Origin of the sequence: Paenibacillus sacheonensis (assembly GCF_009909195.1) — a bacterium.
In the GTDB taxonomy this organism is placed as follows: Bacteria; Bacillota; Bacilli; order Paenibacillales; family Paenibacillaceae; genus Paenibacillus_Z; species Paenibacillus_Z sacheonensis.
This window is the reverse complement of record NZ_JAAAMU010000001.1, coordinates 115,344-173,014: the sequence shown is the minus strand read 5'-3', so window position 1 is coordinate 173,014 and position 57,671 is coordinate 115,344. Positions and strand designations below refer to the sequence as shown.

Genomic DNA, 57,671 nt, shown 5'->3' with positions numbered 1-57,671 from the left:
GATTACAAAATCAGACAATCCCGCCTTTTGGCTCGATCGGCACCCGAACTGTGAACGAAGTTTGAACGCCGGGCTCGCTCTCGGCTTCGATGCTGCCGCCGTGCATATCGACGATTTCCTTCGCGATCGACAAGCCGAGCCCGTTGCCTTTGACCGCATAATCCCGCGCGCTGTCCGCTTTGTAGAACGGCGTGAAAATATGCTGCAGCTCGTCCTTGCCGATGCCCTGGCCGCGATCGCGCACCTCCGCAACGGCGAACTCCCCATGGCGCCGAAGCTTGATGGCGAGCGTCCCGCCGCGGTCGGAGAACTTGATGCTGTTGCTGATCAAATTATGCCACACCTGCTCGAGACTATCCGCGTCCCCGTAAACCGTCACGCCATCCAAATCCAGCTCCGGCTCGATGCCCTTGGCGCTCCACTGCGGCTCGCAGGCAATGACGCTCCGGCGGATCTGCTCGTCCAGCCGGAAGCGGCCGGGATGATGCAGCTCGCGGTCCTGCTGCAGCACCGATAACCTGAGAAGATTCGCGCTCAGACGGGAGAGACGCTGGCTCTCTTCTTCAATGATGTTCAAGTAATGCCTGCGGCCCTCTTCCGTCATCGTCTTCGTGCGCAGCGCCTTGGAGAATCCCGTAATCGACGTCAGGGGCGACTGAATCTCGTGCGCGACGTTGTTCACGAAGTCGGTCCGCAGCTTGTCGAGCTGCCGCAGCGAGCCGGACATCTCGTTGAAGCTTTCCGTCAGGACGCCGATTTCGTCCTTCCGTTTGGATTGCAGCATGATGCCGAAGTCCCCTTTGGCCATCCGCCTGGTCGCGTCCGTCAGCCGCTGCACGGGCTTGACGATATCCCTGGCTGCCAGCAGAATCAGCAGGCTTCCCGCGAGCAGCACGCTGCCGAGCACGGTCAAGGTGAATTTGCGGAACGTCTCCGTCAGTCTGGCGATTTCGGGCGTGATGAACAGCGCATGCGGCCGTTTGTCCAGTTGAAACGGCATGCCGATGAGAAAAGAGGCCGTATTGTGATGCTTGCGAATATAAGTGACGCTGCCCCGATAGATGCCCCCGTGAATGACGAGGTCCAGCTGCTCGGCCGTAATAGGTGTCTGCTCGCCGCTGCCCGCGTCGCCGTATGCAACCGCCCGGCCGTTCTCGTCCATGATCTTGACCCGAAGGCCCGGCAGGTCGACGGCATTGCGCATTACCGTCGCCAAGCTTTCACTCGGAGCCTCTCCCAACTCCCCGATGATTTTCTTGCCGTACGCGATGATCTGCCCTTCAGCCAGCGACTTGACGTTATTGCTGTACATATGAATCGCCAGCACGAACGCCGCGGCCAGGCTGATGATGACGGCCACGATGAAGATGAGGACCGTCCGAACGTACAGCGACCTAATCATGGTAAACCTCCAGCCGGTAGCCCAGGCCGCGGAGGGTAACGATTTTGAACTTTCCTTCATAAGCCGCGAAGCGCTCACGTAATCTTTTGATATGTACGTCGACCGTCCGGTCGTCGCCCTCGTATTCGAACCCCCAGATCTGCTCGATCAGCGTCGCCCGCGTGAACAGCTGTCCGGGATGGCTCGCCAGCTTGTACATGAGCTCGAATTCCTTGAGCGGAATGGTGACCGCCTCTTCGGTTTCCTTGTAGATCACCTGATAACCGAGCCGGTCGAGCACGACGCCGCCGACCGTGATCATGTGCGAGGCCGTGATCCGGTAACGTTTCAACAGCGCCTTGACCCGCACGACCAGCTCCATTGGATCGAACGGCTTCGTCATGTAATCGTCCGTTCCGAGCTGAAACCCTTTGATTTTCTCCTCGGACTCGCCCTTGGCCGTAATCATCAGAATCGGCATGTCGCCGGATGCCCGAATTCTCCTGCACAGCTCCCAGCCGTCCATCCGCGGCATCATGATGTCCATGATGACCATGTCGAAACCGCTGGCCTGCATATACTGCCATGCCGCTTCGCCGTTCGCGAACTCGACGATATCGAACCCTTCGTCGCGCAGATAGAGCTGCACGAGCTCGCGGATATGCGCATCGTCATCCACCACTGCTATTTTTGCCATTCCTGTAACCGCCTCGCGTTCATGTATGACTTTGGTCCTTGCAACCTCCCGGGCATTATCTTATTATTACAGAGTTGCGTGCAGGGATGCTAGTCTTAGAGACTCGCGCGCCGAAAGGGAGAGGTCGCTTTGAAACGTTTTTATCCATTGCTTGGCATGCTTATCTTCCCGGTCATGGGCTGGCTTTACGCATGGACCAATAATCCGGATCTTCATCCTAATCAGTCCGTATACAGCTTGATGACGGACATGGATCGGGCGATTCCGCTGATCAAGGTTTTCGTGCTGCCCTATTCCATTTGGATTTTTTATATTTACGCCTGCCTGATTTATTTCTTCCTGAAAGATCCCGCCGTATACCGCAGGGCGCTTATTACGTACGTGACGTGCGCGCTCGTCTGCTACGGCATCTATCTCGTGTTCCAAACGACGGTCCCGCGTCCGGACTTGAACGGCAGCGATCCGATTACGCATCTCCTGCAATTCATCTATCACCGCGACGAGCCGTTCAATTGCTTCCCGAGCATTCACTGCTTCTCGAGTTATATGGTCATGAAAGCACTGTATACGAGCAAGTTCCGCAATCGCCGGAACCAAACGCTGATCTACGGCATGTCCATGCTTATTATCGTCTCGACGTTCTTTATTAAACAGCATACGCTGCTCGACGCCGCCTGCGGCATTCTGCTTGCGGATATCGTCTACCGCGCGCTGCTTCGCACGGAACAAGCGGTTCGTCTGCGCAAGCCGAAGCAGATGGTTCGGCAGGCGGATATGTAATCGACAGGACGCAAAGAGGGAGAGTCAGCCGTCATTCGACGGCGGCTCTCCCTCTTTGTTGCGTATAATGGCGTAATGGCTTTATTAGACGTACGTATGAGGACTCTGCAATGGATCGCTAGCTGGCAGGCTAAATCCCCGGCATGACGTTGCCTCCGCAAACCGGAATGTACGCGCCCGTTATGAATCCCGCCAAGTCCGACGCCAGGAAGGCGACGGCGTTGGCGATATCCTGATCCGTTCCGCGATGTTTCAGCGGCACGCGGCTGTCGTACTCCTCGCTTCGCTCGGTGCCGTTCGCCCGGTCGCGCTCGGAGATGGTCCAGCCCGGCGCGACTTGGTTCACCGTGATCTGACTCGCGCCGACTTCCTTCGCCAGAATACGGTATACGCCGTCCATGCCCCGTTTGCCCGCGACATATGCGGATTGATTCTCGAAGTTCTGCATGGCGCATTCCGTATTGATGCCGATCATTCGTCCCGCGCCGCGCTCGATCATCGCGGGCACGAACGCTTTGGCCAGATGAACGCTCTGCAGCACGCAGGATTCGAACTGGCTGCGGTAATCTTCCTCGGATTGTTCCAGCACGGACGTCCATTGATACTGGATGACGGCATTGGCGACCACGATGTGGACATGGCCAAGCTCGGCCGTCACTTTGTCGCGCATCGCCATGATGTCATCCAGCTTCGTTATGTCGGCTTGGACGACGATGGCCCGCCTGCCGGTAGATTTGATTTCTTCGGCCAGCTCGAGCGCCTTCGCTGCATTGGAGTTATAATGCACCGCGATATCGGCGCCGCATGCCGCCAGCGTACGCGCCATGACGCGTCCCAATTCGCCCGTCGCTCCCGTGACGAGCGCCGTTCTGCCCTTCAAATCGATTCCGACCATGCTTATGATTCCTCCCCTTCTTCGTCCGGCAGCGTTGCCGCCGCGGCGTCGATCAGACTGTCGAACAAGTCGTCGTCGGATTCGATGGCGGCTTCGACCTCGTTGATTTGCTCTTCCGAGCCCGGTTCCTTGGCGAAGAGGAGACTGTAATCCCATGTCGTCCCGCGCAGGCTGTTCAGCTGAAGCGAGATTTCGTACGGGTGCTTGTGCCCCTCTGCCTCGAATTGCACCGAACCCCGGTAACCGTTTTCTTGATCATGCGTCATCTGCGCATGAAGAATCGTAATCTTCATCGTTGCACCCTCCACTTGAACATGCTTGTTCGTATAAGGGCAATTATACCATACAAACCGGCTCGGCCAAGCATGCCTCAACGAGGCAGCTGCTGCGGCATGATGAAGTCCGTCATCACGCCCTGCACGCCGTCGCGGCGCAGCTCTTCGATTCGGCCGATGTCATTGATCGTGTTGACGTACGTATAAACGCCTTCGCGCTTCAAGGCTTGGACGAATTCGGGCGAGTAGCGGTTCTCGTCCATCACGACGATCCGGATGCCCATCGCGGCGACGTCCCGAACGATCTGCTCGTCCGTGTCCTTGTTCATGTACAACGTGTACATATATTGCTTGAACGGATAAACGCCGTTAACGGCCTCGTAATTATTCGCTTGGTAGAGCTGCGGAATCAGGCGCCCCAGAAGGGACGGGTCAACCGACTTCGTCTCGGCCACGATTCGTTTGAAGATCGCTGCCGCTTTCGCGCCGTCATCTTCCTTCGTATCCGTAACCAGCAGCATATCCGGGTGGGCTGCCATGAATACCAGCAGTTCTTTGAACGTGACGGGCGAGTAATGTCCCTGTATCGGCAGCGCCTCGAATTTCTCGAGCGTCAACGGCTCGTTGTCCGCCTGTACCGCCTGGCCGAGTACGGGATAGGTTCCCGCCTCCCAATCATGGCGAAGCACGAGATGGCCGTCCGAGGTGACGCTCAGATCCGTCTCGAATACGCGATGGCCGCATCCATAGGCTTGCTCCAGCGCTTCGCGGCTGTTCGTTCCCGGGAATCCGCCGATTCCGCCCAGCGCATGGGAGATGAGCGGCGCTTGCTTGACCCAATCGTAGGGTGCGAGCGATTCAAGGTGCTGCGAGATCGGAGCCGCATTCGCGTTCGCGCCGCAGTCCGGCGGCAGCGACTCGGATTGGATAGGCGACAAGAGTACGGGCATGGAGAAGAAAATAAAGAGCGAAATCAGCAGCTGCGGAAGTTTGGATGGGGTGAATGCGGGAACCATGGGCTCGCCCTCCTCGTTATCGATCTGTACTAACCTCTTGGACCGTTCGGGCGCGTTCAGAAACAGTAGAAAGCTGGCAGTGCGCGGCGATGAGGCGATAAGGAGAGTGTGAGGACGAGAGGAATGAGGGGAAAAGGGCAAGAACGAAGGGCGAGAATAAAGGGCGAGAATGAAAGGGTGAAAAATGAAAAGGTGAAAAAGAAAGAGTGAGAAATGAAAGGGCAAAGAACCTACAACCCCACGAGACGCGTGGAACTGAAGGTTCTTCGCCGTGCTTATGCATTCGACATTCGACATTGAATGTTCATGGAATCATCAGGTATATCTCGAGCGGCTTAAGGAGCAGTCCTCATTCACGCTGTCTACCAGTGCGAGTTGTAGACGGGCGCGCTGTTCGGATTGTTGTTGCCGTACGAGAGATTGCCGAGCGTCAGGACATCTTCGTCGTAATAGGCTTCATAGGCGAGCAAGGAGCCCAGGCTGTTGAAGAAGGTCCACATTTTCTCGATATAGAACGGGTTGTCGTTGCCGAAGTTCGGCGCCGCGCCGTGATAGAGTCCCCACTCGGGCACGCTGAACTTCTTGCCGTGGGCGACCGCGAAGTCGATCCAGTGCTGCAGTCCGTACGCGCCGCCCATATGGCTGTTGGTCCAGGTCGAGTCGCTGAAGACCGGCGGCCAGTGGTCGTAGCTGTCCACGCCGATGATATCGACGACGTCGTCGCCCGGATAGACGAGCGCCGGATCGGCGTTGCCGGCGGCTTTCAGTCCGTCGCCGCGCGTGACGTTCCAGTCGATCTTCACGTTCGGCGCGCTTGCCTTGATGGTCGTCGCCACTTGCCGGAAGCACGCCTTCCAATCCGTCATGTTGGCGTTCGTGACGGAATGCGCGAACCAGTCTCCGTTGAATTCCCAGCCGAGCCGGACGATCGCGCTGCCTTGGCCATGGCTGACGAGGTTCTGCGCGAACGTCGTCCAGCGGCTGTTGTAGCTGCCGGCCGCGCAGGCGGAGAACGTCGCCCCGATGTTCTCAGGGAACATCGGGACGGCGTAGGTCGGCGTCCACGGCGCGCCCTGCCAGCCGTTGAAGAACTCGCCGGTGACCGTCATGAGGTCCCAAGAGGAACGGTACGGGAAGTTGGTCGTGACATCCGCCAAACGCCCGCGCCACGTCTCGAAGTTTTGGATCGCCGTCCAGTTCGCCTGATCGTTGGTCGTCCGGTAGACGCCGGATTTCCAAGGCAGGCCGCTGCGGTTGCCGGTGCTCGCATTGGTCGTCACGCCGAGCGAATTGCTGGCGGCGGACAAATTGCCGGCCGCGTCCTTCGCTTTGACCGTGAACGTATAGGCCGTGCTTGCCGTCAAGCCGGTGACCGTCGCGCTCGTGGCGCCCGTCGTCGTTCCGGCGAGCGTCGTGCCGCCCCGGTAAATGTTGTAGCCCGTCACGCCGACGTTATCCGTCGAAGCCGACCAGGTCAGGTTGACGGTAGTGTCCGTCTTCGACGGGGAAGCCAGGCTGCCCGGCGCCGACGGCGCCTGCGTATCCGGCGTTCCGCTGCCCGCGCTGTAAATCGCCACGCCGGTCATTTGCGGATCGCCCTTGGTGGAGCGCAGGATATCGATGTTGAGCACGCCGTCGCTGACCGTTACGTTGTACGGGCCGTACTTGGCCCAGCTCCCGAGCGCCAGGTCGCCGATGCCCGTCGCCACGGTCGCGCCCTCCAGCTTCACGTCCTCGTTGCGGAAGTTGCTCTGGTAATTCTCGATCGTCCACAAATAGACTTGGTAGCTGCCGTTCGCGAGCGTCTGGTTCAGGCTGAAGCCTTGACCGTTCGCCGGCGCCGAGCGGTACAGGGCGGATTGCAGCATGGACAGCGTATTGGCATCCGGCGTCGGATTCAAGGAGAAAGAGTACGTCCCGCTCCAGGTCGCGGCGTTCGCGACGGACAGCCCGCTGCTCAGCGCGGATGCATACGAGATCCAGCCGTTGCCCTCGATCGTCGTCGCGGCGCCGTTCAGATTGATGCCTTTGACGAACGCCGGCCCTCCGCTGCCGGAAGAGCCGGTCACGGAGACATTATCCATCGTCGTCGTGTTCAGCGTCGTATTGTTCTGCGCGGTAACGACGAGTCCGATATAGACGCTCGAATTCATGCTCACCGTCACGGTTCCGACCTGCGTCCAGGACGTGCCGTTGCTGGAAATCGAGCTCGTGAACACGCTGCCCGCGCGCTGCAGCTTCACCCAATACGGAGCTGCGACGCCCGTCTGCGTCACCGTCGCCGTGCTGCCCGAAGCGGCGCTGCGGCTGACGAGCTGCGCCCCCGAGGCCGACGCGTATTCCATGACGGTCGAGACATGCTTGGAGCCGGTCGTCAGCGATTCCCGGATCATGACCCCGCCCTTGGCCCAAGCGCTTGTGTTGGAGATGGATGCCACTCGTGCCACGATCGTGCCGTCGCCGCTCAGCGGCTGATAAACGTAGCGGAATTGGTCCGCGGTTCCTGAAATATCCGTGCCGGAAGCCTGGACCGTATACGTGCCTGAAGCATAGTTGGCCGAGCCGGCCACGCCGACCGAGCCGATGTCCTGCGTCAGCCACGGGCTGGGAACGGCTGCCGAAGCCTGCTGCGAGAACGTGAAAAGTCCTGTCAACAGCACGGCCGCCAACATAGCGAGCATGCTCCTGCCGATCCCCTTCCGATGGCCGCGCATCCTCTTCCCCTTCCCCTTACCCTTGCCCGTGCGCGCGTCACGGTTGCCGATTTCACCGGCCAAGCTTGCCTTTCCGTCGTTAAATTGAATCATGAACCTCAGACACCTCCGATAATGGATTTGCTTGCTGGCGCTGCATCATTGCCCGATTTATGGGCCGGGTGAGCTTCCCCTCTCATGCCTCCTTTCCTGATCGCGGTTTATTTATGGACAACAAGCAGCCGGAAGGGAACATGGCGTGCACCTGCCGGCTGTCTGCTATTCCTATGGACCTCGTTTCAAGCTGAAACTAGAGACGAAACGCGTTGTATAAGAACACGGCTGCCTCCGCACGCGTTGCTTCGGCGAGCGGATTCAGCTTGCCGTCAGCGCCCTGAATCAGGCCGGCATCCAGCAGCGCCGACACGCCGCCCGCCGCATACCCCGACACGTCCGCCCGATCCGCGAAACGGTCGAGCGGGTTCGTGCCGCCGGACGCGTTCAGCTTGCCGAGCTTCGTCAATGCGCGCGCGGTGAGCGTCATCATCTCCTGCCGCGTGATCGACGCCTGCGGATGGAACGAATTCCCTCCGCTGCCGATCGCGATGCCGAGCGCCTTGGCGGCGCCGACGGCTTCGTAATAGTAGCTGCCCGGCTTCACGTCGGCGAAATTGCCGTCGCCGGCCGCATTCGCGTTCGAAGCCGCGGCCTCGGACAGTCCGAGCGTCCGCGCAAGCAGGAGCACGTAATCCGCGCGCGTAATATTCGCCGACGGCGCGAACGCGGCAGCGGATACGCCTTCGATGGCGCCCTTGGACGCCAGCGTCTCGATCGCGTCCTTCGCCCAGCCGTAACGGCCCAGGTCGCCGAAATGCTTCTCGACGTATACGACCGCGTACGTGCTGAAATGCGTCGTTTGGAACCCGACGGTTCCCGATACGGCATCGTAAGCCGCATGGACGACCGGCTCCGGCCGTCCGTCGGCGCCGATGTGCCATACCGTGATATGGCCGCTGTTCGCCGCCTCGTCCGCCGCCGGCTTATAGGGAACGGCCACCGTTACCGGCGCCGCGGGATTGCTCCATGGCAGTTCCTTGCCGTTAGCCCGCAGGCTGACGTCGATGACCGGCCGATCGCCGATCGAGGCTTTCAACTCGTCGCCGAGCTTGCTCGTTTCCGCTTGAGCGATGACGATTGCCACGGTTGCCGCGCCGTGAAGGTCGATGCCGCGCAGCATCGTGGCTGGAATCGTAATCGTGCCCGCGCCCGTTTCGACGATGATCATGCGATTCCGTTCCGCTGCCGAGAGCACGTCTGCCGGCAGATTCACGACATAGCCGGTCGCTCCTTCGATCTTCGGTACTTGAATCCTGACTTTATCGGCCGACGATGGCAGCTGCGCGAATGCCGATGCAGGTACGTCCGCCGTCGCTTCGCCAGAAGCCGGGTTCAGTACGGGTGCCGTCGGCTTGATGATTCCGCTGCCGATGTCAGTGCCGCTGCCGGTTCCGGTGCCGCTGCCGTTGTTGTTGCCGTTATTGCCGCCGGTGCCGTTGCCTCCCTCTTCCGCTTGCGCGGCAAACGACAGCTTGCCCCACGGATTGCGGTTCTTCGAGTCGGAGTCGTTGCCGTTCCACGCATACTGCGAGTAGCGGGTTCCGCCGGCGCCGGAAAGATCGAAGCCCATGTCGTAGCGCATCGGCGTGCCGATGGCGAGGCTGCCGTCCGTGCCGAACGCATCCGCGGGCAAACCGATGGCGGAAAGCGGGATTGCCGCTTCCAGTATCCAGCCCTTGCCGTCCGGCGCCAATTCCGCCTTCACGTTGACGGGCGTTTGGTCGGCGAAGCTTGGGCCGTTGACCCAATAAGCGGCTGCCGACACGCTGCTGTCGGCGTTCTTGTTGACGCCCAGAAGCAGCTGCGAGTCGGTGCCCAGCATGCTGCCGGGAGTGGCATCGACGTCCTGCGGACCGAAGTAGAGCTCGACGCCGTCGCCGTTCCACATATCCGCGCCGTTGCCGGATACGCCGCCATTCGCGATCCTGTCGTTCCCGGACGTTACGCGGGCTTGATAGTAGAAATTCTCGTCGTCCCAGGCTATCGACATCTTAGCCGAGACGTTCGGGTCGGGAATCGCCGGTCCCGAGACTTGATCGATCGCCGTCAGTGCCGCCGTCGCCGAGAAATCGCTCCAGTCCGCGAAATCGCCGATGACGGGCGCTGCGTCGGTTTGCGGCGCTGCCAGCGCTTTATGGGTGTCGCGGTCGGTCGCGGCGCTTCTGTTGGGCGCCGCATAAGGCTCGATGCTTCCCGAGAGCAGGTCGTACACGTTGTAATGGGTCTGCTTCGCATACTCGTCGAACGCGACGACCGGCCTGTTGGTCACGTCGACGAATCCGTACGCGCCGGACTCGCCGTTATTCGGTCCGTTGAAGTAACGTCCCGTCGGTGCCTGGTCCAGCCAAGTGAACCAGTCGCTGCCCACCACGACGCCCGTAGCGATGGCATTCTCCAAATAGTCGCTGTACATCTGCCCCTGCGCCGTCGGGCTGGACACGGGCTGACTGCCGTTCGGCAGTACGCTGGTGTCGGAATAATGCCACTCGGAGAGGATGATCGGCGTATTGCCCGACCACGCGTAGATCTGCTTCAGCCAGTTCGTGTCGAGCGAGTTCGTGTAGTAGTTGTACGTGATGGCGTCCACGTTGCCAGCGGTCGCTTCCGCCAGATCCTGGGCAAGCGCGGCGTTCCGCAGGGAGCCGGCAAACCACCGGTCGCCAAGCTGCATATGCTGCGGGTCATGGCTCTTGCCGGTCTCGTAGATGGTGTGGTATTCGGTTTCGAGATAGTGCTTGGTAAAGTTGTTGATATCGGTCGAAGCGGCCGTCGTGTTCAGCTTCAGGGTTCCGCTCTTGAGATCGTCGAAGCTCGCGAAGTTCGTCCCCCACGCCGCATTGAACGCGTCGATGTCGCCGTCGTACTGGCCGCTCATCCAGGCAGCCAGCTCGTTGCGGGTGCCGCTGCCGACGGCGGAAGAACCGAGTAACGTGCCGTTGAACGAATCGTAAGGAAGCTCGTTCTCGAACATGTAACCGATCAGCATCGGATCGTCCGCATGGCCGGATACGGCCGCGCCGTAAGCGGCGTCCAAGCGGGACTGCCAATCCGGGCTGAACACGTCGAACAGCCGGGAGCTGCCGATGTGCGGGGTTTGCCCCATGACGCCGTCCAACACCTCGAAATACGGCGTCGTCGTGCTCGCTTCGCCGGACCACATGCCCAGGGAGTTGAAGCCGAGCTGCTTCTCGTTATGGATTTGATCCTCGCGCCAGGCGTCGACGTCGAAGGGCTCGCCCGTTTGCTGCTCGATGTTGTACACGTAAGGCGAAAACGTATTCTCGCCCCGCCATGCTTTGCTGTCCGGATCGTAGGCCGGAAGCTGGTCGTACTCCGACTTGATGCCCGTGAGGTCGGCGTAAGTCTCGTTGGGGTCGGTCACGGTCGCGCCCAGCTGGAAGTACAGGTTGCCCAGCGGGTCGACCATCACTGCCTCGGGGGTGCCGTCATTATCGACATCCGCGTGGTCGGTGTAGAAGAAACCGGTCGCTTCGAAGTCGAATGTCTCTTTGCTGCCGGTCAGACCGCCGTAGGTGTCCCGGTTCGTCGGCGGCGTGAGCGAGCCGAAGTACGCCTCGTTCTGCGCCGGTACCGCCGCAAGCTCGTCATCGCTGGTAACCTTGGCATGCGGATGGCTATCGTTCGGCGTATACGGGGACGCGATGATTTGTCCGTATTTGTCCACGATCGCGCTGGCGTTCGGGTCGACGCCGCTGGCCTGGATGCGCGGAACGACGGTGAAGAGCGTGCCGTCCGTCGCGGTGTACCATTTTTCGCCGCCCTTGCCGAGCGCGGGCTCGCCCGCCACCTGCTCGAAGTCCTCCTGGAACTGCACCTTCGGGGCGTTGGCGTCGGTGATGTCGGTGATGACGACATTATCCGCGTACATCTCGCGACTGGAGGCCGTGTTCACCACGAGCGTATAATCGTTCTGATCGTCGTCCGGGACGACGAAGGTAACCGAGTCGTCCTTCCAGGTGTCGCTCGCGGCCACCGACAGCTGCGACAGCGTCGCCCACGACTTGTTCTCGACGTTGAAGTCGGCCGAGCTGTAGCCGATTCCCTCGAGGCTGAGCGTGTAGGTGTGACCGGCAGCCAGCGCGCCCAGGCTCGCCGTCACGTTGCCCGAGCCGGAAGCGATTTTCAGCGCTTTGCTGGAGGAGCCGGCGGCCTCGCCGACGGGCACGACGGTGAAGATCCCGTTCGTGCCGGTGTACCAGCTGTCATGTCCTTTGCCGATCGCGGGCTTATCCGGCAAATTCTCGAAACCTTCGGCGAAGATCGGCTTGCCCTCTTCGTCGGTAACGGTCAAGTTGTTGATGTAAACCGGGCCGGCCGATGCGGCATTCAAGAACAAATAGTACCCCGCGTCCGTCGGCTGGTTGGCCGGCGTGGTAAAGGTCGCCGTATACGTGGTCCAGCCCGTGGACGGTCCTACGGTAATGTCCGTTCCGGTTACGGTGGACCAGGGCGTATCCCATTTCTCGTCGGTTTGGAGCCTGATGTCGGCCGTTCCGGAGCCCATCGCCTCGAACGAGTAAGTATAGGTGGCGTTCGCGGCGAATTTATTCGAACCCCAGCTCATGTTCCCGCTTCCGACAGCGACCTTGAGCGCGTCGTTATCCTGCACCGTAGGAGCCGGACCGACGGCTTCGCTCTTGGGAACGACGGAGAAGAGATCCGCTTGCTCGGTATACCAGCCGTCGAGCCCCGAGGTGAAGTCGTCCGCGAAGAATGTTCCGCCTTGTTCGGCGCCGGTGTCCGTGATGACCACGTTATCGACGAACACGCTGCCGTCCGTCGCGGCGCCGAAGTAGAAATCCTCGCCGCCGGACGGGGCAGCGGGCGCGGTAAATTCCCCCGTGTAGGTCTTCCACGTGGCGGAAGGGTCGATTTCGGTGCGCGAACCAGCTAAATCCGTATAGCTCAGCGATTTGTCCCACTCCCAGTTATACTGGACGAAAGCGTTGGTCGTCCCTGTCCCCATCGCCTCGAAGCTGTAGGCGTAGGTATGGCCCGGGATGAGATCGTCTTTATTCCAGCCGTGGCTGATGACCCCGGCTCCCTGGGTGATCTTCAATACGTTGTCGTTGTCGGCAGCGTCCGCGTAGGCCGGCCTGAGCCCGCCCGCGGCCGTTGACGCCAGCATGGCCGCAACCGCCAAGACGGCGGCCAGTTTCGTAGTCCTAGAATTAGTCCGTTTCATTCCATTCCCTCTCTTTCGGTGAAATGTATGCGTTTGCAAATTCGTCATACGAGAAGGGAACTGTAGATGTCTTCAGTTCCCTTCTTGTCGGTCGTTATGCAATCGGTCGTTATGAAGTCAGGCGTGGTGCCGTTTATCTGATTCGGTGCTTGGAATAACGGCTACGTGCCGGGCGTAAACGCATCCAGCTGCTTCTGGATCTCGGCCTTCACTTTGTCGTAGCCGGCCGCCTTCAGCTCGGCGTTCGCCTTCTTCAGCGCGTCCTCCGTATCCACGGCGCCGTAGGCGAGCGCGCCTCCGTATTTGATGAACACGTTGTTCAGTGCCGCGACTTCGTTCTTGATGGCATCGATGTTCGGCTTGAAGTTGGCGTACGGGTTATCCTTCGCCACGCTCGCCATGTATTCGACGTGCTTGGCGTAATCCGGGTAGTCGGTCGTGGACGGCTTGTTGAAGCCGACCCAGTCGCCGAAGCCCCACGGATACTGCCATTTCGGATAGAGCGTCGGATCCGTGCCGGCCGGCACTTCGATCTGCGACTGGTCAGCCGTGTACTGCCAGTGCTTGCCTTCCAAGCCGTAGATCATGAGCATGTAGTAGCTCGGGTCGCTGAAGAACTTATCCATGAACATGAGCGCCCGTTCCTTGTTGTTCGACGCCGACGGAATCGCCATCATGCCGGAATCGTAAGCGAGCTTGATGAACGGTCCTTCCGGCGAGAACGATTGGAACGATACTTTCCAGTCCGGATGCGCGGTGTTGATGCCGTTATACGAATCGCGGAACTGGTTGTCGCCGTAGGCTGCCAGCGCGGATTGGCCGGCTTGGAACGACTCTCGGGACGGAGTCTTGTTGTTCAGCACGTTCTTGTTGATGTATCCTTTCTCGAACATGTCGCGGATCTTCGGATACGCGGCCAGCAGATCGGGGTCGTCGAACGCGGACGTCACCTGCGGCTTCGTCTCCATCGGGTTGAACTGCAGCATGTTGGCCGGCAGGCCGGGCACCGAGACGAGCGACTTCTTGCGCGTGACGAAGGACGTCAGCGGATAATCGCCCACGGATGCGCCCGTGTTGTACGGCACCACCTTCGGATCGGCCTCCTTGGCCGCGGCCAAATATTTCTCCACATCGTCCAAATTGCCGAGCGACGTCAGGCCTGCCTTGTCCATAATGTCGCCCCGGACCGCGAGACCCGCGTCCTGGTACTCCAGGTAATTCCGCGGTACCGCGATGATCTTGCCGTCGACGGTAGCGTTGCCCCATGCTTCGGCCGGAAGCTTCTTCACGGCGTTCGGCGCGTACGTATCCAGCATATCTTTGGACAGCTCCGTGAACGCGCCCTTCTTGGCGTTGCCGCTGTAGTCGAGCCAGCCGGCCGTGTAGATCATGTCGACGTTCTGGCCGGACATCAGCATGAGCGGGTACTTGCTGTCCAGGTCGCCCCAGCCGATCCAGACGAAATCGACGTCCGCGTTCAGGTCCTTGTTCGTCATCTTGTTGAGCTCTGCCTTGACCGCGTCGAAATCCTTCGGCGGGTCGCCGAGCGCGGCCCACGTCAGCTTGACGTGCTTGGAAATGTCCGGACCTGCCGCCGCCGCGTTGCCGCCGGAAGCGTTCGCGCCTCCGCTGCCCGCATCGGCGTTATTCGCCGCCTTCGTGCCGCCGTTCGCGTTGGCCCCGTTCGACGTGCCGCCGTTGTTGTTGTTCGATCCGCATGCCGCCAGGGATGTGCCGAGGAAGAGTGCGAGCGCGCCGATCATGAGTTTCTTTTTGGACTGCGTCTTCAAACTGGATGACCTCCTTGAATATTTGTCTCTTGCTTTATGTTAATCCGTTTTACGGGTTTAACCAATGCCAAGCCATGCTTCGTTTTCTCCCGCCTACCCTTTGACCGCGCCGACCGTCAGCCCTTTGACGAAATACTTCTGGACGAACGGATAGATGAGCACGATCGGGCCGATCGACACGACGGTCATCGCGAGCTTGACCGTCTCATGCGGCAGCTCGACCGTCGGGATGCCGTTGTTGCCGGCCGCGTAGGAGAGGAACTCGATGTTGGTGATCATCTTGTACAGCATGTATTGCAGCGGGAACTTGCTCTGGTCGTCGATGAACAGCGCCGCCTGGTACCAGTCGTTCCAATAGCCGAGCGCGATGAACATCCCGATGGAGGCCAGCGCCGGCTTCATGAGCGGCAGGCAGAGCCGCGTGAAGATCGTGAACTCGCCCGCTCCGTCCACCTTGGCGGATTCGGGGATCGCGTCCGGTACCGTCTTCAGGAAGTTCCGCATGATGAGAATGTAGTACGGCGACAGCAGCAAGGGCACGATGAGCGCCAGCAGGCTGTCCTTCATATGGTAATACTTCAGCATGATGAGGTAATAGGCCACGAGCCCGCCGTTGAACAGCGTCGTGAAGTAGAAGAAGAAGGCGAACAGGTTCCTGTAGCGAAATTCCTTGCGGTAGAGCACGTAGGCCGTCATCGCGGTCAGGAACAGCCCCGCGGCCGTGCCGGTGACCGTAATGAACAGCGTGACGCCGTAAGCCTTGATCAGCGAGGTCGGATCCGTCAGGATCGCGCGGTACGATTCCACCGAGAAGGACGAGGGCCACAGCCCGTAGCCATGCGCCATGACGGCGGATTCGGCGGTGAAGGAGCCGGCGACGACCATGATGAACGGCACGACGCACAGCAGGGAGACGACGGCGATGACGGCGTAAGCGATGACGTTGAACGCCAATTTATCGATTGCGATGGGTTTCATGTTCCGGACTCCTTTAATAGAGGGCGTTGTCTTTGCTGAACTTCCGCACGAGGCCGTTCACGATGGTGATCGTCGCGAAGCACATGACCGACTGCACGCAGGCCGCGGCCGACGACATCGGAATGTCTCCCATTTGAGCCAAGGACCGGAATACGTAAGTGTCGATGATGTCCGTCGCGTCGTACAGGTTGCCGTTGTTGCCGACCAACTGGTAGAACATCCCGAAGTCGCCCCGGAAAATATTGCCCACCTGCAGCAGCACCATGACGATGACGGTCGGCACGATGTTCGGCAGCGTGATCCGGAACGCCTTCTGGAACACGTTCGCGCCATCGATATCCGCCGCTTCGTACATTTCCTCGTCGATGCTGAGGATCGCGCCGAGGTAGAGCACCGAACCGTAGCCGATCCACTTCCAGTTGTTGAAGAAGACCAGGATGTACTTCCACATCCCCGGGGAGCTGTACACGTCCACCGGATCGATGCCGAACGCCTTTAGCACCGTGTTCAGCAGGCCGTAGTCGAAGTTGAAGATGTTGTAGAAGAACGCCCCGACGATGACCCAGGAGATGAAGTACGGCAGGAACATCAGGCTTTGGGTGAAGCGGCTGAACAGCTTCGAACCGATCTCGGACAGGAGGAGCGCTATCCCCGCTTGGAGGATCGTTCCCGTCACGATGAAGGCCACGTTGTAGAAGAACGTGTTCTTGAAAATGTTCCAGATCTGCCCCGAGAGGAAGAGGAACCGGAAGTTGTTGATGCCGTTCCATTCGCTGCCGAAGATGCCGCGGTCGAACCGGAAGTTCTTGAACGCCACGATAATGCCCGCCATGGGCAGGTACGAGAACAGGATGAAGAACAAGACCGCCGGAAGGATCATCAGCAGGAAGGCCCGGTTTTGGGCGAGGTAAAACAGCAGGTTTCGTTTTCGGACCATAGGCAATCTCGCTTTCGTTTTCTGTCGTCTAGTGTGGTTCACACCTTGATTATAGGCGGGTGTAAGCACTTCCAACAGGACACGGTTTTATAATTTGGTGCACTATTCTATACTGGAGCGCCCGGACGTCTTGTAAGCGCAAACCGCGATCTGCTATGTTGGAGATACGGAAACGCCACAGCACGAGGAGAGGGAAACGCATGCTTAAATTATTGATCGTGGACGACGAGAAACGTACCCGCGACGGACTGAAAATGTGCCTGCCCTGGGCCAGCTACGGGATCGGCGAGATCCGCGAGGCGGACGACGGCCACACGGCGCTCGAAACCGCGCTCGCCTTCAAGCCGGATATCGTGCTCTCCGATGTTCGGATGCCGACCATGACGGGCATCGAGCTCGCGATGCGGACGCAAGCGGAGCTGCCTGCCTGTAAGTTTGTTTTCATCAGCGGATACGCGGACAAGGAATATTTGAAGGCCGCCATCCGGCTAAAGGCCGTCAGCTATATCGAGAAGCCGATCAGCGTCAAAGAGCTGGAGGAATGCATCCGGAACGTGACCGAGGCCTGCCGCAAGGAGGCGGAGCAGACGCGCAGGCTGGCCGAGGCGGCCGCCAAGCTCGAGACGAGCACCCTGCTGCTGCAGCGGGACTTCGCCGTTCAGCTCGCGAAGGGCAGTCCGGGCGCCGAGGAGCTGGACCGCCTGCTGGCCGCGTCCGGCTATGAGCTCCCGCTCGACGGCAAATATGTAAGCGTTTTATTCCGCATTAATTTCGCGCCCGACATGCCCGTCGAGCAAACGGCCGGACGACGCGGCGAACTCGCTGCGGCGATCGCTCGCGCGATGGACGAACGGCGCCTCTGCGCCATGGCCGGCACGATCGACGGCGTGCATCTCGTGGCGCATGCGCTGCTGGCCGGCGCGCGCAGTCTCGACGACGTCCGCGCCGCCGCCGAGCGCATCGCGGCGGACTTCGCGGGCACCTGCGGCCCGGACGCCGGGCCCCCGCTCTTCGCCGGCATCGGCATGCCGGTCCGGGGCATGGCGCATATCCGCCTCTCGTACCAGTCGGCGCTGACGGCGCTCGAGCAGGTCTTCTTCCTCGGCGGCGGCCGGATCGCCGCATTCGACGAGCGCCGCCCGGCGCACGCGCCCTTCGACGAAGATATGGAGCATCGCTTCGCGGCGTATCTGCCGTCCTGCGACAAAGCCGTCTTCCCTTATATCGCTTCGATCGGCTCCGCCCTTCGCCGGCAGGACGCCGTCCCGGTCGACGACGTGAGGCGGCTGTTCTACCGGCTGCTCATGGCGCTCTACGGGGAAGCCCAGAACAAATTCCTCGGCCGGTACATGGAAGACCGGAAGGAAGAAGTGCTGTGGCACCGGGTCGCGGATGCCTTGACGCTGAACGAGCTGCTCGGCTTCCTGGAATCGGAAGTGCGCGCCTATTTCGACGCGGTCGCGTCGGTCGGCACGCAGAGCCGCGTCGTGCACGAGACCATCCGCTATATCCAGCGCAACTACAGCAAGGGCGGATTCACGATCAGCGACATCGCCGGGCACCTGCATCTCACGCCGGCTTATCTCAGTCAGCTGTTCAAGAAGGACACCGGCCTTACGATCAACGACTACGTCAACGCGTACAAGATCGACAAGGCCAAAGAACTGCTCGCCGACCGCAGCGTCAAGCTGTTCGAGATCGCTTCGCTGACGGGGTACAGCGACGCCAAGTATTTCGCCAAAACGTTCAAGCGGATCACCGGCATCACGCCGTCGGACTTCCGGGAGAAATCGTTGAAATGACGATCAGCATCAAGACGAAGCTGCTGTTCTCCTACCTGGTGCTGATCTTCGTGCCGCTGGTCGTTCTGACGGGGCTGACGTACTGGCGCGTCTCCGACCGAATGGAAGCGAACATGCTGCGCACCTCGCGCAACGCGCTCGCCCAGTCGGAGACGTATCTCGAGACGAAGCTGGGCAATCTGATCAACGCGACCGACATCATCTATTTCGATAAGACGCTGCAGGACATTCATACGACGAACCCGGCCATCTACGACGAAGATTTGCTGCAGCAGAACATCGACGAGAACAACCTGACCACGCTCTTCAACCAGATCGAGCGCAATACCGACGTGCTGCGCGTCCGGCTGTTCATTCGGGACATCCCCGGCTATGCGTACGACAACGACCGGTTCTTCGTGTTCCGGGATCTGGACGGCCAGCCTTGGTACGAGGCGCTGAAGGCGTCGAAGTCGGTCGTCACCTGGATCGCCCCGGACAAGTTCCAGGCCGATTCGGAGGCGGATCCCCCGTTCATCTCGCTGGCCAGGCGGATCACGATCAAAACCTATAACGTAACGGACGGCGTCATCCGCATCGACATGCGCGCCCCCGTCGTGAACGATATCGTCAAGCAGGCGAACGTCACGTCCACGGGCCTCTCGTACATCGTGAACGGGACGGGCGACCTCATCTCCGCTTCGGGCAGCCCGGCGCTGCTCGGAGACCGGGCGCTGCTGCAGGCTGCGGAGGACGCGGCGCGCGGCAGCGCGGCCGGCACCGACATCCATGCGGGCAACGCGGACTATCTGACGCTGTCCCGCCCCATCGCCAATTCGGACTGGACGTTCATTTCCGTCATTCCGTACAGCGAGATCAAATCGACCGGCAAGGACATCCGGTTCTACATGGTGCTGATGCTGCTCGCGACAGGCGTCATCTCTTACCTGCTCGCGTACCTGTGGTTCAATTCCAGCGCGCTACGGCTGAAGCATCTGGCCAAGAACATCCGCAAGGTCACCGGCGGCGACTTCAATACCCGCATCCGCGTGTCGTCGAAGGACGAGATCGGACAGATCTCGCAGGATTTCAACTACATGGTGGCCGAGATGGCCGCGATGATCGAAGAGCGGTTCGAGACCGGGAAGAAAATCAAATCGTTGGAGCTGCGCTCCCTGCAGTCCCAGATTAATCCGCATTTCTTGTACAATTCGCTCGACATGATCAATTGGTCCGCCGTTATGAGCGGAAATGCCGAGATCGAGACGATGATCCAGTCGCTCTCGACCTTCTATAAGATCGGACTGAGCAAAGGCGACGACATCATCCCGGTGCGCAACGAGATCGAACATGTCCGCGCGTACGTCACCCTGCAGAACCTCCGCTATCAGGACCAGATCGCGCTCGAGCTGGACGTCGACGAGGGCATCCTCGGGCTCGAGATGCTGAAAATCACGCTGCAGCCGATCGTCGAGAACGCGATTCTGCACGGTATTCTTCGCAGTCCGTCCAAGTCGGGAACGATCCGGATCTCCGGCGCGCGCAAGAGCGACATCGTCGTCTTCACGGTCGAGGACGACGGGGCCGGCATGCCGCCGGACATCGTCGAACGGATTCTCGACCAGGACACTCAGGACGAGTTCCACGGCTACGGCATCAAGAATATCCAGGAGCGCATCCAGCTTCAATACGGCGCGGCCTACGGGCTCGCTTACGAGAGCGAACCCGGCCGCGGCACGACGGTGCGCATCACGCTGCCGGCGATCGTCGTCAGGCGCGCGGCGCACTAGTCGGGCGGACAACCGCCGACGGTCGTAGTCGGACTGCCAGCTAGGTAAACTGCAAAACGCGCTGCGAAAGCACGCAATGCCAAAAACGCCCGCCTAATGCATATTGCATCGTGGCGGGCGTTTCTTCGTCGTCGTATGCGCGCAGCTGAGAGATGGCTCAGCCGGTTATTAAACGGACTTTAGCACAAGCACCCAGTCGCCGCCCCTGCCGCTCGTCGGAGGAGCGAACGCTGCTTCGCCGCTGTTCGCGAAGCTGCCGATGGCGGTATACTCGCCGGTGCGCGGATCGAACCAGGACGCTTCGACGCTGCTGCCCGGCAGTTTGCCCAGCGAGGCGCGGAACGGAATGCCGTTCGGGCTGTAGATCAAGCCGTATCGCTCGCCCCGCGTCGCGACCATATAGTTCGCGCCTTCGAGGTTGCCGGCGATCAAGCTTTGGTCCGGCGCCCGGTCCAAATAGGAAAAGGATTCGATCAAGTCTCGCAAATGCTGCATTTGGACCGCTCCCGGACGATTCAGCGCCTCCTGCCAGGTCATGATGAAATAAGCCCCCGGCTCGGTCGTCATGGACCAAATGCTGTGATGGCCGTACGTCGTGCCGAAGCCGCCGGAGAATACGCCGTAATAGGCGCCGATCCGAACGTCCGCTTGGTCGAAATACCCTTTCGAGGCATTGAAATTGACGGGGTGGTCTTCGTAAGCCGGCTCCGCGTCCACTGTCGGCTTGATCGGCAGCTTATCGTAATCCGCCTTCACATGCTTGTAATTCTCGCGAATTTGCTCATGATGGCCGGATTGGATCATGTTGAAGTCGAGCCACTCCTCGTGATGCATATGATGCGAGGACGAAGCGTTCCCGCACGGATGGAACGTAATGAGCTGGGAATCGCCGACCGCTTCCCTGATGCCCGCGGCCAGTCCGTTGTTCACTTCGAAGTGGTTGCGAATGATCAGCGAGCGGTCGCCGCCGAGCACCCAGATAATATTGGACCGGCTGCCATAGCGCTCGCCAAGCCAGCGTCCGTACGTCCGCGCGTTATCGCCGTTGAAAATCTCCGGCCCCTTGCCGAAGCCGGCCATATGGTACTTGTCCCCCCATGTCGGAAGAAATGCCACGTACAGGCCGCGCGCGGCCGCTTGATCAACGATGTAGTCGACATGCGTCCAGTAATTCTCGTCGCCGTCGACATCGGGCTGCGTCGGATCGTATTCCCCGTCGGCATCCCGCTTCAGCGGTTCGCGGCCGTAGGGATTGGCCGTCTTGACGCCGTCGAATTCCGCCAAAGCGACCGCCTGCACGACATTGAATTTCAAGCGCGCCCGATTCTCTAAGTAAACATCCGCTTCCTCTCGGCTTAATTTGTGGAACAGCTCCCAAGCCGTATCGGCCAGCCAGAAAAAAGGGGTTCCGTCCTCCTGGATCAAAAATCGTTTGTTATCGCTCACCTTCAGACGCTGCAATGGCTTCGTCATGGTTTTACGTTCACGCTCCCGTATGAGATGGATGATGGCGGAATGACCGCTTTGATCGAATGACTCGAAGAACGATTCTGCTCGCTTCGGCCCGAGTTCGTCCTCGTCCGCAAGCAGCCGCAGTAACAGACTATCACAATCGATTTACGTACACAATATGTATACAATAAATATATCGATAAATAAATGAAGAAATAAGTCAGCTATTCGGATCCAGTTTGGAGTACGCGCCAAAAACCGGTCCGCACGCGCCGGGAGCGCGTCGGACCGGTAGATTTCCCTTGCTTTTCCTCTGTTTAAGCAGCATGCTTGATTGCCGTTTTGCCGCAACAGCGGTAAGCGCTGCTTACGGTCTGACGATCGTGCCGTCCGCCTGGCGATCGATGGGATACGGATTATGGTAATTGCCGTTGCGCCACTGATCTTCTACCAGGGCTTCCGCCTTCTCTTCATCGATATCGATGCCAAGGCCGGGCTTGTCATTGGCGTACAGATAGCCGCCCTTCAACACGGCATGGCCCGGGAATGCCGCCAGCTCTTCCGCACGGAAATGGTTCTCCTCTTGAATGCCGAAATTCCAAATGGCCAGATCCAGATGCATCGCGGCCGCTTGATTGACGGGATCGTTGTCCCCGCCCTCCTGCCAGGCCGTCCGAACGCCGAAAGCTTCGCCGAGCGCGGCGATCTTGCGGCATTGCGTGATGCCGCCGGCCTTGGATACCCGTACCCGGATAAAATCGATCAGCCGATCCTTGATCAAGGGCACCCATTCATGCGGATTCGTGAACAGCTCCCCGATCGCCTGCGGCGTCGTGCTCTGCTTGCGAATGTTGGCAAACCAGCCGATCTGATCGGGCGGCAGCACATCCTCCAGGAAGAACAGCCGGTAGGGCTCCAGCAGCTTCGACAGCGCGACTGCGGCCGTCGGCGTCAGATGCTCATGCACGTCATGCGTCAGCTTGACGCCGTAGCCGAACTTATCGCGCAGCTTGCGGAACATTTCGGGGATCGCGTCCAGGTAAGCGGCCTCGTCGAACGCCTGCGAAGAAGCGCCATGCCAAGCCTCCTCGGGCAGACCGGCTTCCGCGGCACGGACGAATCCGCCGCCTCCGTAAGCGCCGAGCTGGCAGCGAATGACGCGATAGCCTTCATCCAAGTAGCGCTGCACGTCGGCTTCGAGCTCCTCGTAGCTGTTCCCCGCCGCATGCGCGTAGCACGGAACCGCTGCACGGCACGGTCCGCCGAGCAGCTTGTAGACGGGCATGTTCGCTTCCTTGCCCTTAATGTCCCACAGCGCCATGTCGATGCCGCCCATCGCCGTGCTGAGCGCGGAGCCGCTGCGCCAATAACCGCTTTGATGCATCTGCTGCCAGATGTCCTCAATATGTCCCGCGTCCTGTCCGATCAGCATCGGCGCGAGAAGCTCCTCGATGACCGCGATAACCGCCTTCGGATTGAAGATATCGCTTGCGGATCCGATGCCGTACAGCCCCGGCTGGTCCGTAACCACCTTTACGATCGTCCAGCTGGTGTCGCGACGGGTTCGGATTATCCGGATTTCCTTGATCTTGGCCATAGTTCTCTCCTCCATTAGCAATGAAGTGGGTGTGGCTGAATTGAAAAATCGGGTTACACGGCAGGACGTTAGTACTGCGTCCGGCCTTGGAGCAGCAGCCCGTTCGACTGCGGCGACCACGGACCGTCGTAGGTCGGCTTGTTCGCATAACGGGTCATCGCGAGCTCCAGGCGGATCGAGGTTCCCGGAGGAAGCTCCACCTGCAGCCATTTGCTGCCGACCTCGACAGCGTCAGCGCCTGCGACTGCGCCTCCCGCAGTGTCGGCGGTCGTACCGTCGGCTTCGTCAAGCACCGACGCCGATTCGATGCGATGCTCGCCGAACGTTCCGCCCTGAACGACCACGGTCCGGGTCTCGAACTGGGACGTATTGACGAGCTGCAGCGTCGCCGACGCGTCGCCAAGCTTCTCGACCAGCGCCGCCGTGTCGAGCGGAAGACCGACGCGCTTGCGGTCCGCGTCGAAATACCGGAATCGTCCGTGCTGGAGGCCGCCGTGCGAGATGTGCATCGGTCCGCCCATCGTAAGCTGCACGAGGCTTTCCATGTAGACGGGACAGAGCTCCTGCCAGATGTGAATGCTCGAGAAGTCGTCATCGTTGTAGTCGACGGGCCATGCCGACGGATCGCCGATCGGGGAGTCCATCCGCTCCAATTGCCGTACGACCAACCGGAAGTTCGCGTCCAGCACCCGGTCCGGATAATCCGGCAGCTGCCCGCGGATATACTGGAACCAAGGCTCCGTGTTCACGATGTAATGCTTGGTCTCCCGGCCCAGCTTGCCGTCTTTGCCGGATACGTTCGGCACGATAACCTCGTTCCAATCGTACAGCTTCGGTATGCGATGAATGCGCTCGAGATCTTCGTCGGCCATCGATACCGTCCACAGATAGACCGGGTATTTCACCGTGGCGCTGCGGTAATCCGTCCAGCCCGCGTCGAAATGCTTATGCGGCACCGTGACGGCGCCGTTCTCTTCCCTGCGCAGCGACCAGTTCAGATCGAGCTGGCGTCTCGCCAGTCCGAGATGCGCCATGTCACCGGTGAGGAGAACCGCGTTCATCGTCGCGTTCGTGATCGGCTCGATGACCGTCATGAAGCCGTGTGGCCAGCGATACCCGTAATAACCGCCCCACCATTTGCCGTCATTGTATTCGCCGATCTCGCCGCTCAGTCCGACGTTGTCCGGGATAATGCCGCCGTTGCGCTCCGCCCGCTCGCACCAAGCCGCGAGATAATCCAGCACCCACCGGCCGTACCGCTCATCCGCCGTATGCATGAAGGCGTTCGTAACGAGTCCGGTCGCGTTCAGGTTCAGCGGCACGTCCCCGCGGTTCATCCGCTCGTTCATCATCGCGATGAGATGTCCATAGATCGTATCGTCGCTCCATTTGCACGTGCCGGAAGCGAAGTCCACGCCGGGAATGTCCTCGTAAGGCGCCAAGTAGTTGTCCAAAATGCCGCGGTGCGTCGACCAGTCCTCGCGGCTCGTCTCGAAGCGCGGACCTCTGCTGCCGTTCAGCGGCGAACGCATCAGCTGCTTCTCCTTGTCGAAGTTCTGCGCTTCCTCGTCGTCGCCCGTATACATGTTCGCGAAACGGACGGCGCGCTGGCGGTCCTTCATCGTCGCGGGACCCGCAAGACCGAGGAAGTAGAAATACAGATAACCCTCGCCATGGTGCATCCAATCATAATAAGCATCGAATTCCCGGTGGATCTGGCCGTATTCCGTCCACTGCCACGTAATGCCTTCCCACACGCGGCGCGAAGCCTCGTGCAGCCAGTCGTCTCCGCCCAGCGCATGGAGCAAGGCCAGGTTCATGAAGCCTTCGTACGGATCGTCGGAGCCGTCCATGCCGGGCCAGTCTCCCCGCCATATCAGCGTGCCGTCCGGACGCGTGTAGCGGTCGATGAACTTTCTTGCGGATTCGTTCAACAGATCGAATAATTGCCGCTGCTTGGCTGCCCATGACGGCGCGGGACCGCGGCGGGATGCCGTGATGCTCGTAGTAAGGTTAACGGATGGAGAGCTCATTCGAATGGACACGACCTTTCGTATCGAAATGATTAAGGTGTTACGAATGAATGCGGAAGCCCCCGTCGATCGGGATGACCGCGCCGTTGATCCATGAAGCTGCGGAACTGACGAGGAACGCGGCCGCATCGGCGATTTGCTCCGGTCTGCCCACGTCCGGCGCATGGAAGATTTCTTGGGCTGCCTGCTTGGCGGCTTGCTCGTCGCCCAGCTTCTCTCGGAACCAGGACGTAAGCAGCGGCGTCGCTACCCCTGCCGGCATCAGCGCGTTGAAGCGAACGCCCTCCTTGAGCAAATCCAGCGCAAGTCCGCGGGTCATATGATTCAAGGCGGCTTTCATCGTATCGTAGACGAGGTTGTTGTAATCGTTTGCAATTCCATTGATCGAGCTGATGTTGACGACGCTGCCGCCGGCAGCCTTCAAGTGGGGCAGCGCGGCTTGGATGAGGAAGAAGCCGGATTTTACGTTCACCGCGAACAAGCGGTCCCAGTCCCGGTGCGTCACTTCCGCCGTAGGCTTGTTGCAGACCATCGCTGCGTTGTTGACGACGATGTCGATGCGGCCCCAAGCGTCCAACGCTTCCGCCACAAGTCTCTCCGGGGTATCCGGATCGGCGAGATCGGCCTGCAGGAACCGCGCCTCCCCGCCGCTTCCGGCAATCGCCGAGGCAACCTTGGCGCCGCGTTCGGCGTCTCTCCCGGTGACGAGCACGCGTATGCCTTGCGAAGCCAGCTTGACGGCGATCGCTTCGCCGATTCCGCTTGTCGAGCCCGTCACGATTGCTGCTTTGCCGCTCATTGGATCTCCTCCTCGCTTGGCTGCTTCATTCTTCAGAGGGTCCCGCCGTTCTCCTGGATGACGGCCAGGATATTATGGCGCGAATAGGAGAGATGCGCGCCGATCGCCTGCTTGGCCGCCGCGAAATCCCTTGCGACGACGGCCCGGTATACGGCAAGATGCTGCTCGAAAGCCTGCCTAACCATCGCCGGCGTTATATGCCGCTCTCCCAAATTCAAGTACCGAACGTTCATCAGCGACTTGTAAAGCTCGACATTCTTCAGATTGCCGCCGAGACCGACGAAGGCCAGATGAAACTCGAGGTCGTAGCGCGACTGCAGCGGATCGAAGTGCTCCATCCCGGCAGCTGCCGCGGCGGCTTGCGCCATGATTGAATCGAGCGCCGTCATTCGTTCGGCCAGTTCGTTCGCGCCCATCTTGGAGATGCCTTCAAGCGTCCATAAATCGATCATGAGCCTGCTGTCCATGATGTCGTTGACGTGGCTCTCCTGCACAGGACTGACGAAAGTGCCGACCTTCGATACCGTGCGTACGAGCCCTTCCATCTCCAGCCGGTTAAGCGCATCGCGAATGGGCGTGCGGCTCACGCCGAGCTGTTCCGCCAGCTGCGGAATGAGCAGCTTCTCGTTGGCGCGGAAGCGGCGGGACAAGATATTTTCTTTCAAAATATGATAGGTTTGATCCCACATATTGCTGACGACGAGTTTATCCAGCATCTTCTGTCCGTTGTCCGATTCCAAGGCCCAGCCTCCTCTCTTGTCGCTGCGCGGGTAGGCCGCTATGCGGTGTTGTATGTTGGATGTTGTATACAACAACATAGTAATGAAGGATATGGCGTCCGTCAACCACTTTTTAACATTTCATGCTGGCTTGCCAGCTCGCTTGTGAGGCGCTGTCTGAAAGCTCCTCCACGGTTGTTTCGATGCTTGTAGAACTGGCGGATGCCGGATGAACCTCCAACATTGCATGTGAGTCATAATCGGGGGCTCTTGCGGGTAGCTGGATCGGTAAAGTTCCATGCGAGTCGTAAATTGCGAGCTCTTGTGGCCAGATGAGCCTGAAAAGTTGCATGCGAGTCACATATTGGGGCTCATGTGATCAGAGAAGCAGCTAAGAGGTGCCAGCATCCGAGCACCTCACTTGTACTTACTGCTCCCTACTTGCTGCTCATCTATTCCTGCTCATGAGTTCATCCAATTGCGCCGCGACCTCGCTTACGTCCGCCTTGGCTTTCAAATACGCATGCCGGCCTCCGGCCTCGTCGCGCCACGTATTGGATCCGCTCTCCCCGTCGACCTCGATCGTCCCCTGCACGAGTTCCCAGAAAGGAGCATGGCCGCGCACCGCGAACAGCACCGCCGTCAGATCCCAGCTGTTGCGGGTCTTTCCGTCACCGCAATACCATTCATAGCTCCTGCGCACGGGATGCTCCGCCGGCAGATCGGTATAGAGCCGCGAGCCGGTCATAATGACTTCCCCGATCTCGAAGCCGGTAAAGGTAATCGGCGTCGGCCAGTTCGCAATCGTGAAGACCGCCCCTTCAGGGTGCATCTCGAAATTCCATTCGCGCCCTTCCGGGAATCGGCCGCCCATGACGACGAGATGCTTCGCCTTGCGCGCGACGAGCTCCATGCCGTTCAGCGGCGACGCTTCATCGGCAGCCGACCGAAGCAGCAGCATCAGGTTGATCAGCGGTCCGATCGCGACGACGACCATTTCCCCGTCAGCGGCAGCCGCGAGCAGCCGGCGGTACTCCCCAACCGCGTCCGGCGCCGCTTCCTCCCGGTAGCGGTTCGGATACCCGAGCGTCACGCCTTTGTTGTATTTGGCGTATGGCGCGTCATCATCGAGAAAGCCGGTTTCCTTCAACGTGCCGACCGGAATTTCCGGCCTGCCGTAATAGACGTTCAACGCATCCAGACACCCCGCGCCCCAACGGCTGGACGTACAGTGCATCATGCCCGCGATCACCGCTTCCCCGCGCGAGGCGAGCTCGTGCAGCACCGCGACCGCGCCTGCGTCGTCGCAATCCGGTCCGATATCCGTATCCAAAATAATGCGCACCGGCTGAAGCGGCGCATACGTCATTGCCGTGTTGACCCGATCCGTTGTCACGTTGACCTTCCCCCATGTTTGAAAAGCGTCGATTACGGAGCCGTCCCGCCGAATTGCCAGGCACGCTCCGCCCCTTACCTATTCTTCAAGCGGTGGCGACTTCCTCTTTCTCCGCGCCGCCAGCGCGGCAGCCAGCTCCAATCGGAAAAAGACCGCCCGAGGCGGCCTTCTCCCATTTTTTCATTTACGCTTACTCCTACTCTTATACGCTTCCGCTGCCCGGTTAACGCTCGCTTCGCAAGCCCTGCAGCTACGCACGAATGCCATAGATCCGCTCGGCCGTCCCGTGCAGAATCTGCGCCTGCTGTTCCTCGTTCAGCCCGCAGGTGCGGATCTTGGCAAGCTCCGTCCCGCAGTTGTCCGCATGGTCCGTACCGAACATGAACCGGTCCGCGCCCACCTCGTCGGCCCAATGCTTGATTTGGAAGCCCGCCGTCCATGTAATATCGGCATACAAATTTTTACATTTACGCAAAGCCAAGATCGTTTCTCCGGCCATAATCATCATGCCGCAGTGAGCCATCACGATCGGCACCTCCGGGAAGCGCTCCGCCACTTCGATCAAGTTGCTCGGATTGGCAAATGGGATTCCTGCGCCCGTATGGACCATGACCGGAATGCCCAGTTGGCGCGCAAGCTCGAACACCTTCGTGCCGTCGCGGCCGCCGGGATGAACGGCATGGGCGAACGTGTGCACCTTCACGCCTACAAAGCCCAGCTCCTCGACGCAGCGGCGCAGCTCCGCCTCGTAAATGTCGTCCCGCAAATGCGGATTCGGATTGGCCATGCCATAAAATTTCCCCGGAAATATTCGAGTCGCTGCCGCAATCGCATCATGCTGCGCGGATACGCGCTCCAAGTCATGACAGGATGCCGGCTGTAAAATCGTAGCGCCGATGCCGAACTCGGCATGCTTAGCCTGCTGTTCCTCCAGCGTAAAGTCCTCATCGAATACGTAATCCCAGCCGTAATGTGCATGAACGTCAATGATAGTCAAACCGGTTTCAACTCCTCGATGACGACTACGATAATGAAATCGTCTTATGTTCAGCCGCGCTGTCGTACACGGCAAACGCCAGCCGCAGCGTGACGAGGTTGTCTTCGCCGCTCGTCTGGAACGGCTCGCCGCTGTTCAAGCTCGAGATAAAATGGCTTTGCAGCCGGTAATGGCTTTCCTCATGGTCCAGCTCCGTGTTCGCCTTCACGATCCGTTCCTCGCTGCCGTTTCTCGACACGATCGCTATCGTGCCGTCGGTGTACATCTTGAGCGTTCCTTCACTTCCGTCAACGACAAACTGCTCCAGATGAACAGGTCCGACGCTCTCGCCGAGCGGCCGATCCAGCTTCTGCCGCGTCGCCCAGCTCATGTCCATGAAACCGTAGAAATCGTTGTGCCCCAGCACCACGATGCCGCTGTCTTCGCCGATAATAAAATCGCTCACGCGCGTCAATTCGGCCGTAAGCCGCCTCGGCGTTCCGAACAAGAAGCGCCATGTATCGAACCAATGGACGCCCATTTCGTAGAACAACAGCTTCGGCATCTGCCGGAAGAACGGCTGCGGAATTTCCGCGCCAGGCGCCATGCGGGGCGTGTAATAGTCCGTATGGATATAGCGGGCGACGCTGATTTTGCCCAGCTCGCCGCCGTCGATGACGCCTTTGATCGTCTGGAACGGCTCCAGCCAGCGCCAATTCTCCGTCACCATCAGCCGCACGCCGCGCTTCTTCGCGTGCGCAACCATCTCTTCCGCCTCGGCCAGCGACGGCGCGAACGGCTTCTGGCACATGATGTGCTTGCCCGCGTCGGCAGCCTTCGTCACGAATTCCAGATGCGTCTCCGCGCCGGTGACGATATCCACGATATCGATATCCGCGTTCGCGAGCATATCGTCGACCGAGCGATACAGCTGCTCGGACGGCACGCCGTATTTGGCCGCAGCAGACCGAAGCTTCTCCTCGGAACGATTGCACAGCGCGGTAATCCGCACGCCGGGAATTCGGCTCCAAGCCTGGAGATGCTTATCCGACCAGAAGCCGGTTCCGACGAGTCCGACCTTCCATGTTTTTTCCATCTTCAATCAACCTTTCTTCTCGTCCAAATGCAGCATCAGGCGCAGCACTTCATCGAGCGATTCTTTCGTGAACACTTGCTTCCAGTCCGGCTTGAAGATTTTCTCGAAGCCGTAATCGATCGCGATCTTCGCGGCGTCGGAGAACGGGTTCACGTTATTGAAGGCGATCGCGAGCGGGATTTGGATATGGCCGAGCATGAAGGAGCGGGCCGCCGCTTCGGGAACGCCCATGCGAATGACCTCGTCCATCGCTTCCTTCATGATGCAGGCCGCGGCGGCAGCGACGACCTCCGCCGCTGCCGGCTCCAGCAGCGCCATTTGCTCGACCGTTATGCGATGGCAAGCCGTAACGGGCGCAAACATGGCGATGCAGATTCGTTCCGCGAGGGCCAGCTTCTCTTCCTGTCCTTGGTGCAGCGCGATGACGATATCCTGCTTCGCGGCAATGCCGCCGAACATGTCTTTGCGCGCTTCCGGCGAGTCCTGCTCCTCGAACAAGGCCGGATGGCATGGATGCGTCACGACGAAATGGCAGTCGTCCCGCAGCACGACCTGCTGAGCGTAAGCGGCGGCCGGATCCAGCAAAATGACGGTGGCATCCGGCTTCAGCTGCGCCACGATCGTCTTCGACAACGGCCCGATAACGGCATCCGGAACGGCAAGGATGACGACGTCGGCGACAGCCAGCGCGTCCTCGTTCGGCGTGATCGGCAGCCCGCGCTCCGCAAGCCGCGCCTTGCCGGAATCCGCTTGTTCGCAGAACAGAAGCCCGTAGTCCGTTTTCCTTAAATTATCGGTTATCCGGCAGCCCATCTTGCCGCCTGCGCCTAGAACGGCGATTTGAATCGCATTGCTCATGGTATTATGCTCCTTTGCCAACCAAAATGATGGCGGATTCATTCCAATTGAAATGACTGCCGCAGAGATGATGCCACTAGCATAACCGATAACAAAAACATGATCAATACAAAATGTATACAATTTATATATCATCTGTTGATCTACCTGTCGTTTCCTGCTATGCTAAATGCAATATTCCCGCGGAAACGCCCGCTTCCCGCTGCCATCGTTTCGAACGGTTCTCTCGGCAGCTTCGCGGATGAGGTCAGGAGGAACTGAAGATGAAACTCGGACTCAGTACGTACACCTTAACTTGGTCGGTAGGCGTCCCGGGCTACGAACGCCCGCTGCAGCCGCTCTCGGCCGTGGCACTCGTGCTGCTTACCCGCAGCCGAGGACTGGAGTTGCTTCAAATCGCGGACAATTTGCCGCTCCATGCCATGAACGACGAAGAGCTCCGCGAGCTGAAGCGGACCGCCGACGGGCAGGGGGTCGAACTCGAGGTCGGCACGAGAGGCACCGATCCCCACCTGCTGCTGCGCTATCTCGCAATCGCGGAGTTGTTAGGGTCTTCCCTTGTTCGGACGCTCATTACGACATCCGATCTCGCGGCGGCCGAAGCGCAGATCCGCGAGGCGCTTCCGGCGTTCGAAGCAGCGAACGTGATGCTCGCCATTGAAAATCATGGCTTGCATACAACGGGACAGCTGGTACAATTATTTCAGAACCTGAATCACGCCCATGTCGGATGCTGCATGGATACCGTCAATTCCTTCGGCGCGCTGGAAGCGCCGGATACCGTCATCGCAGCGCTGTCGCCGTATCTCGTTAACCTGCATATCAAGGATTTTGACATCCGGCGGGTCGACCATATGATGGGCTTTACCATTCTCGGCACGCCTGCCGGCGCCGGGCGTCTGGACATCCCGCGGCTGAAGGCCGTTATCGAGGCGAACGGCAAAGCCGGCGTGAATGCGATACTGGAATTGTGGACGCCTTACGAGGGTTCCGTCGAGGAGACGATCGCGACCGAAACCCGCTGGATGGAAGAGAGCATCGCGTACTTACGGTCCGTTCATTTTATAGAAGAGGATTTGAGATATGCCACCGGTAACGTTGAAAGAGAAAGCATATGAGCAGCTGCGCGCCTTCCTGCTGGAAGGCACGATCAGCAGCAACGAACAGCTGACGGAGAAGTATTTGGTCGACCTGCTGCAGATGAGCCGGACGCCGATCCGCGCCGCGCTGGAGAAGCTGGCCGCCGAAGGGCTTCTGAACCTGTCGCCGAACAAGGGGCTCAGTCTGCCGGAGTTGTCCCTCCAGCGCGTCGGGGATTTCTTCGACTTCCGCATCGCCCTCGAGAGCCATATCGTCTTCAAGCTGTCGAACCGCAAGCTGTCGCCCGGCGAAGTCGCCTGGTTCCGCGAGAACCTGGAGCTTCAGCGGCAGATGGCCGAGCAGCATGATTATTTGGCCTTCACCCATGCCGATTCGGATTTTCACCGGCGCCTCGCGCAAGTGTACGACAACGGCGAGATGGTGCAGATGATGGAAAATTTGCAGGATCGGCTGTTCCAGCTGGCGCTGAAGGTGCTTCGGAAGGATAATGACCGCATTATCGCGTCTTACCGGGATCATCTCGAGATCTTCGAATTGATTCTCGCGGGCAATGGCGAGGAAGCCAAGCGGCGCATGGTGGAGCATTTGGAGTACGGAGCGCGGATATTGGTGTTATAGCCTCGAAATCAAACAAATTCGCAAATAAGCGGAGCTCCGGCAAGCCAGCCCATCGGCTGTCCGGAGCTCCGCTTATTCGTGCTCCGGAACGCCGGTCCGTCAGTCCGAGTCCTCGAAAGCTGCGTAAGCCAGATTTTTTGGACTCTAGTAACGCAGCGACGCATTAAATGAATTCATGAAATGAAAGGTTGTCGAAACATTCTCGGCAGCCTGACGGGCAGGCTATCGGAAGATAACCTGCCCGTTATTCATATTGGATCGCGGTCAGTAGGTCCTTCTCCTGCTTCACACATTTTTAACGGCGAGCAGCGCATCCACAGGGGGGTGGCCCACTCCAAAAGTACTGACGAATGCCGGATTACGATGATCATGTTGACCTTTCATAACGGTGACTTCAAAACCTAATTGCTCCAGTTCTTCAGGCCCCCAGCCACTGCGGTGCGCTTGAAATTCTTCTCCGTTCAGCCCGAAGTGATCGATGTTTTCCTGTGGAAAAAAGCCGCGGGGCGTGAAGACGATCACTTGCCTTTTTGCGATGAGCTCCGCTTTGCTCAGCATCCCGAGCGCATCTTGTTTGGAGAAATGTTCGATCGAATCGATAAAAGATACCGCTGAAAACGACTTCGGTACGAACAGCTTGTCAATCATTCTCGCATCGGCGTTAAGAGGCAGAATATGCTCGGACTTCGTTACGCGGTTGATTAAATAGGGGCGATGAATGTCCAAAGCGACGATATGCTTATAGGGCAGATCATCTAAGATTAAACAAGGACCACAGCCAATATCGAGCAAGCTCTGCGCATCTGCAAGCTGCTGAGTCAGAAGCATCAGAAAGTTGCGATTATCCGTTTCGTAAGCCAAATGCTTTACCTCCTCTACTATTTTGACTGTTATTATTGTATGAGCAAGTCCAAGCGTGCGTACCTACATTCGCGTAACGAGAAATCAATAAACAACAAAAAAGGAGCCCTGAGAACAAGCCCCTCTAATGACGTGTCTATTCAGCTCGACACCGGATCGAAACACTTCTTGCACTACGTGCAAACGTCCTCGTTAGTCGGAGTATGCCGTGAAGTTAAAGCTTTCCGGACCAACGCGAACCGTGCCGAGAGCCGACGTTTGAATGAAAACGGAATAAGCAACGTTCGCGGTATTAGGGGCATTGAAATCGGAGCCCGAAAAAGATATAAGCTGCGGTCCGAGTATGCTGAGGTCCAGATTTTGCGAAGCGGAGAATACATTCAAATCCGCGGAGGTCAATCCCCTTGTCACGAAAACGATTATATTCGTCGCGAGAGGAAGCAAGGGCAATTGAACCGCGGCCACGCCCGAGAATTCGACTCGCGTCTGGCCAGCCGTGCCCGTCGATAAATCCAATGTTTGCTGAGCGATTAAGTTAGGCGTATTTACGACCAAGATCGGTATGGCAATAGAGTTGGCGTAGCTTGCGTTTTGCGATGTTTTAGAATCTAGCAGTCTAGCAACCATTTACACTCACCTCCTTATTCTTTCATAGTATGCAGTCCTATTATCATTGATCCTTTTAATTTGATAAATCTGATAAATCGAATTCATTTTACGCCGACTGCATGCCGTACACGCTAGCTTTCGGATTGGACCCGCAGCCCAGTGGCTCGAGCGGCTAACGAAGGAAGCAATCGCAAAAATCAGGCCTGCTTCAGTCGGAAGCGAGCCTGATTTAATTCTGCTCGGCCTTGGAGCTGATACCCTTTAGAATCATTAGCATGCCGATAAAATTAGTCGCATATTTATCGCAGGAAAAATGCGCTTGGATGTGCTTTTCCGCTTGGTCGATAATGGAATTTCGCAGTGTGAAATTGCGCATGAGCGACTGCGCTTCGACGACTGCCTGATCGATATTGGCTCGCGGATACTGCTTCCCGGTAACGTCATGAGCGAGAAACCTTCGAATGCCGTCGGAATCCGTCGCCAGCACGGGACATCGACAGAGCATCGCTTCCGCCACCGCATAACCGAATCCTTCCATAATCGAAGTGGACAGCAGCAGTCCACCGGAATCCCCGATGATCGAGAAATAGCTTGCCATCTGATCATGGGGAACGTTCGGGTGAATGACCAGTTTGCTGCGGAGCTTCAAGCCCTCGACCCATTTGTCGAACAGGGCCTTCTCGAGCGGTTCGCACAAGCTCAAATCCCCGAACAGCCACAGGTAAGCCTCCGGGTAAAGATTAACGAGCCTTGCTCCGATCAACAGAAAGTCCTTCCAGTTTTTGTTTTCCTCGATGCGTCCTACCCACCCGATAATCGGAAATCGCTTGGGCGGAAAGGCAATATACCCGAAATCCTTCGTATCCAGCGGATCATCGAAACAAAAATGCTGGATCCCCGGCAAATGCTCCTGCATCAACTGCCGTAAATGATTCGTTTGAGGATACAGCACCGCATCGGCGGTTTGCAGCACGCGAGCGGAGATGTCTTTCAGAATAGCATGGGCCGTATTCATTGTGCCAAGACCTTGCACTTCAAAAACGAGCGGGCCCTTAAAGCCGACCTTCCGCATCAACACCAACATCGTAACGTCGGTGCAAACAACGATGGCGTCGTAACGTTCGCGTTCGATTATTCGCCCGATGTACGCTTCGTCGTTCGAAATATAGGTCGGAATGTCTTTGATGTTTCTGCGGCCCTCGCCGTCCATGGAATACAGAAGGTGACATTCCACTTGGCGTTCCTTCAGCGCTTTGCAGCGCGTCCGGTTTAACGTCTCCATGCCTCCGCTGGGATTAAAAAAGGTGAATAGCACTTTCATGCGAAATCACTCATTTGCGCGTAATGAATTTTCATATATTCGACGAACGCTTGTTTTCTGAACAATTCGTCGCGGATGCCGGGTTTTGCCCCCGCCGTAAAGTCATGCCTGTAGCCGAGCTGCTTGTGGTCTTCCGTATAGAAGTTGGACAGCACGTCCTGAGATGCTCTCTCCATCTCTTCATGCAGCACGGCTAAATCCATGACGTCTTTGAACGGCTGAGGGCCGGGCACGAAGATGTACGGCGTGTGGACCATCTGGACGGCATGCAGCAAGGCGGTCGGCACGTTTGCATGCGGAAACCATTTGAAATCCGTCACCGGATGCGAGATGCGCGATAATTCGGACGTTACCTGCATGTACGGCGATAAATCGAGCACGTAGCATAAATAGTTGCTGAACGTTTGCTCGTAAAGGTTCTCGATACGCGCAATCTCCTCTTCGCCGGCTGCCTTCAACGGGTATAGGATCGTGATGGCCGGCAAGATTTCCCTGCGCATCCGCGCACGATGCCTGGCCAGGTGATAGGTATATCGCCATTTGCGGTGCTGGGCAGTCGTTTTTAGCGTTGACGATACGCTGAGGGCGGAATCTACTCGGTAATCCATCAGCTCGATTGGCAGATAGCCGATATCGCAATGCTCGGTGATGCGCAGCCAGTAGTCATAATCTTCGACCGGCGGGAGCTCATAGCCATCAATCAGCTTCGCATAATGCGATTTATACATGAAGGAGACGCCGATGATGGAAGAATCAAGCAGCTTTTCTTTGGGCTGCGATTGGTACTGCCTTAGAGCGGCCAGCGTTTGTTCGTCGTTCAACTGTTCGCCATCGTCATCGATCGATTGAAACGAGCTGTATACGAGGCCAAGTTTTGCCGGTCCTCTGACCAGCGCGTTACGAAGCGTCTCGAGAAACCTCGGATAATAGATATTGTCGCTGGAAACCCAAGTCAAATAGTGGATCGAAGAATCGCTCAGCAGCTGCCGAAATCCGGTATTGAGGGCTGCAGCGACGCCTTGGTTCGCAGCATGCAGGATAACCTCCGCCCGTACATCCCCTTTCAAGCACTTCCGGACCAGGGGCTCCATTTCGGGCGCTCCGTCTATGACCACGATCAGTTTGAAATCTCGGTACGATTGGTTCAGCACAGAATGCAACGCCGCCTCGAGAAAAGACGGTTTTTGCACATATACAGGCATTACAACCCCTAAATCGATCATACTGACGCTACGCTCCTTCCACCGCAAACCATCCTGTATTATTGTATTGAGGCGGCAAGAGTTTGCCTGTGCGGTTAACTAGTAAGGCGCCGGATTCCTCCTATAAGAAAAAGGGAGCTTAACGAATTCGTTAGGCTCCCTTTTTGACGGCTTAGACTATTCCGGCGATGTCGAAAGCGTAGAAATAACGGTCAGTTCTTCGTGCAATACGCGATGTCCATGAACGATGTTGCCGGACTCGTCCAATCCGAAGACGGACAGCACGACTTCGGTAACCGGTCCCACGACGCTCAGCTGTACCTCGTAAGCAATAGCGCCTCCGATGAAAAATTCGCGCGTACCGCTGGATTTGGCAGCCAGCATGAAGCCTGTCAAATAAGCCATATTCAAGGTTTGCGTTGACTCGGGCACCACGTAAACCTCGATAAGCACGAGCGCCTCCACGTTCGTAATGTTCCGGGCATTAACGACAACGTTCGCGGAGGCTATACCCGTTGAACTCGTATTCGATATAAGGCCTGTAGAGAATGGCATGTCTTCACTCCTTTCGTCAGAATCAATACTAATTTATTCCATTTCTATCAATAGTTTCGAGGCGAATCTTCTTCTTCATGCGCCCTTTTTTTATTGTGCTATATCTGATCCCTACCAAACATACAGACTCCTTCCGGAAAAGGCTCATAAAATAGAACTATATCCATAGAGAGGCGGACCCGCATGACCAATTTTAATTTTCAAGTCACCCCGGCCGGCAACTCGAAGTTCGAACCGAGCGTGGCCGTCAATTTGCTGATTACGGGCATTATGGTTTCAGTTGCCGTCGATACGACAACAGGCGTCCCGCTCATCGGTCTTTACCGGTCCTTGGACGGCGGCTTTAGCTGGGCGAACAGTCTGCTGCCGCTGCCCTCCGGCTTCGATGGCGCGGAGGCTCCTGTCGTCTGCTATGGCTTTCCGAGTATTTTCGTGGTAACCGCCCACGTGTTCTCCGGGGGATTATCCGGGACGACCGTTACCTACACGTCGACGGATAACGGCGCCACGTTCAGCCCTCCTGTTATCGTCGGGCCCGGCTACGGCACCTATATCAACAACGATGAAACGAATGTTTATATCGACACCTCGCAATCGAGCCCTTACCTCGGAAATATGTATGTCAGTTACAATCACCAGTTCAACGTCGCGAACGGCGGCAACTCAACAGCCTTCATTCAGCGATTGAAGAGCAACTCCGCGACTTGGGATCAACCCATCCTGCTATCAAGCGAATCCGCGCAGGTCGAACGGCCGGACGTAACCGTCGATTTGGTCGGGACCGTCTATGCCGCATGGGTCACCGTAAGCCCGAAATTCGAATTCGTCGTCCGTACGTCTGTCGATGGCGGTACGACCTTCGGGAATACCACGGTCGTGTCGAATGTCGTTCCCGTCCCTTCTCCGCTGCCCGTAGTCGGATATAACTTCCGCGTGCTTACGTTTGCCGCCATTTCCTCGGACCGTTCTGTCGGACCGTTTACCGGGACGGTATATGCAGTCTGGCAGGATAACCGCCAGGGCTATGCCGATATTTTCATGTCCAAACGTTCGCCGGTCACGGGAATCTGGTCTGCGCCCGTTAGCATTACGGGTGCGCCCCCCGGTTCGGAGAACTTCTTTCCGGATGTTGACGTCGACCCGCAGACGGGCGTCGTGAACGTCATTTACTACAGCAATCAGGTGAACGGCTTCGACTTGGACGTCTATGTCGCTAGATCCATCAACGGCGGGGCAACCTTCACAAATACGCGCATAACGAATACCTCCTTCAATCCGAACGGGGTTTCTCCTGTTCCCGTGCCCTTGATCGGCGACTATATCTATATTGCGAGCGTACCGCCGGGCGGGTATATCGGCGTGTGGATGAGTACGCAGCCCGGTTCGCAAACGATCTTCGCAGGATATTCGGATCAAGTGATTACTTGATCAAGAACGCCGTTTGGTTGCTTCATCTTTCAACAGCATATAAAACCCCGTCGCACAAAGCCCACGGGGTTTTATTTTTATTGTTTTGTGCAGCAACGAACTATCGAATCCTATTTAGAAGGTTAACGCTCCGATAAAACTTAAGTCTTCTTGCGATTTGCCTTGATCGATAACAAGATTTCCGAATTCATCCAGCCCATACACTGAAAACAAAACTTGCGGAGAAGAAGAATTAAGCTGAACTTCGTAGGCAACGTTGCCCGCAATTAAAAACTCCCTTACGTCAAAAGAGTTTGCTGGAATCACAAATGAGGATACATAGGCCAAATAGAACGTTGCAGAAGTAACGGATGCATAAATGGCAATCGTAATCGTAGAAGCAGCCGAGGGGTTTGCGTTTCTTGTATTTACAACAATATTCGTAGCTGCCGTTCCTATTGCTCTCGTATTCGTAACGATGCTAGTTGAAAAGGGCATATTATCCCTCCTTTTCTATGTTATAGAGATCTAGAGTCGACCGGCCGTCTCTATGAATCTCTTTGATTACTATATGTCTGAAATGCTTGATGGTGACAATGGTTGTCCTCGACTCTTGGGAATAATTGGTTCCATTGAACAAGGGGGTATATTTGGGAAGGGTAGAGCTAAAGTAGAAGAGAGAAATGACGCCCGGTCGGATCTTGACAATCCTATTCGGAAGCTATTGAAGGGGGAGGTTACTGCGCAGGGGCAGTTGTTCCATGGATGAATTGACGAAGGGGAGAACGGGACGGGAACGTATCGTTGTCCCGCCCGCCGGAACGAATATAGCGCAGCATTTCGAAATAGCTTGCCTCTGCGGACCGCAGGGCCGAGATCATGAAGTCGGACTACGGCGCGTATCAGTCACGCGCCAATGCTTCCTGGCTCTCGCTGCCCCAGAGGATGACCCAGCACGCGGCTTCGCCGAGCCTGCGGAGCGCTTCATGCCGATGGTTGCCGTCGCGGACCGACAAGCGACCGTCCACGGCCTGAACGATCAGCGGCGGGTACGCCCAGCCCTCTTGAAGCAGCGACATGAGCGAATCCACCCGAGCTTCCCAGCTTTCCGCCGGATTCACGTATTCCATCTCCGGCTCCGGACCGCAGCACCGGTCCAAATCCTGCAGCGGCAGCAGAACCGGTCCCTCCCAATACCGCTTACCGAGCTTGAGGCCCTCCGAGAAGGGAATGTTATTCCCCGTCGTCTTCAGGAACAGATGCACCCATTCCTCCAGACAGCCCTCCCTGGCGAAAGCTTCGGCTTCTTCGCGCGTGAAATTCAGTGGCAGCGCCATATCGTTATCCCTCCAGCATCGCAAGATAACGGACCTCGTGTCCTTCCCATTTGACGATGAGAATCGACGCGCCATGCTTTGACGCCCCGTAGATTTCGGCTCCCGCCGGCAGCTTCGTCGCCATGCCGTTCTCGAACGCCGCGCCCGCTTCGTACTTCTTTCCGATCGTACCGACCTTCGCTTCCGCCTTCACGGTTTCATCCTGAACCCAGTCGATCGATGACCCATTCGTATAAATCACATCGTCCCACTGGAAGAAATCCGCATCCGGGTCCGCCCGCAGCATTTCCTCCGCGGTCGGGTTATGCGTCGCCATGCCGTTCGCCGGCACGGGAATGCGGGTATTCGCCGTGCCGCAAGCAGAGAGCACCCAAACGCACAGTGCACCGATTACCAGGGCGAGCATCGTTTTACGACTCACGTACCTCTCGATTTTCATGGAGCTCCCTCCTCTGTCCCTCATGACGAAGGCGGGCATAAATATGTTCCTTGAACGCCGGACAGTCGCCAATTCGGGCAGCGGCTTCCCGTCATATGTTAGACTAGCAAACTGCGCTGTACGCCTATGACTACTTGGAAGAAGGATGCTGATGCCATAATGGCCTGCTGGATTCATACCGCGATCATCGTTACCAACAACGGGACGATTCTGTTCGGCAACGCGGATATCCTTCCCATCGTCGGAAGGGATACGAGCAAGAGCGTCGCTGAAAACAATGCGGAGACCAATACGCCCGCCGGAGGCGCTGCTGCCGAAGGGGCAGATGTTGCCAGCGTAAGACGAGGCGCCAAGAACAGGCCGCGCAAGAGAGCGCGTTGACGAGCAGCCGTATCGGGCGACTGCCGCTCTCCAAACGTGCGACCTGCCCCAAAACCGGCCGGCCGAGCTCTGCGAAGGATGCGGCAGGGCCTGTTTTTTGCTGCGATGACGCCCTGTCCATTCGTTAACCGAGTCGATAGAATCGCGCGGCATTGCCTCCATAGACATCCTGCTTCGCTTCCTCCGTCAGCCCCTCTCCCAGCAAGGACGAAGCCAACTCCCGTACCTGCGCATAGGTCGCGGCATTCAGGCAGACAGGCCAATCGCTGCCGAACATGACCCGCTTCGGACCGAAGACGCGAATCGCATGCGCCGCGAACGGCCGAATAACCGCTTCCGACCAAGCGGGATCATGTTTGTCCGGGACCATGCCCGACAGCTTGCACATGACGCCGGGATAGTTCGCGATGGCGGACATCTGCGATGCCCACGGCTCCAGTTCCCCCCGGTCCATCATCGGTTTAGCAAGATGATCGATCACGGCCTGCAGGTCCGGAACCTGCTGCAGCAGGTCGGCGATGAATGGCAGATGCCGCGGATTGGCTTGCAAATCTACCGGGAACCGCTCGGCGGCGAGCAGCCTGAAGCGTTCGACGACGCGCTCGCGCAGCAGCCACTCCGAGGGCAAATCCTGAATCATCGGCCGAACGCCGACGAATTTCGGGTTGGCGCGAAACCGCCTGTAATCGCGATCGAACGAGTCGCCTTCGAAATCCAGCCAGCCGACGACGCCGGCTATCGCGGGTTCCCGATCTGCCAATGACAACATATATTCGGTTTCCTCCGTCGTCGGCGCTGCCTGTACGACGATCGAAGCGTCCAAGCCGTGCTCCTCTAGCAGCGGCTTCAGCTCATCCGGCTGATAGTCCCGATAGAGAACGCCCGTCTCCGGCGTCAACCAGCCGTAATCCGTCCGAGCGATGCTCCAGTAATGCTGATGGGCGTCGATGCGCATGCCGCATTTCTCCTTGTCGCTGTCATTTATGATGCGTCGCCGTACCTTACACGAAAATCCCCTGCTGGCCGACTGGCCGACAGGGGTACTTTGGCCGCACGCTGCCATTACGAGTACCGAACCCTGCCTCTGCGACTATCGCTGCAGCCGCAGCGATCAACCCCGCGACGGCTCCGCCATCTCCTGGCGCGCCTTGGCGCTCAGCGCAGCCAAATGATCGTCATTGGCCATGACCTGCTCCAAATGCACCAATCGCTCCGGCGAGGCCGTGTTCATCATCGTCTCGGAGAACGCACGGTCGATCCAGAATCTCGCGGCTCCGGCGATATAGTCCCGCAGCTCTTGAATGTCTTCCTGCGCATAACGCTGGCACATGTTGATCGTGAACATTCTGCGGCTCGTATTGCCGTTCCACGAAGAATGGAACGTGTTATGGTCGAACACCAGAATATCGCCCGGGGTCACGTCCAGCACTTGAGCGGGCACGTCGGCTCCCGCAACGTTCCATGTCTGGAGCGGATCTCTCATTCGGAACGTCAGATCGTCGCCGTATTTGTCATGCAGCCGGTGACTTCCCGGAATGACGCGCAGCGCGCCGCTGTTTCCGTCCAGTTCGTCAAGGTAGAAGGCGATCTTGATATGCCTGTATTTCTCATGATAACCGTCTCGATGCCAGCCCGTATCGCCGGTGTAATAGTTGCCGTCGCTGCCCATGTAATTGAAATCCTCGCCCAGCAACGTCCGGCCGATCGCTAGAATGCGAGGATCGTCGAGCAGCACGGACATGCGCTGGTCGATGAACGGTACGATGCACGTCCGCTTCGAGCCGTCATGCTTGTTCTCCTCCGGAAACGTCTTCGTAAATTCATCGACGATCCAGTCCAGGCGGTCCGCCATCAGCTGCGGAAATTTGAGAAATCCGAACGTTTCGAAAAAATCGATTTGTGATTGGCTTAATTGCATGCTTCACCCTCCGCTTTTTTGAGTTGATGCGATACCTATCTCCCATAAGAATGCGCTTTCAGTAAACACTTTCCATCTCGGTTCGACAACTCCTGCACGCATGCAAAAAAAACTCCCGCTCTTCCACGGCTATGCAGTCAACTGCGCCGTTAGAAGAGCGAGAGTCGGAAAGAGGCCTATTTCAAAAGGTCATGGTCGACATAACGCGCGCCGTTCAGCTCGCTGATGACGTTGATTGCGACTTTCGCGCCGTCGCCTGCCGTCACGATCGTATGCACGCTGACACCGGCGCAAGTACCGGCGGCCCAGATGCCTTCGACGTTGGTGCGGCCGTCCGCGTCCGCATCGAGAATCGTTTTGATCCGCGGCTCGGTGCCCGGCTTCGTCTGCAGGCCGGATTTCTCGGCGAACTCCAGGAACAAGCCGGAGGCTACGATAACGACCTTGGCTTGGTGCGTTTCGCCCGATTCCGTGACGATGTTGAAGCCGTCATCCGTCTTGGCGATTTCCGTCACCTTGGCCTGCACGTATTCGGCGCCGAATTTCTTCGCCTGCTGAATGCCGATCTCCACCAGATCCGGACCTTTGATCTCGGATACGCCGTAATGGTTCTCGATCCACGCCTTCTTCGTAATGCTCTGATCGCTGTCGATCAACAGCGTCTGCTTGCCTGCCTTCGCCGCAAACAAGGCGGCGCTTCCGCCGGCCGGTCCTGCTCCGATAATCGCAATTTCTGCCATGCCTTTACCTCCTAGAATGAGATTCGTAAGTAACGGACCCGCCGACCGTCCATGCTTCAAACATTTGGAAGTCCCGTTCCTACTCTATCATACCGATTGAAAATCTATTCCACAACTTTTCATAACGGTATGTTTTGAAAATCGCATTCCCCGCCGCCCCTATTAGACGGGACTCGAATCAGGAAACCGTCTGCGCCCGGGAAACGCGCTGCTCGGATTCGTCCATCGCCTCGATCAGCATGTCGAACAGCTCCAGATCCTGCGCCGCGTCCTCCGGCGTCGTCTTGATCGGGGCATCGTTCACGATCACGTCATGGAAATGCCGCAGCTCGATCGTATAGCTATCCGTAAACGTCGGGCGGGTAACCGTTTCGACATGCCGATCGCCCGTCGTTTTGGTAACCGTCAGCATCGTCGGGAGATGCCGGATATAGGCCGTATCGTAATCGACCCGCACCGTCCCCGTCTCGCCCATGACTTCGATGAATGCATCGAAGCGGCCTTGATGGTCGACGCCCGTCTCAAACAGCACATGGAAACCGTCGTCGTATTGGAACATGGCGCTCATGAATTGGCCGCCGTTCCAGCGGGACGCTGCCAGCACGCGGGCAGGCATGCCCAGAATTTCGCGCATCGCGGACAAGTCATGGCTGCTGAGCCCGCCCATCAGGCGATACGTGCCGTTGAAGCGCTCTGCCTTATCGCCGAGCGCTTCCTTGGCGATCGCTTGCCCGCGCAGGCGCCGGTCTTCCGCCAGCTCGGCAGGAATATCGGCGAAACGCAGGACGTTCGCGGTTTGCTGAATGAAATAGCCGTTCTGCCCGATAATGTCGCGCACGCGCGCGTAATTGATCCGGCCGAGCTTCTTCACTTCCTCGACCGCTTCGACGAACGCAGGCGCATAACGGCGCATATATCCGACCATCAGCTTGCCGGCGGAAGCATTCTTCGCCGCGATGATGCGATTCGCGTCGGTCTTGGTCAGGCACATCGGCTTCTCCACGAACGCATGCTTGCCGCGCTCCAATGCGCCAACGATACAGTCGGCATGATACTCGTCGCTGTTCAAGACGAGCACCGCCTCGACCGCCTCGTCATCCAGCAGATCCTCGGCGGACGTATACCGACCGTCAACCCGGTATTGTTCTCCGATGACCTGCACGAGGGTCGGGGAGATATCGCACACCGCGACGATCTCGAATATATCCCCCATCGCCTGCAGGACGGGCAAATGTATCACCTGCGCCGCTTCTCCAAGACCGATTAAACCAAGCTTGATCACTTTACTCATCGTAAGTCTCCTTCCAAATGTTCGTACGAAGCTTTCATTCATCCCGTCGGTCGGACGCCGCTTTTCTTTCGCACCTGAGCGTATAGGCACGTATTAACTGCTTCGAGAAGCGTTCCGATAATCCTTCAAACCGGAATTGGCACCGGCTGTCGGGACCGAACGCAAAAAATATGATAACATGAACGAGATAGAACCTATCTCACACTATGGAGGAGATTCAAAGTGAGCCAAAACCAACCATCAGACGGCTATTTCGGCGAGTTCGGCGGCAGCTTCGTTCCACCTGAATTGCAGGAAGTTCTGAATTACTTAAGCGACCAGTTCCATACATACAAGGACGACCCGGAATTCAACGAAGAGTTCCGTTATTACCTGCGCGAATACGTCGGCCGCGAGAATCCGCTGACGTTTGCCCAGCAGTTGACCGCGAAGTGGGGCGGCGCCAAAATCTACCTGAAGCGCGAAGACTTGAACCATACCGGCGCGCACAAGATCAATAACGTCATCGGGCAAATCCTGCTCGCCAAGCGAATGGGCGCCAAACGGATCATCGCGGAAACCGGGGCCGGACAGCACGGGGTCGCGACCGCGACGGCTTGCGCCATGTTCGACATGGAATGCATCATCTACATGGGTGCCGAGGATACGCGCCGCCAAGCGCTGAACGTGTTCCGGATGGAGCTGCTCGGCGCGAAGGTCGTGCCGGTAGCAAAGGGCCAGGGCCGCTTGAAAGATGCCGTCGACGAAGCGCTGAACGATCTGGTCGAGAACTACAAGAATACGTTCTACCTGCTCGGCTCCGCCGTCGGCCCGCATCCGTTCCCGACGATGGTCAAGCATTTCCAATCCGTCGTCAGCGAAGAATCGAAGCGGCAGATTCTGGAGAAAGAAGGCCGTCTCCCGGATGCCGTTCTCGCCTGCGTCGGCGGCGGCAGCAATGCGATCGGCGCGTTCGCGCATTATTTGGACGACCCTTCCGTGCGCCTGATCGGCGTGGAGCCGGACCAAGCGCCTTCGCTGACCGAAGGGGTCCCAAGCATCATTCACGGCTTCAAATGCCTCGTGCTGCTGGATGAGGAAGGCAATCCGAAGAAAACCTACTCCATCGCCGCCGGCCTGGACTACCCGGGCATCGGACCCGAGCACAGCAACCTGAAAGTAACGGGCCGCGCCGAATACGTGACCGTCAGCAACGAGGAAGTGCTCGCCGCGTTCCAGGAGTTGTCCCGCACCGAGGGCATCATTCCCGCGCTCGAGAGCGCGCATGCGGTCGCCTATGCCAAGAAGCTCGCTCCGACGATGGGCAAGGATCAAATCGTCATTATCAACCTGTCGGGACGCGGCGACAAAGACGTCGAGCAAGTGTACAACATGCTGAATAAATAATCGTTCTCTTCCCTGCCATTAACAAAGCCCCGGCAGCGATGAATCTTTCATCGCTGCCGGGGCTTTTATATGTCCAATTGCGTTCCGGTTACTGTCTGGTTGCTTTCTGATTGCTGTCAGATTACTGTCAGACTGCTGTCTGATTGCTGTCTGATCGTTGGCCGATTGCTGTCTGATTGCTTCCCCTTGCGTACCGACTATGCTCCGTTAGTTGTCCTGCCGCGACAGCAGCTCGCTGACCGTTACGAGCTCGTAGCCTTGCGAGGTCAGCTTGTCCAGCAGGATGCGGATCGCCTCCATCGTTTGGGAGCGGTCGCCCGCTCCGTCATGGAACAACAATATTGCGCCATCCCGGATATGGTCCCATGTATGGTCCAGGATATAGTCGACGCCCGGCGTCTCCCAGTCGCGCGTATCGAGGTTCAGCGCGCCGATCGAGCTGTAGCCGAACCGGTCGGCAAGCGCGAGCGTCGCCTCGTTGCTGTCCAGATACGGCGCGCGGAATACGGCTGTACGCCGGCCGATGACCTGCTCGATGAGCTTGTCCGTCCGGTCGATTTCCTCGAACGCTTCCTCCTCGCTGATTTGGGTCAAGAAGGGATGGGAGAACGTATGATTACCGATTTCGTGGCCTTCGTCATGAATTTCCCGGATAAAGTCCGCATGGGATTCAATCTTCTCCCCGACGATGAAAAAGGTCGCTTTGCCTGAAACCGCATTGAACAAGTCCGCGGTTTGGCGCGTGTATAACGTGTTCGGACCGTCGTCGAACGTAATGGCGATCGCTTTGCTTGAAGTTTGGACGGAATGAATCGTCTCGGACATGCTAATCTCTCCTCCGTGAATGAACGTTCTCGCAATCGGTTATCTCTCAACCGGCAAGAGGAACCTTCGGTTCCGCCAGTGCCGCGGTTCCAAAGGTTCTCGTGCGGCTCTCGTCTCGGCGCAGGCTGCCGTTATACGGGAACGCCGTCACTGCCGGTAAAAGCCGCCATCTCCCGCAAGCACCGTCCGGTGTGGGATTCGGGGGTTAACGCGACTTGCTCCGGCGTGCCCGCCGCGACGACGTAACCGCCGCCTCGCCCGGCTTCCGGTCCCATGTCGATCACGTGGTCGGCGGTCTTGATGACGTCCAAATGATGCTCGATGACAAGCACGGTATGCCCCGCTTCCAGCAGACGGTTCATGCAGTCGAGCAGTTTCTGGATATCGGCCAAATGCAAGCCGGTCGTCGGCTCGTCGAAGATGTACAAGTAATGCGCGCCCCGCTTCATCTTGCCGAGCTCCGCCGCCAGCTTGATGCGCTGCGCTTCGCCGCCGGAGAGCACCGTCGCGGAATGGCCGAGGCGCAAGTAGCCGACGCCGAGTTCATTCAGCACCTTCAGCTTATGCGCGACGTACTTCTCGCCCTGGAAGAACGGCTCCGCATCCTCGATCGACATCTCCAGCACGTCCGCGATCGTCTTGCCGTTGTACGTGACATCGAGCAGCTCGCTCGTAAAACGCGCGCCCTTGCAGGAAGGGCAGACCGATTCGACGTCGGCCATGAAGAGCAGCTGCGACGTAATCGTGCCATGGCCCTTGCACTCCTCGCATCTGCCGCCCTTCGTATTGAAGCTGAAATGCGTCTCCGTATACCCTCTCGCGACCGACAGCTCCTGCCCCGCGAACAGCTTGCGAATGCGGTCGAACAAGCCGACGTAGGTCGCCGGGCTCGATGTCGGCATCCGGCCGATCGGCGATTGGTCGATGTTAATGACGCCGCTGATCTGCTCCAAGCCTTCGATCCGATCATGAAGCCCCGGGATAATGCGCGCATCCTGGAAATGCTTATGCAGCGCTTTATACAGCACGTCGTTGATCAAGCTGCTCTTGCCCGAGCCCGATACGCCGGTCACGCAGGTCATGACGCCAAGGGGGATGTCGACGGTGACCTCCTTCAGCGTATTCTCTCTCGCTCCGACGATCCGCAGCACTTTATCGCCGGCCTGCCTGCGCGCCGCCGGCATAGCGATGCTCCGTACGCCGCTCAGAAACTGCCCTGTCAGGGAAGCAGGGTTCGCCATGACTTCCGCTATCGTCCCCTCCGCGACGACGCATCCGCCATGCTGGCCCGGCCCGGGTCCGATCTCGATGACATGATCCGCCGCAAGCATCGTCTCGACGTCATGCTCGACTACGATGACCGTATTGCCCGAGTCGCGAAGCTTTTTGAGCGTATCGATCATCTTCTGGCTGTCGCGCGGATGAAGCCCGATGCTCGGCTCGTCCAGCACGTAGAGCATGCCCATCAGGCCGGAGCCGATCTGCGTCGATAACCGGATGCGCTGCGATTCGCCGCCCGAGAGCGTGTCCGATCGGCGGTCGAGATTCAAATAGCCGAGCCCGATCTCGAGCAGCAGATCGATCCGCCCGATCAGCTCGTTCATGATTTGCGTGCCGACCTGAAGCTTGCGCGGCGGAAACTCGAGGGCAAGCAGGAAGCTTTTCAACTCATCCAGGGGCATGGACACGATATCGTGAATCGTCTTGCCGCCCAGCGCAACGAGCAGCCGCTCGGCCTTAAACCGCATGCCGTGGCACTCCGGACAGATCTGCTCGACCATGACGAGATTGAACATCGACTCCTCGTAACCCTTCAGTTCCTGCTTCTTGCGGGAGTTGCGGTACCAGCGGTCGATCTCGCCGACGATGCCTTCGTACGTCCACTGCTTGCCCACATGCTCCTGGATCCAGCGATCCTGGCGATTGTCCTCCGAGCCGATAAAGGTATACCGTTCCCCCTTCGTGCCATAGAACAACATGTCGACGATCTCCGCGGGAAGATCCTTGAACGGCGTGTCGAGACTGAACCCGTAATGCTGCGAGAGGCTGTAGATGACCATGTTCCGCCAAGCGCGCGGGTTCTTCAAGTTATAGAGCCGCTCGTTCAGCGCGCCGCGGCGCAGGCTGCGATCCCGGCTCGCGATCATCAGCTCCGGCTGCGCGTACTTGTAGGCGCCGATGCCGAGACAGGTGCGGCAAGCGCTGTCCGCGTCGTTGAAGGTGAAGTAGCCCGGCGACAGCTCGCCCGCGACATACTGATGCTCCTTACAGGCGAATTGGCGGTGGAACCGCTCGACGTCCGCCTCGGACAGCTTCGGCCCGCTCGGCACGATATGGAGGAAGCCTTCTCCGATCTTCATGCCCAGCTCGATCGAGATGACCAGCTGCTTATAGACGTCGCGGTTGACTTCATACTTGTCGATCAGCACCTCGAGTTCATAGGAGGCATGCTCGTCCAGCTCGATGCGGTCGCTCGTATCGTGCAGCACGCCGTCGATCTTGAACATGCGGTAGCCCTTCGTCCGAATTTCATCGAACAGGACGCCGTACGTTTCGCCGAATATTTTCTGGACCGGCGCGTAGATGTCCACTTTCGATCCGGCAGGCAAAGCCAGAATATGCTCGGCGATCTGATTCGGCGTCTTGGCTTCAAGCTCCGCGCTGCATCGCGGGCAATGCGGCGTCCCCAACGTCGCGAACAGCAGGCGCACGTACTCGTACACGTCCGACATCGTGCCGACCGTCGAACGGGGATTCGGCGTCCCCGTCTTCTGCTCGATGGAGACGACGGGCGACAAGCCGTAGACGAAATCGACGTCCGGCTTCTTCAATTGCGGAAGATAACGCTTCGCGTACGAGGAGGAGATGGACTCCATGAATCTCCGCTGCCCTTCGCCGTAGATGACGTCGAATGCCAGCGACGACTTCCCGGAACCGCTTACGCCCGTCACGACGGTCAGCTTCTCCCGCGGAATGTCGAGCGATACGTTCTGCAGATTATTCTCGCGCGCGCCGCGAATCGATATCGTTTGCCTCATCGTCCGAACCTCCTCGAATCGAAGTACGCCAGCTCATCCAGCTCGACCCGGCTTCGCGCGGTCAAGCGGGCCGGATACGAGGCGCGTTCGATGAAACCCTTCTGCGCCAGCCATTCGCAGCCGTGAACGATCAGCGCATCGTCCATCCGATAGCGCTGCTTGAGATGAAGCATCAGCTCCGAGAACGGACGAACGTCGTTCTCCTGCGACAAATAATCGGTGACGAGCTTGAACAGCCGCTCGTGCCGCTCCTCGACGTAGCGGTCCGCCAGGCGAACCGCTTCTTCCATCGCTTCCAGCGTCTTCGGTCCCTCGATCAGCTCCGTATACATCCGGCCGAAGAACGCCGGATTATACTTCAGCGCCTGCTGGATGACTTCGCGCGTCGGAATGTCGCGGTTCAGCATCACTTCTACCCGCGCCAGCTCCTCGACCGTCTTCAGGATCCACAGAAAGCTGTAGGTCGGATCCTTCTTGACGACCAGCCACTTCTCCGCCTTCTCCAGCAGCGTGACGACGATGGACGCGTTGATCAGCAGCTGCACGTCCAGATCGCGTTCGCCGACATGCCGGACCCGTTCGTACAAGTCGCGAATGGAGGCATCGCTGCAGAAGAGCAGCGTTCCTTTCGACAGGAAGGAGTGGAAGAAGCTCGTTTGCATCGAACGCTCCAAGTTCGTCTTGAATTGCTGTCTGTTCACGACCCAAGCCGAAATGCAAATCCCCTGCTCGACGAGCGCCATCGATACGCTCGGCCGTTTATCGTCGTCGACGACGATCATCATGTCGATATCCGACTTCTCCCAGACGACGTCATAAGACAGACTGCCCAGGACAAAAGCCGCCAAGACGCGGTTGTCCTGGCGCAGCTGCTCCGTTACCGACTCCAGCGCGGCGCGGTATGTTGCTTGAATGTCATTCATCCAATCATGATCTCCTTGTTCTTCGATTTGGAAGGAATCGGGAGGAACGAAAGGCAGGAATGCAGCGGTGTTTCCATGCGTGTACAAGATTATAGCAGAAGGATGCTGAATATTACATAATTATCTAAAATGTGGATATCGCAAAATAGGGGAAATTTATCCATATAGTGAATGCAGAAGAAGGAACATAATTCATTAATTTCATATGGGCTCTTCGAGCTGCATTTTAGACGACCGGACCGTAACGTCGCTCTCCCTTCGGGCCCATCGATCTTTCTGTGCGAAGGGTCTGGTAGCGCATGGTAAATCGATTTTCGCCGAGTAGGGCTGCGCCGCAGAGTAACCGCACCTTTTCGAGCCTAGCTTGCCTCTCGAGCCCCCCAATTTGTGCCTTTCGTGCAACTTTTCGAGCCTAGCTTGCCTCTCGAGCCCCCAATTTGTGCCTTTCAAACAACTTTTCGAGCCTAGTTCGCCTCTCGAGCCCCCAATTTGTGCCTTTCGTGCAACTTTGCGAGCCTAGCTTGCCTCTTGAGCTCCGAATTTGTGCCTTTCGTGCAACTTTTCGAGCCTAGCTTGCCTCTCGAGCCCCGAATTTGTGCCTTACGTGCAACTCTTCGAGCTCCCAATCCAGCAAAAAAGCTGCCTTTCGGCAGCTTTTCCACGTATCACGGCTAAACGGAGCTTTGAAAGCAGCGGTTGCGCAGCTTCTCGACCGAACTGCCGCGTCGCTTGTCGGTTGGTTCGGACTAGACCAGCGCCGTCAATTTGGCTCGCGCCTGCTTCGTCGCTTCCACCATGTGGCGCAGGGAGGCTTCCGTCTCCGGAAGGCCGCGCGTCTTGAGGCCGCAGTCGGGATTGATCCAGAACAGGCTCGGATCCAGCACGCGCAAGGCCCGGTCGATCATGGCCGTCATTTCGTCCACGGAAGGCACGCGCGGACTGTGGATGTCGTAGACGCCAAGCCCGATGCCGAGCGGATACGTATGGTGCTCGAAGCTTGCGATCAGCTCGCCGTGGCTGCGCGACGTCTCGATCGAGATCACGTCCGCGTCCATCTCTTCGATCGGCGCGATCATGTCATGGAATTCGCAGTAGCACATATGCGTATGGATCTGCGTCGTGTCCTTGACCGTGCAGGTCGTGGCCCGGAAGGCTTTGACCGCCCACGCGAGGTACGCCGCCTGCTCGCTAAGCTTGAGCGGCAGTCCTTCGCGAACCGCCGGCTCATCCACCTGGATCATACCGATGCCGGCTTTCTCCAGCGCCTCTACTTCCTGCCGGAGCGCATACGCCAATTGATAGGCAATATGCTCGCGCGCAACGTCTTCCCGGACGAACGACCAGTTGAGGATCGTGATCGGACCCGTCAGCATCCCTTTGACCGGCAGCGCGGTCTTCGACTGCGCATAGCGGGTCTCGCGGACCGTCATCGGCCCCTGGAACGCGACATCCCCGTAAATGACGGGCGGCTTGACGCATCTGGAGCCGTAAGACTGCACCCAGCCGTTCGCGGTGAAAGCGAAGCCCGCCAGCTTCTCGCCGAAAAATTCAACCATGTCCGTCCGCTCGAATTCCCCGTGAACGAGCACGTCCAGGCCGATCTCTTCCTGCAGCTTGATCCAAATATCGATCTGCCCGTCGACGAAAGACTCGTAGTTCGCCTGGCTCCACTCGCCCTTGCGCCACGATTGGCGCGCCTTGCGCACCTCGGCCGACTGCGGGAAGCTCCCGATCGTCGTCGTCGGCAGGACCGGCAGCTGCCAATGCAGCTGCTGCAGCGGGCGCCGCGCTCGGAAAGGCAGCGAGCGCTCGGCCGGCTCGGCCGCGATTCGTCCCGCGGCCTGCTGAACGTCGGAGCGATTGCGATCGTCCGATGTGCGCAGCGCCTCGATTGCCCGGCCGCTCTCCGCAAGCGCCGCCTCGAACGGCTCCGAGCGTCCGCCCAGACCGTTCGCAAGCTGAACGACCTCGGCCAGCTTCTCGTCCGCGAAAGCGAGCGCGTCCTTCAGAATCGGCGCCAGCCCGGTTTCTCGGCTCGTCGTGACCGGGACGTGAAGCAGGCTGCAGGAGGTTTGCACGATCAGGCGATCCTGCGGAACGCATGCGGACAGCTCCTCCAGCAGCGCCAGCTTCTCGCCCAGCGCCGCCCGCCAGATGCCGCGGCCGTCGATGACGCCCGCGCCTAGCGTCTTGTCCTGCGGGAAGCCTTGCTCGCGCACGGCTTGCAGATTGCCCTCGCGGCCATGGACGAAATCCAGGCCGATGCCCCGTACCGGCAATGCGATCAACCGGCCGTAATGCTCGGCGGATTCGAAATACGTCTGCAGCATAATGTTCAGTCCCGGCACGGCAGCGGCGAACGTCTCATAGGCTCCGCGAAGCCTCCGCAGATCCGCCTCGTCAAGCACGCCGGTCAGAATCGGCTCGTCCAGCTGCACCCATTGCACGCCTTCCCGCTCCAGCTCCCGCAGCACTTGGACATACAGCGGCAGCAGCCGGTTCAGCCACGAATCGGCTTCCTCCGGACGGTAGCCTTTGGACAGCTTCAGGAACGTAAGCGGACCGAGCAGTACCGGTTTCCCTTCGATCCCGAGCGCTTCCTTCGCTTCGCGGTAGGCGGCCAAGGGCTTGTTGTCCGTGAGCGTCGGAACCGTGTCTTCGAACTCCGGCACGATGTAATGGTAATTGGTATTGAACCATTTGGTCATCTCGCAGGCCGTCGCCCCGTCCGTTCCTCTCGCCATCCCGTAATAGACGGACAACGGCACGACGCCACCCGCGTAACCGAAGCGCTTCGGAATCAATCCGAACATGACGGCCGTGTCCAGCACCTGATCGTAATAGCTGAAATCGTTGACGGGGATGAGATCGATGCCCGCCTCTTGCTGTTTTCGCCAATTCGCTTGACGGATATCGCGGAGTGCCGCATGCAGCTCCGCCTCCGTGATTTTGCCGCCCCAATAGGCTTCCAATGCTTTCTTCCATTCGCGGTCAGCCCCGATTCGCGGGTAGCCTAGTACGCTGCTTTTTACCATCCTGACATCTCCTTTGGTACGCCCCGGGAAACGTTCCCTGCCGACGGCGTTGTTCGTTACAAGAAAGATATCATGCGGAATCGGCTATAGCGTAACTCCCATTTTCTATGACCAGCTATAGCCATTGGCTATATCGGAAACGTCAAGCAGTCGCGATCGCCTGCTGAAGCGCTTCGACGTACGCCATGCCGAGCTTCGACAGCGCCGCGCTGCGATGGCTGATCCAGCCGACGTTAATCGTCTCGTCGCAGTCGAGCGGCACGGGAATAATCTCGTTGCCGTTCAAGTCCGAGCTGAGCACGCCCGTCGAGATCGTATACCCGTTCAGTCCGATCAGCAGATTGAACAGCGTGGCGCGGTCATGAACCCGGATGCTCTTCTTGTGCTCCAGCGTGCTCAGGATTTCTTCGGCAAAATGAAACGAATTGTATTCGCCCTGATCGAAGGACAGGTACGGATACTGCTGCAGCTGCTCGATCGTCACGATCGACTGCTTCGCTAGCGGATTATGCACGCTGATGAACACATGCGGCTTGGCCGTGAACAGGCTCGTGAACTGCAGCCCCGCGGACTGCAGCAGCTTTCGCAGCACCTTGCCGTTGAACTCGTTCAAATACAGAATGCCGATCTCCGAACGCAGCTGCTTCACGTCCTCGATAATCTCGTGCGTGCGCGTCTCGCGCAGCGCCAGCTCGTATTCCTCTTGGCCGTGCTCCCGGACAAGGGCGACGAAGGCGTTGACCGCGAACGCGTAATGCTGCGTCGATACCGAGAAATGCTGCGGCGACGGCTTGGCGTTCAGGTAGCGGTTCTCGAGCAGCTCGGCCTGCTCGACCACCTGCCGCGCATAGCCGAGAAACTCCGCCCCCTCCTTGGAGAGGACGATGCCTTTGTTCGAACGCTCGAAGATCGAGATGCCCATCTCCTCTTCCAATTCGCGAATGGCGTTCGATAGGCTGGGCTGCGATATGAACAAGCGCTTGGCCGCTTCGTTGATCGATCCCCGGTTAGCCACCTCGATCATATATTTCAATTGCTGCAAGGTCATGGTCAGCGTCTCCTCCGGATGACTCGTACTCCGCTTCATTGTACCAAATGCGCTGGGACGGGCATACAGCCAGAATACAGCCCAATCTAGTCCGACTTTCGCCTGAAAATGGTCCGAATATTGTCTTGAACGAACCGTCTGAACCGTGATTCAATGAAGGCAAGCTCACCTGAATGGGCCAATGTGCGCCGACCTGCACGTCCGCCGCCAGCCGAGGCTGTTCGGATGGATACGCGCTTAGTCCTCGACCCGTTCAGGCGACAAGCCGAAGGCCGGCGTCAGGCATCGATTGAATTTCGATCCGGCCGGCTGACAGCAGCGACGAACAATCTGTGGAGTGGGGGACGAGCGAATATGGCTTTCAAGGTTACGATCGTCGGCGCGGGGAGCATCGGCTTCACGCGCTGGATCATGCGGGACTTGCTCAGCGTGCCGGAATTCCGCGCGATCGAGGTGGCGTTCACGGACATCAGCGAAGGGAATTTGGCAATGGTCGCCGAGCTTTGCCAGCGGGATATCGAGGCCAACGGCCTGCCCGTGCGCATCCAATCGACGACCGATCGGCGGGAGGCGCTGCGCGGCGCCAAGTACGTCTTCTGCACCTTTCGCGTCGGCGGGCTGGATGCGTTCGAGACCGACATCGAGATCCCGCTCAAGTACGGCATCGACCAATGCGTGGGCGATACGCTCTCGGCCGGCGGCATTATGTACGGACAGCGCGGCATCGCCGAAATGATGAGCCTGTGCCGGGACATTCGCGAGACCGCGGCCAAGGACGTGCTGCTGCTCAACCACGCGAACCCGCTGGCGATGCTGACGTGGGCATGCAACAAATACGGCGGCGTCAACACCGTCGGCTTATGCCATGGCGTGCAGGGCGGCCATCACCAGATCGCATCCGCGCTCGGCCTGAAGCAAGAAGAAGTCGACATTATCTGCGCGGGCATTAACCATCAGACTTGGTACGTTCAAGTCCGGTATCAAGGCGAAGACATGACGGGAAAGCTGCTCGAAGCGTTCGAGAACGACCCGTACATGCGTGAATTCGAGAAGGTGCGCATCGACATGCTGCGCCGGTTCGGCTATTACAGCACGGAATCCAACGGCCACTTGAGCGAATACGTGCCTTGGTACCGCAAACGCCCCGATGAAATCATGGACTGGATCGACATTCGCGGCTGGATTGCCGGCGAGACGGGCGGCTACCTGCGTATCTGCATGGAGGAGCGCGAATGGTTCAAGGCGGACTTCCCGAATTGGCTGAAAGCGCCGGCTGTCGTCTACGGACCGGACGAACGCGGCGTCGAACACGGCTCGTACATCGTCGAAGCGCTCGAGACCGGCCGCCTCTACCGCGGGCATTTCAACGTCGTCAATAACGGCATCATCTCGAACCTGCCGAGCGACGCCATCGTCGAGGCGCCCGGTTATGCGGACGCTTCCGGCATTCATATGCCCGTCGTAGGCGAACTGCCGCTCGGTCCAGCCGCGGTCTGCCAGGCGAGCATTTCCGTTCAGCGCTTAGCCGTCGAAGCCGCGATCCATGGCGACGATCTGCTTCTCCGCCAAGCGTTCATGATGGATCCGCTCGTCGGCGCGGTCTGCAACCCGCCGGAAATCTGGCAGTTGGTCGACGAGATGCTCATCGCCGGAGAGAAGTGGCTGCCGCAGTACGGCGAAGCGATCGCCAAGGCGAAAACGCGGCAGGCGGCAGGCGGTCTGCTGCCGACCCGCGAAGGCTACCGCGGCGCGGCAAGGCTCCGCACGAGGACGCTCGAAGAGCTGAAGGCGGAGCGGGAATCGTGGGCGAAGCATCTCTCCGCGGCAGATCAGGTACAGTTGGAGCATTAACGGAGAGAATCCAGCCCGAAGCCTGTAATCGCGGCGAAGAAAGCCCTGTCCGGCCTTCCGTCCGCACGACGAGGAAGATGCCGCATGAAGCACCGTAGGTCCTGCGTCCCCTCCTTCAAACAAACAGGCCGAGAAGTCTCGACGACTTCTCGGCCTCTATTCATCCTCCGATTACCCTTTAAGCAAGATCCCTTTGTCCTTCAGCACCTTCACGAAGATTCCGCCGACGACGCTGCGATGCTGGAAGTTCAGCTGCCGAGCCGTCAGCGTGTCCGTCCAGTCCGAGAACGGCACGCGGTCCGGCGTCTCGTTCAGCATCGTCCAGATCGGATCCGTCAGCGCGATAAAATCGTTTCGATCCTCCGCCAGCGTCGCGGACCAGATGACCCAGTCGGCCTTCGTGTAAGTCGCGCGGCTGTCGAGCGGCGTGCCGTAACGATTGCGCTGCTTCAAGTACCACGCCGTCTCCCTGCGGATCGTTTCCTTCCGGAACAGCCCGGTTCCGAACAGGATGTCCCAGATC

At 58.5% G+C, this 57,671-nt stretch carries 45 protein-coding genes (1 of these 45 only partly in view); 9 read left to right on the top strand and 36 right to left on the bottom strand.

Annotated elements, in window-relative coordinates; all coding sequences use genetic code 11:
• Window positions 1-10 precede the first annotated feature (10 nt).
• Together GT003_RS00605 and GT003_RS00600 are read right to left on the bottom strand one after the other, a co-directional pair.
• Window positions 11-1,402, bottom strand: a complete 1,392-nt coding sequence (locus GT003_RS00605; protein WP_161693337.1) for a sensor histidine kinase — start codon at window positions 1,400-1,402, stop codon at window positions 11-13.
• Window positions 1,395-2,078: a response regulator transcription factor gene (locus tag GT003_RS00600; RefSeq protein WP_161693335.1), complete on the bottom strand. Its 684-nt coding sequence runs from the start codon at window positions 2,076-2,078 to the stop codon at window positions 1,395-1,397. Before GT003_RS00600 ends, GT003_RS00605 begins: the two co-directional genes overlap by 8 nt.
• A gap of 129 nt (window positions 2,079-2,207) precedes the next feature.
• Here GT003_RS00600 and GT003_RS00595 point away from each other — a divergent pair, with 129 nt between their 5' ends.
• Window positions 2,208-2,858, top strand: coding sequence for a phosphatase PAP2 family protein (locus tag GT003_RS00595; RefSeq protein WP_161693333.1), 651 nt, complete (start codon window positions 2,208-2,210; stop codon window positions 2,856-2,858).
• Window positions 2,859-2,988: 130 nt separating this feature from the next.
• On the opposite strand, the gene GT003_RS00590 is transcribed toward GT003_RS00595, so the two are convergent.
• The 8 genes from GT003_RS00590 to GT003_RS00555 all read right to left on the bottom strand — a co-directional run bounded on the left by GT003_RS00590 (window position 2,989) and on the right by GT003_RS00555 (window position 16,765).
• The gene (locus GT003_RS00590) at window positions 2,989-3,753 is read right to left on the bottom strand and encodes an SDR family NAD(P)-dependent oxidoreductase (protein WP_161693331.1); all 765 of its coding nucleotides are present in this window, start codon (window positions 3,751-3,753) and stop codon (window positions 2,989-2,991) included.
• A gap of 2 nt (window positions 3,754-3,755) precedes the next feature.
• Window positions 3,756-4,046 carry a hypothetical protein gene (locus GT003_RS00585; protein WP_161693329.1) on the bottom strand — a complete coding sequence of 97 codons (291 nt, stop codon included), beginning with the start codon at window positions 4,044-4,046 and terminating at the stop codon, window positions 3,756-3,758.
• Between the two features lie 77 nt (window positions 4,047-4,123).
• On the bottom strand, window positions 4,124-5,044 hold the full coding sequence (locus GT003_RS00580; RefSeq protein ID WP_161693327.1) for a phosphatidylinositol-specific phospholipase C/glycerophosphodiester phosphodiesterase family protein: 921 nt from the start codon (window positions 5,042-5,044) through the stop codon (window positions 4,124-4,126).
• A gap of 362 nt (window positions 5,045-5,406) precedes the next feature.
• Window positions 5,407-7,851, bottom strand: coding sequence for a fibronectin type III domain-containing protein (locus tag GT003_RS00575; RefSeq protein WP_161693325.1), 2,445 nt, complete (start codon window positions 7,849-7,851; stop codon window positions 5,407-5,409).
• 196 nt (window positions 7,852-8,047) lie between these two features.
• On the bottom strand, window positions 8,048-13,060 hold the full coding sequence (locus GT003_RS00570; RefSeq protein WP_161693323.1) for an S-layer homology domain-containing protein: 5,013 nt from the start codon (window positions 13,058-13,060) through the stop codon (window positions 8,048-8,050).
• A 161-nt stretch (window positions 13,061-13,221) separates the two neighbouring features.
• A complete protein-coding gene (locus GT003_RS00565) occupies window positions 13,222-14,850 on the bottom strand; it encodes a DUF3502 domain-containing protein (RefSeq protein WP_161693321.1) in 1,629 nt (542 codons plus the stop codon).
• 93 nt (window positions 14,851-14,943) lie between these two features.
• On the bottom strand, window positions 14,944-15,828 hold the full coding sequence (locus tag GT003_RS00560) for a carbohydrate ABC transporter permease (protein WP_161693319.1): 885 nt from the start codon (window positions 15,826-15,828) through the stop codon (window positions 14,944-14,946).
• 13 nt (window positions 15,829-15,841) lie between these two features.
• Window positions 15,842-16,765, bottom strand: coding sequence for an ABC transporter permease (locus GT003_RS00555; RefSeq protein WP_161693317.1), 924 nt, complete (start codon window positions 16,763-16,765; stop codon window positions 15,842-15,844).
• A 200-nt stretch (window positions 16,766-16,965) separates the two neighbouring features.
• Between GT003_RS00555 and GT003_RS00550 the strand changes: the two genes are divergently transcribed.
• Window positions 16,966-18,567, top strand: coding sequence for a response regulator (locus tag GT003_RS00550; RefSeq protein WP_161693315.1), 1,602 nt, complete (start codon window positions 16,966-16,968; stop codon window positions 18,565-18,567).
• Entirely contained in the window at window positions 18,564-20,336 is a 1,773-nt protein-coding gene (locus GT003_RS00545; RefSeq protein ID WP_161693313.1) for a cache domain-containing sensor histidine kinase, read from the top strand. The genes GT003_RS00550 and GT003_RS00545 overlap by 4 nt, the downstream gene beginning before the upstream one ends.
• Before the next feature lie 168 nt (window positions 20,337-20,504).
• Here the strand turns inward: GT003_RS00545 and GT003_RS00540 are convergent, their stop codons facing one another.
• The 9 genes from GT003_RS00540 to GT003_RS00500 all read right to left on the bottom strand — a co-directional run bounded on the left by GT003_RS00540 (window position 20,505) and on the right by GT003_RS00500 (window position 31,262).
• Complete coding sequence (locus GT003_RS00540; protein ID WP_161693311.1) at window positions 20,505-21,809, bottom strand: glycoside hydrolase family 140 protein; 1,305 nt, start codon at window positions 21,807-21,809, stop codon at window positions 20,505-20,507.
• 346 nt (window positions 21,810-22,155) lie between these two features.
• Window positions 22,156-23,385, bottom strand: coding sequence for an enolase C-terminal domain-like protein (locus GT003_RS00535; protein ID WP_161693309.1), 1,230 nt, complete (start codon window positions 23,383-23,385; stop codon window positions 22,156-22,158).
• 68 nt (window positions 23,386-23,453) lie between these two features.
• On the bottom strand, window positions 23,454-25,418 hold the full coding sequence (locus GT003_RS00530) for a DUF8034 domain-containing protein (protein ID WP_161693307.1): 1,965 nt from the start codon (window positions 25,416-25,418) through the stop codon (window positions 23,454-23,456).
• Between the two features lie 40 nt (window positions 25,419-25,458).
• The gene (locus tag GT003_RS00525) at window positions 25,459-26,217 is read right to left on the bottom strand and encodes an SDR family NAD(P)-dependent oxidoreductase (protein WP_161693305.1); all 759 of its coding nucleotides are present in this window, start codon (window positions 26,215-26,217) and stop codon (window positions 25,459-25,461) included.
• Between the two features lie 32 nt (window positions 26,218-26,249).
• Entirely contained in the window at window positions 26,250-26,957 is a 708-nt protein-coding gene (locus GT003_RS00520) for a GntR family transcriptional regulator (protein ID WP_161693303.1), read from the bottom strand.
• A gap of 427 nt (window positions 26,958-27,384) precedes the next feature.
• A complete protein-coding gene (locus tag GT003_RS00515; RefSeq protein WP_161693301.1) occupies window positions 27,385-28,332 on the bottom strand; it encodes a nucleoside hydrolase in 948 nt (315 codons plus the stop codon).
• A 250-nt stretch (window positions 28,333-28,582) separates the two neighbouring features.
• Entirely contained in the window at window positions 28,583-29,329 is a 747-nt protein-coding gene (locus GT003_RS00510) for an amidohydrolase family protein (protein WP_170312087.1), read from the bottom strand.
• A 25-nt stretch (window positions 29,330-29,354) separates the two neighbouring features.
• Window positions 29,355-30,404 (bottom strand): Gfo/Idh/MocA family protein, encoded by a 1,050-nt coding sequence (locus GT003_RS00505; RefSeq protein ID WP_161693299.1) that lies wholly within the window; start codon window positions 30,402-30,404, stop codon window positions 29,355-29,357.
• Between the two features lie 6 nt (window positions 30,405-30,410).
• On the bottom strand, window positions 30,411-31,262 hold the full coding sequence (locus GT003_RS00500) for a phosphogluconate dehydrogenase C-terminal domain-containing protein (RefSeq protein ID WP_161693297.1): 852 nt from the start codon (window positions 31,260-31,262) through the stop codon (window positions 30,411-30,413).
• A gap of 263 nt (window positions 31,263-31,525) precedes the next feature.
• Here GT003_RS00500 and GT003_RS00495 point away from each other — a divergent pair, with 263 nt between their 5' ends.
• The gene (locus tag GT003_RS00495; RefSeq protein ID WP_161693295.1) at window positions 31,526-32,380 is read left to right on the top strand and encodes a sugar phosphate isomerase/epimerase family protein; all 855 of its coding nucleotides are present in this window, start codon (window positions 31,526-31,528) and stop codon (window positions 32,378-32,380) included.
• Complete coding sequence (locus GT003_RS00490; RefSeq protein ID WP_161693293.1) at window positions 32,346-32,981, top strand: GntR family transcriptional regulator; 636 nt, start codon at window positions 32,346-32,348, stop codon at window positions 32,979-32,981. Before GT003_RS00495 ends, GT003_RS00490 begins: the two co-directional genes overlap by 35 nt.
• Window positions 32,982-33,266: 285 nt before the next feature.
• On the opposite strand, the gene GT003_RS00485 is transcribed toward GT003_RS00490, so the two are convergent.
• From GT003_RS00485 to GT003_RS00470, 4 genes are all read right to left on the bottom strand, one after another.
• Entirely contained in the window at window positions 33,267-33,842 is a 576-nt protein-coding gene (locus GT003_RS00485) for a class I SAM-dependent methyltransferase (RefSeq protein ID WP_161693291.1), read from the bottom strand.
• An 838-nt stretch (window positions 33,843-34,680) separates the two neighbouring features.
• A complete protein-coding gene (locus GT003_RS00480; protein WP_161693289.1) occupies window positions 34,681-35,772 on the bottom strand; it encodes a glycosyltransferase family 4 protein in 1,092 nt (363 codons plus the stop codon).
• A complete protein-coding gene (locus GT003_RS00475; RefSeq protein ID WP_249043552.1) occupies window positions 35,769-36,974 on the bottom strand; it encodes a glycosyltransferase family 2 protein in 1,206 nt (401 codons plus the stop codon). Before GT003_RS00475 ends, GT003_RS00480 begins: the two co-directional genes overlap by 4 nt.
• A gap of 177 nt (window positions 36,975-37,151) precedes the next feature.
• Window positions 37,152-37,529 carry a hypothetical protein gene (locus tag GT003_RS00470; RefSeq protein WP_161693285.1) on the bottom strand — a complete coding sequence of 126 codons (378 nt, stop codon included), beginning with the start codon at window positions 37,527-37,529 and terminating at the stop codon, window positions 37,152-37,154.
• A gap of 183 nt (window positions 37,530-37,712) precedes the next feature.
• Between GT003_RS00470 and GT003_RS00465 the strand changes: the two genes are divergently transcribed.
• Window positions 37,713-38,957 carry a sialidase family protein gene (locus GT003_RS00465; protein WP_161693283.1) on the top strand — a complete coding sequence of 415 codons (1,245 nt, stop codon included), beginning with the start codon at window positions 37,713-37,715 and terminating at the stop codon, window positions 38,955-38,957.
• 114 nt (window positions 38,958-39,071) lie between these two features.
• On the opposite strand, the gene GT003_RS00460 is transcribed toward GT003_RS00465, so the two are convergent.
• From GT003_RS00460 to GT003_RS00450, 3 genes are all read right to left on the bottom strand, one after another.
• On the bottom strand, window positions 39,072-39,434 hold the full coding sequence (locus GT003_RS00460) for a hypothetical protein (protein WP_161693281.1): 363 nt from the start codon (window positions 39,432-39,434) through the stop codon (window positions 39,072-39,074).
• A gap of 404 nt (window positions 39,435-39,838) precedes the next feature.
• Window positions 39,839-40,273, bottom strand: coding sequence for a ParB N-terminal domain-containing protein (locus tag GT003_RS00455; RefSeq protein ID WP_161693279.1), 435 nt, complete (start codon window positions 40,271-40,273; stop codon window positions 39,839-39,841).
• Window positions 40,274-40,277: 4 nt separating this feature from the next.
• Window positions 40,278-40,712, bottom strand: coding sequence for a hypothetical protein (locus GT003_RS00450; protein ID WP_161693277.1), 435 nt, complete (start codon window positions 40,710-40,712; stop codon window positions 40,278-40,280).
• Between the two features lie 159 nt (window positions 40,713-40,871).
• Between GT003_RS00450 and GT003_RS00445 the strand changes: the two genes are divergently transcribed.
• On the top strand, window positions 40,872-41,093 hold the full coding sequence (locus GT003_RS00445) for a hypothetical protein (RefSeq protein WP_161693275.1): 222 nt from the start codon (window positions 40,872-40,874) through the stop codon (window positions 41,091-41,093).
• A gap of 124 nt (window positions 41,094-41,217) precedes the next feature.
• On the opposite strand, the gene GT003_RS00440 is transcribed toward GT003_RS00445, so the two are convergent.
• From GT003_RS00440 to GT003_RS00425, 4 genes are all read right to left on the bottom strand, one after another.
• Complete coding sequence (locus tag GT003_RS00440) at window positions 41,218-42,048, bottom strand: amidohydrolase family protein (RefSeq protein ID WP_161693273.1); 831 nt, start codon at window positions 42,046-42,048, stop codon at window positions 41,218-41,220.
• Window positions 42,049-42,204: 156 nt separating this feature from the next.
• The gene (locus GT003_RS00435; protein WP_161693271.1) at window positions 42,205-43,011 is read right to left on the bottom strand and encodes a phytanoyl-CoA dioxygenase family protein; all 807 of its coding nucleotides are present in this window, start codon (window positions 43,009-43,011) and stop codon (window positions 42,205-42,207) included.
• A 176-nt stretch (window positions 43,012-43,187) separates the two neighbouring features.
• Window positions 43,188-43,751, bottom strand: coding sequence for an FAD-dependent oxidoreductase (locus tag GT003_RS00430; protein WP_161693268.1), 564 nt, complete (start codon window positions 43,749-43,751; stop codon window positions 43,188-43,190).
• Between the two features lie 178 nt (window positions 43,752-43,929).
• Window positions 43,930-45,042 (bottom strand): Gfo/Idh/MocA family protein, encoded by a 1,113-nt coding sequence (locus GT003_RS00425; protein ID WP_161693266.1) that lies wholly within the window; start codon window positions 45,040-45,042, stop codon window positions 43,930-43,932.
• Window positions 45,043-45,264: 222 nt separating this feature from the next.
• Between GT003_RS00425 and trpB the strand changes: the two genes are divergently transcribed.
• A complete protein-coding gene (gene trpB / locus GT003_RS00420; protein ID WP_161693264.1) occupies window positions 45,265-46,428 on the top strand; it encodes a tryptophan synthase subunit beta in 1,164 nt (387 codons plus the stop codon).
• Between the two features lie 207 nt (window positions 46,429-46,635).
• Here the strand turns inward: trpB and GT003_RS00415 are convergent, their stop codons facing one another.
• The 5 genes from GT003_RS00415 to GT003_RS00395 all read right to left on the bottom strand — a co-directional run bounded on the left by GT003_RS00415 (window position 46,636) and on the right by GT003_RS00395 (window position 55,297).
• Window positions 46,636-47,253 (bottom strand): polysaccharide deacetylase family protein, encoded by a 618-nt coding sequence (locus tag GT003_RS00415; protein WP_161693262.1) that lies wholly within the window; start codon window positions 47,251-47,253, stop codon window positions 46,636-46,638.
• A gap of 131 nt (window positions 47,254-47,384) precedes the next feature.
• Window positions 47,385-50,291 carry an excinuclease ABC subunit UvrA gene (gene uvrA / locus GT003_RS00410; RefSeq protein ID WP_161693260.1) on the bottom strand — a complete coding sequence of 969 codons (2,907 nt, stop codon included), beginning with the start codon at window positions 50,289-50,291 and terminating at the stop codon, window positions 47,385-47,387.
• Window positions 50,288-51,214, bottom strand: coding sequence for a hypothetical protein (locus GT003_RS00405; RefSeq protein ID WP_161693258.1), 927 nt, complete (start codon window positions 51,212-51,214; stop codon window positions 50,288-50,290). Before GT003_RS00405 ends, uvrA begins: the two co-directional genes overlap by 4 nt.
• A 746-nt stretch (window positions 51,215-51,960) precedes the next feature.
• Window positions 51,961-54,249, bottom strand: a complete 2,289-nt coding sequence (gene metE, locus GT003_RS00400) for a 5-methyltetrahydropteroyltriglutamate--homocysteine S-methyltransferase (protein ID WP_161693256.1) — start codon at window positions 54,247-54,249, stop codon at window positions 51,961-51,963.
• 142 nt (window positions 54,250-54,391) lie between these two features.
• Window positions 54,392-55,297 (bottom strand): LysR family transcriptional regulator, encoded by a 906-nt coding sequence (locus tag GT003_RS00395; RefSeq protein ID WP_161693253.1) that lies wholly within the window; start codon window positions 55,295-55,297, stop codon window positions 54,392-54,394.
• Window positions 55,298-55,651: 354 nt separating this feature from the next.
• Between GT003_RS00395 and melA the strand changes: the two genes are divergently transcribed.
• Complete coding sequence (gene melA / locus GT003_RS00390) at window positions 55,652-57,148, top strand: alpha-glucosidase/alpha-galactosidase (protein ID WP_161693251.1); 1,497 nt, start codon at window positions 55,652-55,654, stop codon at window positions 57,146-57,148.
• 171 nt (window positions 57,149-57,319) lie between these two features.
• On the opposite strand, the gene GT003_RS00385 is transcribed toward melA, so the two are convergent.
• Window positions 57,320-57,671 carry the end of a glutaminase family protein gene (locus tag GT003_RS00385; protein WP_170312086.1) on the bottom strand. 1,703 nt of this gene lie beyond the right edge of the window, so 352 of the gene's 2,055 nt are visible here — the last part of the coding sequence; its start codon lies beyond the right edge, outside the window; the stop codon is at window positions 57,320-57,322.

Coding starts and splice junctions, on each gene's coding strand:
- GT003_RS00540 (WP_161693311.1), bottom strand. CDS start 21,809: ATGACGAAGCCATTGCAGCGTCTGAAGGTGAGCGATAACAAACGATTT.
- GT003_RS00465 (WP_161693283.1), top strand. CDS start 37,713: ATGACCAATTTTAATTTTCAAGTCACCCCGGCCGGCAACTCGAAGTTC.
- GT003_RS00585 (WP_161693329.1), bottom strand. CDS start 4,046: ATGAAGATTACGATTCTTCATGCGCAGATGACGCATGATCAAGAAAAC.
- GT003_RS00470 (WP_161693285.1), bottom strand. CDS start 37,529: ATGCCATTCTCTACAGGCCTTATATCGAATACGAGTTCAACGGGTATA.
- GT003_RS00490 (WP_161693293.1), top strand. CDS start 32,346: ATGCCACCGGTAACGTTGAAAGAGAAAGCATATGAGCAGCTGCGCGCC.
- GT003_RS00430 (WP_161693268.1), bottom strand. CDS start 43,751: ATGGCAGAAATTGCGATTATCGGAGCAGGACCGGCCGGCGGAAGCGCC.
- GT003_RS00405 (WP_161693258.1), bottom strand. CDS start 51,214: ATGAATGACATTCAAGCAACATACCGCGCCGCGCTGGAGTCGGTAACG.
- GT003_RS00435 (WP_161693271.1), bottom strand. CDS start 43,011: ATGCAATTAAGCCAATCACAAATCGATTTTTTCGAAACGTTCGGATTT.
- GT003_RS00495 (WP_161693295.1), top strand. CDS start 31,526: ATGAAACTCGGACTCAGTACGTACACCTTAACTTGGTCGGTAGGCGTC.
- GT003_RS00545 (WP_161693313.1), top strand. CDS start 18,564: ATGACGATCAGCATCAAGACGAAGCTGCTGTTCTCCTACCTGGTGCTG.
- GT003_RS00395 (WP_161693253.1), bottom strand. CDS start 55,297: ATGACCTTGCAGCAATTGAAATATATGATCGAGGTGGCTAACCGGGGA.
- GT003_RS00455 (WP_161693279.1), bottom strand. CDS start 40,273: ATGGCGCTGCCACTGAATTTCACGCGCGAAGAAGCCGAAGCTTTCGCC.
- GT003_RS00440 (WP_161693273.1), bottom strand. CDS start 42,048: ATGCGCATCGACGCCCATCAGCATTACTGGAGCATCGCTCGGACGGAT.
- metE (WP_161693256.1), bottom strand. CDS start 54,249: ATGGTAAAAAGCAGCGTACTAGGCTACCCGCGAATCGGGGCTGACCGC.
- GT003_RS00460 (WP_161693281.1), bottom strand. CDS start 39,434: ATGCCCTTTTCAACTAGCATCGTTACGAATACGAGAGCAATAGGAACG.
- GT003_RS00535 (WP_161693309.1), bottom strand. CDS start 23,385: ATGGCCAAGATCAAGGAAATCCGGATAATCCGAACCCGTCGCGACACC.
- GT003_RS00570 (WP_161693323.1), bottom strand. CDS start 13,060: ATGAAACGGACTAATTCTAGGACTACGAAACTGGCCGCCGTCTTGGCG.
- GT003_RS00560 (WP_161693319.1), bottom strand. CDS start 15,828: ATGAAACCCATCGCAATCGATAAATTGGCGTTCAACGTCATCGCTTAC.
- GT003_RS00500 (WP_161693297.1), bottom strand. CDS start 31,262: ATGAGCAATGCGATTCAAATCGCCGTTCTAGGCGCAGGCGGCAAGATG.
- uvrA (WP_161693260.1), bottom strand. CDS start 50,291: ATGAGGCAAACGATATCGATTCGCGGCGCGCGCGAGAATAATCTGCAG.
- GT003_RS00530 (WP_161693307.1), bottom strand. CDS start 25,418: ATGAGCTCTCCATCCGTTAACCTTACTACGAGCATCACGGCATCCCGC.
- GT003_RS00450 (WP_161693277.1), bottom strand. CDS start 40,712: ATGAAAATCGAGAGGTACGTGAGTCGTAAAACGATGCTCGCCCTGGTA.
- GT003_RS00605 (WP_161693337.1), bottom strand. CDS start 1,402: ATGATTAGGTCGCTGTACGTTCGGACGGTCCTCATCTTCATCGTGGCC.
- GT003_RS00600 (WP_161693335.1), bottom strand. CDS start 2,078: ATGGCAAAAATAGCAGTGGTGGATGACGATGCGCATATCCGCGAGCTC.
- GT003_RS00590 (WP_161693331.1), bottom strand. CDS start 3,753: ATGGTCGGAATCGATTTGAAGGGCAGAACGGCGCTCGTCACGGGAGCG.
- GT003_RS00415 (WP_161693262.1), bottom strand. CDS start 47,253: ATGTCCGAGACGATTCATTCCGTCCAAACTTCAAGCAAAGCGATCGCC.
- GT003_RS00580 (WP_161693327.1), bottom strand. CDS start 5,044: ATGGTTCCCGCATTCACCCCATCCAAACTTCCGCAGCTGCTGATTTCG.
- GT003_RS00445 (WP_161693275.1), top strand. CDS start 40,872: ATGGCCTGCTGGATTCATACCGCGATCATCGTTACCAACAACGGGACG.
- melA (WP_161693251.1), top strand. CDS start 55,652: ATGGCTTTCAAGGTTACGATCGTCGGCGCGGGGAGCATCGGCTTCACG.
- GT003_RS00550 (WP_161693315.1), top strand. CDS start 16,966: ATGCTTAAATTATTGATCGTGGACGACGAGAAACGTACCCGCGACGGA.
- GT003_RS00480 (WP_161693289.1), bottom strand. CDS start 35,772: ATGAAAGTGCTATTCACCTTTTTTAATCCCAGCGGAGGCATGGAGACG.
- GT003_RS00555 (WP_161693317.1), bottom strand. CDS start 16,765: ATGGTCCGAAAACGAAACCTGCTGTTTTACCTCGCCCAAAACCGGGCC.
- GT003_RS00425 (WP_161693266.1), bottom strand. CDS start 45,042: ATGAGTAAAGTGATCAAGCTTGGTTTAATCGGTCTTGGAGAAGCGGCG.
- GT003_RS00525 (WP_161693305.1), bottom strand. CDS start 26,217: ATGAGCGGCAAAGCAGCAATCGTGACGGGCTCGACAAGCGGAATCGGC.
- GT003_RS00505 (WP_161693299.1), bottom strand. CDS start 30,404: ATGGAAAAAACATGGAAGGTCGGACTCGTCGGAACCGGCTTCTGGTCG.
- GT003_RS00475 (WP_249043552.1), bottom strand. CDS start 36,974: ATGCCTGTATATGTGCAAAAACCGTCTTTTCTCGAGGCGGCGTTGCAT.
- GT003_RS00575 (WP_161693325.1), bottom strand. CDS start 7,851: ATGATTCAATTTAACGACGGAAAGGCAAGCTTGGCCGGTGAAATCGGC.